The 57,671-nt window shown below is 33.0% G+C and carries 57 protein-coding genes (2 of these 57 cut by a window edge); 36 read left to right on the forward strand and 21 right to left on the reverse strand.

Annotation, left to right across the window (positions count from 1 at the left end; translation table 11 throughout):
- The 11 genes from NLM59_RS02775 to kdsB form a co-directional block, all read right to left on the reverse strand.
- Positions 1-229: the 5' portion of a response regulator gene (locus NLM59_RS02775; RefSeq protein WP_304416217.1), read on the reverse strand. 425 nt of this gene lie to the left of the window's left edge; 229 of the gene's 654 nt are visible here — the first part of the coding sequence; its start codon is at positions 227-229; its stop codon lies beyond the left edge, outside the window.
- A 37-nt stretch (positions 230-266) separates the two neighbouring features.
- The gene (locus NLM59_RS02780; RefSeq protein WP_304416218.1) at positions 267-2,186 is read right to left on the reverse strand and encodes a tetratricopeptide repeat-containing sensor histidine kinase; all 1,920 of its coding nucleotides are present in this window, start codon (positions 2,184-2,186) and stop codon (positions 267-269) included.
- A 758-nt stretch (positions 2,187-2,944) separates the two neighbouring features.
- Positions 2,945-3,490, reverse strand: a complete 546-nt coding sequence (locus NLM59_RS02785) for a DUF6252 family protein (protein WP_304416219.1) — start codon at positions 3,488-3,490, stop codon at positions 2,945-2,947.
- Positions 3,491-3,812: 322 nt separating this feature from the next.
- A complete protein-coding gene (locus NLM59_RS02790; protein ID WP_304416220.1) occupies positions 3,813-6,077 on the reverse strand; it encodes a DUF1129 domain-containing protein in 2,265 nt (754 codons plus the stop codon).
- 157 nt (positions 6,078-6,234) lie between these two features.
- Complete coding sequence (locus tag NLM59_RS02795) at positions 6,235-7,380, reverse strand: LOG family protein (protein ID WP_304416221.1); 1,146 nt, start codon at positions 7,378-7,380, stop codon at positions 6,235-6,237.
- A gap of 6 nt (positions 7,381-7,386) precedes the next feature.
- Positions 7,387-7,917 carry a hypothetical protein gene (locus tag NLM59_RS02800; RefSeq protein WP_304416222.1) on the reverse strand — a complete coding sequence of 177 codons (531 nt, stop codon included), beginning with the start codon at positions 7,915-7,917 and terminating at the stop codon, positions 7,387-7,389.
- Between the two features lie 90 nt (positions 7,918-8,007).
- A complete protein-coding gene (locus NLM59_RS02805; protein ID WP_304416223.1) occupies positions 8,008-9,216 on the reverse strand; it encodes an ABC transporter permease in 1,209 nt (402 codons plus the stop codon).
- Between the two features lie 21 nt (positions 9,217-9,237).
- Positions 9,238-9,597, reverse strand: coding sequence for a 30S ribosome-binding factor RbfA (gene rbfA / locus NLM59_RS02810; protein WP_304416224.1), 360 nt, complete (start codon positions 9,595-9,597; stop codon positions 9,238-9,240).
- 85 nt (positions 9,598-9,682) lie between these two features.
- Positions 9,683-9,916 (reverse strand): DUF3820 family protein, encoded by a 234-nt coding sequence (locus NLM59_RS02815; RefSeq protein WP_304416225.1) that lies wholly within the window; start codon positions 9,914-9,916, stop codon positions 9,683-9,685.
- A gap of 2 nt (positions 9,917-9,918) precedes the next feature.
- A complete protein-coding gene (locus NLM59_RS02820; RefSeq protein ID WP_304416226.1) occupies positions 9,919-10,581 on the reverse strand; it encodes a LolA family protein in 663 nt (220 codons plus the stop codon).
- 33 nt (positions 10,582-10,614) lie between these two features.
- Positions 10,615-11,355 carry a 3-deoxy-manno-octulosonate cytidylyltransferase gene (gene kdsB / locus NLM59_RS02825; RefSeq protein WP_304416227.1) on the reverse strand — a complete coding sequence of 247 codons (741 nt, stop codon included), beginning with the start codon at positions 11,353-11,355 and terminating at the stop codon, positions 10,615-10,617.
- A 113-nt stretch (positions 11,356-11,468) separates the two neighbouring features.
- Between kdsB and NLM59_RS02830 the strand changes: the two genes are divergently transcribed.
- Genes NLM59_RS02830 through rsmD form a run of 3 tightly spaced genes read left to right on the forward strand, consistent with a single transcriptional unit; the run spans position 11,469 to position 13,454 of the window.
- Positions 11,469-12,158: a hypothetical protein gene (locus NLM59_RS02830; RefSeq protein ID WP_304416228.1), complete on the forward strand. Its 690-nt coding sequence runs from the start codon at positions 11,469-11,471 to the stop codon at positions 12,156-12,158.
- 7 nt (positions 12,159-12,165) lie between these two features.
- Entirely contained in the window at positions 12,166-12,915 is a 750-nt protein-coding gene (locus NLM59_RS02835; protein ID WP_304416229.1) for a DUF3822 family protein, read from the forward strand.
- Complete coding sequence (rsmD, locus tag NLM59_RS02840; protein ID WP_304416230.1) at positions 12,912-13,454, forward strand: 16S rRNA (guanine(966)-N(2))-methyltransferase RsmD; 543 nt, start codon at positions 12,912-12,914, stop codon at positions 13,452-13,454. Before NLM59_RS02835 ends, rsmD begins: the two co-directional genes overlap by 4 nt.
- A 13-nt stretch (positions 13,455-13,467) precedes the next feature.
- On the opposite strand, the gene NLM59_RS02845 is transcribed toward rsmD, so the two are convergent.
- The 3 genes from NLM59_RS02845 to NLM59_RS02855 all read right to left on the reverse strand — a co-directional run bounded on the left by NLM59_RS02845 (position 13,468) and on the right by NLM59_RS02855 (position 16,781).
- A complete protein-coding gene (locus tag NLM59_RS02845; RefSeq protein ID WP_304416231.1) occupies positions 13,468-14,406 on the reverse strand; it encodes a mechanosensitive ion channel family protein in 939 nt (312 codons plus the stop codon).
- Between the two features lie 117 nt (positions 14,407-14,523).
- On the reverse strand, positions 14,524-15,702 hold the full coding sequence (locus NLM59_RS02850; RefSeq protein WP_304416232.1) for a thiolase family protein: 1,179 nt from the start codon (positions 15,700-15,702) through the stop codon (positions 14,524-14,526).
- 5 nt (positions 15,703-15,707) lie between these two features.
- Entirely contained in the window at positions 15,708-16,781 is a 1,074-nt protein-coding gene (locus NLM59_RS02855) for a branched-chain amino acid aminotransferase (protein WP_304416233.1), read from the reverse strand.
- Between the two features lie 103 nt (positions 16,782-16,884).
- On the opposite strand from NLM59_RS02855, the gene mnmD reads away from it, so the two are divergent.
- Positions 16,885-17,577, forward strand: coding sequence for a tRNA (5-methylaminomethyl-2-thiouridine)(34)-methyltransferase MnmD (gene mnmD / locus NLM59_RS02860; RefSeq protein WP_304416234.1), 693 nt, complete (start codon positions 16,885-16,887; stop codon positions 17,575-17,577).
- Entirely contained in the window at positions 17,565-17,990 is a 426-nt protein-coding gene (locus NLM59_RS02865; RefSeq protein WP_304416235.1) for an NUDIX hydrolase, read from the forward strand. The genes mnmD and NLM59_RS02865 overlap by 13 nt, the downstream gene beginning before the upstream one ends.
- Positions 17,991-18,078: 88 nt before the next feature.
- On the opposite strand, the gene NLM59_RS02870 is transcribed toward NLM59_RS02865, so the two are convergent.
- The 3 genes from NLM59_RS02870 to rpe all read right to left on the reverse strand — a co-directional run bounded on the left by NLM59_RS02870 (position 18,079) and on the right by rpe (position 20,499).
- Positions 18,079-18,420: a hypothetical protein gene (locus NLM59_RS02870; RefSeq protein WP_304416236.1), complete on the reverse strand. Its 342-nt coding sequence runs from the start codon at positions 18,418-18,420 to the stop codon at positions 18,079-18,081.
- 75 nt (positions 18,421-18,495) lie between these two features.
- The gene (locus tag NLM59_RS02875; protein WP_304416237.1) at positions 18,496-19,794 is read right to left on the reverse strand and encodes an OmpA family protein; all 1,299 of its coding nucleotides are present in this window, start codon (positions 19,792-19,794) and stop codon (positions 18,496-18,498) included.
- 54 nt (positions 19,795-19,848) lie between these two features.
- A complete protein-coding gene (rpe, locus tag NLM59_RS02880) occupies positions 19,849-20,499 on the reverse strand; it encodes a ribulose-phosphate 3-epimerase (protein WP_304416238.1) in 651 nt (216 codons plus the stop codon).
- 205 nt (positions 20,500-20,704) lie between these two features.
- Between rpe and NLM59_RS02885 the strand changes: the two genes are divergently transcribed.
- The 13 genes from NLM59_RS02885 (at position 20,705) to wecB (ending at position 37,399) form a co-directional block, all read left to right on the forward strand.
- Positions 20,705-21,640, forward strand: coding sequence for a ribose-phosphate pyrophosphokinase (locus NLM59_RS02885; protein WP_304416239.1), 936 nt, complete (start codon positions 20,705-20,707; stop codon positions 21,638-21,640).
- Positions 21,641-21,705: 65 nt separating this feature from the next.
- Positions 21,706-22,356 (forward strand): 50S ribosomal protein L25/general stress protein Ctc, encoded by a 651-nt coding sequence (locus NLM59_RS02890; protein ID WP_304416240.1) that lies wholly within the window; start codon positions 21,706-21,708, stop codon positions 22,354-22,356.
- Positions 22,357-22,496: 140 nt separating this feature from the next.
- Positions 22,497-23,108, forward strand: coding sequence for a sugar transferase (locus NLM59_RS02895; RefSeq protein WP_304416241.1), 612 nt, complete (start codon positions 22,497-22,499; stop codon positions 23,106-23,108).
- Complete coding sequence (locus NLM59_RS02900; protein WP_304416242.1) at positions 23,105-23,695, forward strand: acetyltransferase; 591 nt, start codon at positions 23,105-23,107, stop codon at positions 23,693-23,695. Before NLM59_RS02895 ends, NLM59_RS02900 begins: the two co-directional genes overlap by 4 nt.
- A gap of 5 nt (positions 23,696-23,700) precedes the next feature.
- A complete protein-coding gene (locus NLM59_RS02905) occupies positions 23,701-24,834 on the forward strand; it encodes an aminotransferase class I/II-fold pyridoxal phosphate-dependent enzyme (protein ID WP_304416243.1) in 1,134 nt (377 codons plus the stop codon).
- Complete coding sequence (locus NLM59_RS02910; RefSeq protein WP_304416244.1) at positions 24,835-26,802, forward strand: polysaccharide biosynthesis protein; 1,968 nt, start codon at positions 24,835-24,837, stop codon at positions 26,800-26,802. It abuts the gene before it with no gap.
- Between the two features lie 26 nt (positions 26,803-26,828).
- Positions 26,829-27,578: a polysaccharide biosynthesis/export family protein gene (locus NLM59_RS02915; RefSeq protein ID WP_304416245.1), complete on the forward strand. Its 750-nt coding sequence runs from the start codon at positions 26,829-26,831 to the stop codon at positions 27,576-27,578.
- Between the two features lie 3 nt (positions 27,579-27,581).
- A complete protein-coding gene (locus NLM59_RS02920) occupies positions 27,582-29,987 on the forward strand; it encodes a GumC family protein (protein WP_304416246.1) in 2,406 nt (801 codons plus the stop codon).
- A complete protein-coding gene (locus tag NLM59_RS02925; protein WP_304416247.1) occupies positions 29,987-30,967 on the forward strand; it encodes an SDR family oxidoreductase in 981 nt (326 codons plus the stop codon). Before NLM59_RS02920 ends, NLM59_RS02925 begins: the two co-directional genes overlap by 1 nt.
- A 22-nt stretch (positions 30,968-30,989) precedes the next feature.
- The gene (locus NLM59_RS02930) at positions 30,990-32,276 is read left to right on the forward strand and encodes a nucleotide sugar dehydrogenase (RefSeq protein WP_304416248.1); all 1,287 of its coding nucleotides are present in this window, start codon (positions 30,990-30,992) and stop codon (positions 32,274-32,276) included.
- 463 nt (positions 32,277-32,739) lie between these two features.
- The gene (gene rfbB / locus NLM59_RS02935; protein ID WP_304416249.1) at positions 32,740-33,792 is read left to right on the forward strand and encodes a dTDP-glucose 4,6-dehydratase; all 1,053 of its coding nucleotides are present in this window, start codon (positions 32,740-32,742) and stop codon (positions 33,790-33,792) included.
- 1,441 nt (positions 33,793-35,233) lie between these two features.
- Positions 35,234-36,307 (forward strand): TDP-N-acetylfucosamine:lipid II N-acetylfucosaminyltransferase, encoded by a 1,074-nt coding sequence (locus NLM59_RS02940; RefSeq protein WP_304416250.1) that lies wholly within the window; start codon positions 35,234-35,236, stop codon positions 36,305-36,307.
- On the forward strand, positions 36,308-37,399 hold the full coding sequence (gene wecB, locus NLM59_RS02945) for a non-hydrolyzing UDP-N-acetylglucosamine 2-epimerase (protein ID WP_304416251.1): 1,092 nt from the start codon (positions 36,308-36,310) through the stop codon (positions 37,397-37,399).
- Positions 37,400-37,499: 100 nt separating this feature from the next.
- On the opposite strand, the gene NLM59_RS02950 is transcribed toward wecB, so the two are convergent.
- The 4 genes from NLM59_RS02950 to NLM59_RS02965 form a co-directional block, all read right to left on the reverse strand.
- Positions 37,500-38,687 carry a glycosyltransferase gene (locus NLM59_RS02950; protein WP_304416252.1) on the reverse strand — a complete coding sequence of 396 codons (1,188 nt, stop codon included), beginning with the start codon at positions 38,685-38,687 and terminating at the stop codon, positions 37,500-37,502.
- The gene (locus tag NLM59_RS02955; protein ID WP_304416253.1) at positions 38,684-39,817 is read right to left on the reverse strand and encodes a glycosyltransferase family 4 protein; all 1,134 of its coding nucleotides are present in this window, start codon (positions 39,815-39,817) and stop codon (positions 38,684-38,686) included. Before NLM59_RS02955 ends, NLM59_RS02950 begins: the two co-directional genes overlap by 4 nt.
- An 86-nt stretch (positions 39,818-39,903) precedes the next feature.
- On the reverse strand, positions 39,904-40,959 hold the full coding sequence (locus NLM59_RS02960; RefSeq protein WP_304416254.1) for a glycosyltransferase: 1,056 nt from the start codon (positions 40,957-40,959) through the stop codon (positions 39,904-39,906).
- The gene (locus tag NLM59_RS02965; protein WP_304416255.1) at positions 40,956-42,002 is read right to left on the reverse strand and encodes a hypothetical protein; all 1,047 of its coding nucleotides are present in this window, start codon (positions 42,000-42,002) and stop codon (positions 40,956-40,958) included. The genes NLM59_RS02960 and NLM59_RS02965 overlap by 4 nt, the downstream gene beginning before the upstream one ends.
- A 346-nt stretch (positions 42,003-42,348) precedes the next feature.
- Here NLM59_RS02965 and NLM59_RS02970 point away from each other — a divergent pair, with 346 nt between their 5' ends.
- From NLM59_RS02970 to NLM59_RS03055, 18 genes are all read left to right on the forward strand, one after another.
- Complete coding sequence (locus tag NLM59_RS02970) at positions 42,349-42,996, forward strand: acetyltransferase (protein ID WP_304416256.1); 648 nt, start codon at positions 42,349-42,351, stop codon at positions 42,994-42,996.
- Between the two features lie 174 nt (positions 42,997-43,170).
- Positions 43,171-44,037, forward strand: a complete 867-nt coding sequence (rfbA, locus tag NLM59_RS02975) for a glucose-1-phosphate thymidylyltransferase RfbA (RefSeq protein ID WP_304416257.1) — start codon at positions 43,171-43,173, stop codon at positions 44,035-44,037.
- 4 nt (positions 44,038-44,041) lie between these two features.
- Positions 44,042-45,484, forward strand: a complete 1,443-nt coding sequence (locus NLM59_RS02980) for a lipopolysaccharide biosynthesis protein (protein WP_304416258.1) — start codon at positions 44,042-44,044, stop codon at positions 45,482-45,484.
- A gap of 3 nt (positions 45,485-45,487) precedes the next feature.
- Positions 45,488-46,555 carry a DegT/DnrJ/EryC1/StrS family aminotransferase gene (locus NLM59_RS02985; protein WP_304416259.1) on the forward strand — a complete coding sequence of 356 codons (1,068 nt, stop codon included), beginning with the start codon at positions 45,488-45,490 and terminating at the stop codon, positions 46,553-46,555.
- 5 nt (positions 46,556-46,560) lie between these two features.
- Positions 46,561-47,751, forward strand: a complete 1,191-nt coding sequence (locus tag NLM59_RS02990; RefSeq protein WP_304416260.1) for an ATP-grasp domain-containing protein — start codon at positions 46,561-46,563, stop codon at positions 47,749-47,751.
- Position 47,752: 1 nt separating this feature from the next.
- Positions 47,753-48,703, forward strand: a complete 951-nt coding sequence (locus tag NLM59_RS02995; protein ID WP_304416261.1) for a hypothetical protein — start codon at positions 47,753-47,755, stop codon at positions 48,701-48,703.
- Positions 48,700-48,924, forward strand: a complete 225-nt coding sequence (locus NLM59_RS03000) for a hypothetical protein (protein WP_304416262.1) — start codon at positions 48,700-48,702, stop codon at positions 48,922-48,924. The genes NLM59_RS02995 and NLM59_RS03000 overlap by 4 nt, the downstream gene beginning before the upstream one ends.
- A gap of 10 nt (positions 48,925-48,934) precedes the next feature.
- Complete coding sequence (locus NLM59_RS03005; RefSeq protein WP_304416263.1) at positions 48,935-49,588, forward strand: LbetaH domain-containing protein; 654 nt, start codon at positions 48,935-48,937, stop codon at positions 49,586-49,588.
- Between the two features lie 53 nt (positions 49,589-49,641).
- Complete coding sequence (locus tag NLM59_RS03010) at positions 49,642-50,469, forward strand: aldolase/citrate lyase family protein (RefSeq protein ID WP_304416264.1); 828 nt, start codon at positions 49,642-49,644, stop codon at positions 50,467-50,469.
- A complete protein-coding gene (locus tag NLM59_RS03015; RefSeq protein ID WP_304416265.1) occupies positions 50,459-50,914 on the forward strand; it encodes a MaoC family dehydratase in 456 nt (151 codons plus the stop codon). The genes NLM59_RS03010 and NLM59_RS03015 overlap by 11 nt, the downstream gene beginning before the upstream one ends.
- A gap of 3 nt (positions 50,915-50,917) precedes the next feature.
- Positions 50,918-51,805 (forward strand): HpcH/HpaI aldolase/citrate lyase family protein, encoded by an 888-nt coding sequence (locus tag NLM59_RS03020; protein WP_304416266.1) that lies wholly within the window; start codon positions 50,918-50,920, stop codon positions 51,803-51,805.
- Positions 51,806-51,819: 14 nt separating this feature from the next.
- Entirely contained in the window at positions 51,820-52,782 is a 963-nt protein-coding gene (locus tag NLM59_RS03025) for a glycosyltransferase family 2 protein (protein ID WP_304416267.1), read from the forward strand.
- A 422-nt stretch (positions 52,783-53,204) separates the two neighbouring features.
- Positions 53,205-53,636, forward strand: coding sequence for an SDR family NAD(P)-dependent oxidoreductase (locus NLM59_RS03030; protein WP_304416268.1), 432 nt, complete (start codon positions 53,205-53,207; stop codon positions 53,634-53,636).
- A 15-nt stretch (positions 53,637-53,651) separates the two neighbouring features.
- Positions 53,652-54,710, forward strand: a complete 1,059-nt coding sequence (locus tag NLM59_RS03035; protein WP_304416269.1) for an ATP-grasp domain-containing protein — start codon at positions 53,652-53,654, stop codon at positions 54,708-54,710.
- A 91-nt stretch (positions 54,711-54,801) separates the two neighbouring features.
- On the forward strand, positions 54,802-55,164 hold the full coding sequence (locus NLM59_RS03040; RefSeq protein ID WP_304416270.1) for a glycosyltransferase family protein: 363 nt from the start codon (positions 54,802-54,804) through the stop codon (positions 55,162-55,164).
- Between the two features lie 47 nt (positions 55,165-55,211).
- Positions 55,212-55,763: a glycosyltransferase gene (locus tag NLM59_RS03045; protein ID WP_304416520.1), complete on the forward strand. Its 552-nt coding sequence runs from the start codon at positions 55,212-55,214 to the stop codon at positions 55,761-55,763.
- A gap of 685 nt (positions 55,764-56,448) precedes the next feature.
- Positions 56,449-57,582 carry an SDR family NAD(P)-dependent oxidoreductase gene (locus NLM59_RS03050; RefSeq protein WP_304416271.1) on the forward strand — a complete coding sequence of 378 codons (1,134 nt, stop codon included), beginning with the start codon at positions 56,449-56,451 and terminating at the stop codon, positions 57,580-57,582.
- Positions 57,579-57,671, forward strand: partial view of a glycosyltransferase family 4 protein gene (locus tag NLM59_RS03055; protein WP_304416272.1) — the start only. Its footprint extends 1,146 nt past the window's final position; the window shows 93 of its 1,239 coding nt (coding positions 1-93); it begins with the start codon at positions 57,579-57,581; the stop codon falls past the right edge of the window. The genes NLM59_RS03050 and NLM59_RS03055 overlap by 4 nt, the downstream gene beginning before the upstream one ends.

Here is a 57,671-nt window from a genome sequence, read left to right on the forward strand (position 1 = left end):
TGGGAAAGCGCTTTTTAATTTCAGCGGTTGCTTCAATTCCATTCATAATGGGCATTTCAATATCCATTAAAATAAGATCAATCGCAGTGTTTTGATTCAATTTTCTAATCAACTCCTTTCCGTTTAAAGCTGAAAATTGATACTCTAAATCATTAAAAAAAGACAGCTTTTCTCTAATCGTTGATATTAAGAAGTTATTGTCGTCGGCTATAGCAATTCGAATTTTCATAAGTTGAATATTTTGAGCTTTCATAGGAAGAAGACTCTTATTTGTAATTAAAACTAATTTTCGTTCCAGCATCCTTTTCAGAAATAATCTCTAATTCTGTATGTAAGTCTGCTGCTCTTTTTCTCATAGAGTTAATGCCATTTCCATCACCGAACTCAATAGGATCAAAACCTACTCCATTGTCTTCTATGCTAAAATTAATTCCATCAGAATTTTTAGAAATTAAAATCTTAATAAGGCTAGCTTGACTATATTTAGTTGCATTATTCACGGCCTCTTGAATGATTCGATAGATATTCATACCCTCTACAGAGTTAAACTTTCGGTCTAATTGAAGTTGAGGATCTATTTCGAAGATGAAATTCGTATTCTTACGGAAAAGATTAGCTTTCTCTATAAAATTAGTGATTCTTGCTCTTAAATCCTCAAAAGATATTTCACTTTGATTCATTGCCCAAATTGTATCTCGCAATCCATAAATTGTTTCTCGGGTAAACTCACTAATCTGATCTAAGCGGTCATGAACCTTATCATTTTCAATACTAAAACCATATTTTAAGTTATCTAATGAAGAAATTATAAAAGTTAATTGAGCACCAATATTATCGTGTAAATCCCTAGAGATATTCAGCCTTTGTTGCTGCAATTTATTTTCGGTTTCTTTTTGATTCAGCGATTCTCTTAAGACTTTTTCACGCTCTAATTGCCAAGCTTTCATTTTCTGTTGATTATAAAATAAATATCCTATAAAGGCAATTATAAAAGTTAATAAAATCAATCCCCAAACGGTATACCCTCGTCTTTGAATTTTTAACTCTTTCTCCGCCAAAGAAGCTCTTTGTCCAAGAATCTCCCTTTCTTTTTCAGCCGTTTCATAGGTAATCGACATCTCATCAAAGTCTTTTAATTTTGCTTCGCTATAAATCTCGTCTTCATTCTCCTTATACTTAGTATAATATATCAATGCTTTTTCGTAGTCGCCTTGTTGCAGATAAAACTCATGATATTGATAATAAACTTCAGACAGCGAACGCAGTTCTCCTAAATTCAAAGCCAAGTTATAAGCACTATCTAAATAGTTTTTAGCACTACTAAAATCCCCTTTATCCATAAGAATTTTCCCCAAATTGATTAAGGTCAAAGGTTTTGGATTATTCTGATCTCCTGCATCTAAAGATAATCTGGTAAACTTCTCGGCATTGTCTAAATCACCAATTTTAGAATAGGTATTACCCAAATTAGAATACCAAGTAACCTGACTAGCTTGGTCGTTATATTTTTTAAATATATCAATGGCTTTTTTATTGTAAATCAATGCACTGTCATAAACTTCAAGACCATCATAAGCAATACCTATCAAACCATATGAACGCCCTTTGCTTTTTTCATCACCCATTTCATCAGCGACTTCTAAAGACTTCTTAAACCAAACAATCGCCTTTTCGAAATCGTTCATTCTATCATAAGTATATCCAATCTCCTGATGAACTTGGGTCAACAATTTATTTTTAGGCAGATTAGTTTGTCTAAATTTTAATTCCTCTAATCCCTTGGCTAAAGCCTCTGGATACATGGCATTCATTCGATAGCCTCTATGGGCATAATACATTGCATTAGCTGCCAATGAATCTTTAAGACCATTTAATATAGAACTGGCCAAATTAAAATTTTTGATTTGAAGAAAACCTTGATTAAGCAAAACATTAGAAATCCCTAGGTTGTAATAAGCTTTACCACGTAGCAAGTCTTCTTTAGCGTATTTTAGAGCAAGCTTGGCATTTTCTTGAATCGAAGTTCCGTCCAAGGTTTGAATATAAGCATCAGATAGATTTAAATAGGTTCGAGCAGCCTCATCACCCGTTTGCTTTGTAGCTATAGATTTTAAACTATCTATATTTTGACCATTCAATAAAACAGCAAATAAGAGGAAGAAAAGTTGGAAGTAAAGATTTCGCATAAAGAGTTAGTTTCTATAAATTTACTAAAATGCTAAAAGCGCACAACCATGTTGTGCGCTTTTATTAGGATTCATTTAATTAAAAATTTTAAACTTAGATTAATTAGCTAGTTAGTTCTCTTTATTTAATTTAAAATTTTTAAAACCCTCTCCCTTAAAACCTTTGAAAATACGCTCCTTTTCGAGATGTACTTTTAAACCTACCTAAACATGAAAAGAATATAAAAATTTAACTTTATAGCTTAGAGCGCACTTTCTAAGAAATTAATCAAAACATAAAGTTGAGTTGAGTTAGTGTGAGCTTTCAAAGTGTTCCGATTTTTTCTTATTACAAATGTAGAACTAAAATTAGTTTCCTGAAATACGCACTAATACGTATATTTTCATTTTAGTCACTTGTAAGGAATATATTACTATAAAAATGATTATTCAGATAATAAACAAAAACACCTTAACCCTTATTTATCAATAAATTAGAAATTTAACCACCAAGGTATAATTCAATTTCCGAATACTCGTTTAACTTAGCATTGCTAATATTCAGTACTATATACGAGAAACTCCATTTATAGAATTTAAAATAAAAAGTTCCTTATAAGTTTTCTCTATCGTCTAAGCTTACTCTTATTGTCCATAACCTATTTCCACCGCCTAATTTTCTATTAAAAAAAGCTTTAAACAAAAGAAAAGCACACAAATCAATGTGTGCTTTTTTAAAGTAAAAATTCAATTTTGCGATTTTATATACTCGAAGATAATTATTCCCCCCAATTTGAAACAAAGAAAGATCTAAACTCTCCATTGGTTATATTAATCACACTTGGAGATCCATTAGGATTATAAGCATTAAAATTAAAACTTCCTTGTATCACATCTCCATTATCTGAAGTAACAACAAGTTTACCCTTTTCTAAATCCCCAAGTTCTTGAGTGCTAAAGTTATTACTCCAAAAATGGTCTGTATTAATTTCATAGTAAGCCATAGCACCAAAATCATCTTCATTCTGTCCTACATAATATGTTCCTGGGCCAGAATAATTGCCTATGGCAATAGTAATGGATTTATCTTCCGTTTCACCAGCGATAAGAAGGTATTCACCTTCAAGAACAGCATAGACATCATCATAATCAACAGATTCTTCTGAAGCCACCCAATCTGTGCCATCAATTTTGGCCCTCATATAATAACTACTTCCACTGCTCCATCCATCACCGCCAGCATCATCGTCACTACTACATGCCGACATACTAAAAGCTAATAAAAAGCTTAATAAAATAAGGTTGAGATTTTTAAATTTTTTCATAATAAAAGTTTTTTAGTTTGCCCTAAGATAATAACTTTTAGGATAAAACCCAAAAAACCAAGCACTTACTTATCATTAAATCAAATCCTTAGCTATTTACACCTGTAGTTTCAAGTATCTTTCGTAGACTTTTTTTAATTTTTGATCGTATCAATTAGCCGCTTGTTTAATACCATTCTAGCCAATAATAAACATGGTCCAATTTCTTGATTTAGGGTGGCAAATTAAAATATTTACCTCTAAAAATTCACTAAATATATTCAAATGATTAGATTAATTTTCATAAATCTTAACTACGAAATTGGCAACATAAGAATTGTTTTCATTTTCGTGAGTTTTGATTGATATCTGTGATTAAGTTTTCAAACATGTGATAGTTTGAGGGCGATTGCAATTGATTTTCTATATACTCTACCGCCACTTCAGATAAATACCTACCTAAGGGAATAATAGGTTTAAACTGATTTCTTTGTTTGTCTTTATCGACATTGTGCATATAGAAAAACATAGGATTACTTAAAAATCTAGAAGTTTGATATGTATGACCTTCCCTAACATTCATCACCGTTTGCAAAGGAGCAGTGAGTTGATTATAATTTTCTAGGCTTCTAGGGTTGATTTTGGTATATGTATTTTCATTCACCAGAACCAAATTTACAAGTTCCACTTTCGACCTTAACCCCCTTTCAATCAACTGTTTTTCTAATTCATCATATATAAATTCAGTAATAGTCCCACCAATATTATCATAATAACCCGCGTCTGCTAATTGCCCACCTTGTAAATCCATTTCTTCATCACAACCTCTAATATCTCCCACCGAACCAATCAAAGGGAAACTTGCGTTAAGCGATAATGCCGTAGAGAGCTTTATAGATTTATCAAAACAATAGCAAGAGTCCAATAATTCATAAAAATCTATATAAGCCGTCGTCTCAAATCCCACAGGAGATATATAGCAATATCTCCCACTCTGTATATGAGTAGTATTAATTATTAATAAGGGTAAACTAGCTTGTTTATTTTCATAGAACGATAAGAAATCCTGATTTAAAATTGTTTTGGTGTTATTATGGACCTTGGCAAAATTTCTTTCCCACTCTTCAGCTAAAATTTCTCCTCTATTTTTTGTTAAACTCGTCCCTATTATGGATTGCCAAAAATCTCTTCCCAATACACCGCTAATGGATGAGGAGAGGTAATTATTTTCATAAAATTCACCCATCTTAGTTTTAATATGATTAGATGATTTATCATCCCAAAACTCAGTCGAGTCCTTTGATTGAGATGCCTCGGCAAAGAACAAACCATTACCAACCGAACCTCCAGAAGCTCCGGTTAAGGAAAACAAGTGATTATTAAAAAACTTTCCCTTTGTTTCTTGATTTATATAGCCTAAGATTAAAGCAGACCACAAACCAGCTTTAGAACCACCTCCTTGGGATGAAACTAAGTAGATAGGAAATTTTCTATTCTTCAATATCTGATCTTCTCTTTGGTCTATCCACTGTTTCACATAAGACTCAAGGGTTGGCCTTTCTCGCTCAGCATAAGTTTCGAGCGGAACAGCATAATGCTCAAACTCCCTTAGGGTCTGACTTCTAATCGATAAAGAAACAATTAGAATTAAGAATATAGTAAAAAATGGAACTTTCCATTTCTTAGCTAAAAGCTTGAAAGTATAAATCAGTACTAAATAAAAGATTAATGCCGCCACAAAAATCACTAATGGATTGATATGTGGATTGATGGCAATGACAAGGTTTAGCACAATAAAAAGCAGTACAAAAAACCAGACCGACATAGAAAGCGATGCAAACAGGAAGTACTTCCATTTATCGAAGGAGATATAATTTCTCCCAAAAATCAACATTGCCAAAAGCAAACTACTCGATACCTGGGAAATAAACAGAAAACTCATCTTTAGTGGTTGATTATTCTCCGTATAATTGAGATACCCAAGGACTATGATGAGTAGCACCAAGAATGGAAATCCTATATTAAATACAACTTTCCTAACCCATTTACGAGTGAAGAATCTTGCATTCCATACATAAAATTGAATATTCAAAAGTAGAATAAAGTAGAAACTAATTAACCCAAAAACAATGTTGAGCCATATTTTAGAAATCATGATGATTCTAAAATCTATCATGGAATTAATAATGGCAAAAGCTACCAGCAACATGAGAAACATTGCCAGAACTGCTGAAAAATGCTTTTGAATATGATGTTTTAATTTTTCGCGATCGCTTAATTTTGTTTGACTGAGTTCAGGATCTAATCGATCATGGAGCTCCGAAGTCGAGTCCATCAACGCCCTAATATTTAAGCTTTTATAATTTTTATCATTAAGATATATGGGAATATTCCAAATGAGATATGCTAAAACAAAAATGGAAGCAAAAAGTAAAGGAACAGCTAAAACAATCCGAATTGGATCAATATGCTGATTAATAGATAATAATAAATCCTGTGCTTGATCGAATTTCCATAGCAACAAGTACATAAGGAAAATCGCAATAATACTCCAAGCATTTCTGTTTATCTCAGCCCAAATAAATTCAAGCCAAATATAAAATTTCAAAAACCAGAGTTTCAAGCTTCGCATAAGTGTTGAGTTTAATCAAATTTAAGAAAAACATATTAAAATACGCCTTAAATCATCAAACTCAACAAAATTATGAGCGCATAGCTAGATTTATCTTTAAAATATAGCTATAAAACTACAATACAATATTTTATTATACTGGAACTGGTGGATGATTTTGAATAAATTCTGATACAAGTTCTGGATCGTCCGTTAAGTAAAGTAATTCTTTGTAAGGCTGGTCTACTGCCAATTGATGCAGCACAGAATATAAAGAAGTATCTTCTACATATCGTTTCTTGCTTAAGAAAACCATAGGACTATAATACCCGAAAGTTCCATAATGATTTTGAGCAGCCTCTTGGAAGATTTCTTGGGTAGTTCCTGCACTTCCTGGTGCATAAACAACACCATAGAGTGCCATCGCTAGCAAAGTATCTTCTCTTAATGAATTTGAGAAATATTTAGCAATATGAGAAGCAAATACATTACTAGGTTCGTGACCATAGAACCAAGTTGGAATCGCTAGATTTTCTTTTCCATTCGGGAACATCTCAAGCACTTTTAAGGCATTATTTACATAGTTTTTAGCTAAATAATCCCTTGGAATTTCAATTTGATTATCGAAATCTAAATCACTTAAAATCTCGATAGCCGTAGCTAAATCCTCATCAGATCTACCTGCCATATAAGCTCCCAAATTAGCGGCTTCCATAATACCAGGACCACCACCTGTCATGATATAATAATCCTTCTCAGCCAATAACTTAGCCGCTTTAGCCACTTTTACATAATATTCTGAACCTCGACGGGTTGCATGTCCACCCATAAAACCTACGGCTTTCTTTTCGGTCATACCTTTTTTGTCGAAGCCCATAAGTCTGCGTAAACTTTCGTCTATATTAAAATCATGTAAACGCTGCGCCATAGCCTCTACAAGAGGTGGATTATATTTATTTTTAACAAAACGCTGATAGATTTTTAAATCTACTGAAGCATCATTTTCAAAATTATAGCCCTCTAATAATTCTTGATACGTATAAAGGGTGTTTCGATTGGGATTGTAAGGAAGGTTTTTGAATTTCGGATATACAATCGCTCCATGTGAAATCACTTCGGTAGCTTGATTTCGATTAAATGCACAGCTTAGAAAAGTAGTATTTTCATACACAAACTGACTCCAATCAATTTTTTCGTTCCTAAAATTAATTCCTTGAATTACTAAATCCGTGAGATCTTTACTCTCTTTTGTATAGTTGTACCAAGCCGTTAAGCTATTAATAAGTATGCCTGACTCCATAGTAATTTAAAATAATACAGGTTTAATATCTTTATCGAAAATCTTCTTTAATTCGGGTGGAATATCAATGAAATTATTATTAAAATCATCAAAGAAATCCTTGGTTTCCTCAGACAATAATTCTTGATATGATTCTAATATTTTTGGACCGAATACCATAGGTGAGATCTGAGTTTCACCATCTTTAATAACGCCAATCACATGATATTCATCTAACTCTTCAATAGGTTGTTGTGTAAAAGAACAATGTTCTAAATCGTTCTCCACGTGCATCATCTCCTCCATTTCTTCCTGATGTTGCCTCATAAAATCTTGCATTTTAAGCATAGATTCTCTTGAGACTTTTTTCATCATGTCACGTTTGCAAGATTCGCAAATCGCATATTCGAATATAGCTGTATGATTGCTATCACCTAGATTTCTATGATAAGCTTTTTCTACAAAATAGAGTTGATCATCTAGCTTATTCTCGCATACCGAACAGTTCTCGAAGACCTCTCCAGTTACATCTGAAAGTAATTTTTTGGGTAATGACATAAAATCAAAGTTAGATAATATTTTCTTGAAATAGAATCTTATCAAGGATTCTTCTTAGTAAGAAATTGAAAATCAGATTTCCCTTTCTATTTAATGAGCTTGCTCCTTGATCTTGGCATTTCTACTCACAAACCAAGAAACTAATAAACCAATCCCCATCACACTAATAATTGTAATAAGATAGTTTTGAACGGTAAATTTAACTGGGAATGGAACATTAAAACTCACCATCACTAGACTAAATTCATGTTGCATCCAAGCAAAGAAACTTCCTACCAACAAACCAAATATAAGCGCATATAAAGTGATAAGCATTCCAGTGTAGAAGTAGGTTTTACGTAAGGAATTATTATTGAAGCCCATGCTGTGTAAAGTTCTAGATTCGGGTGCTTTATCTAAAATTAAAATAGCGATGGATCCTGCTAAATTAAAACTTGCAATGATTAGAATTAAGAAACAAATCAAGTAGATAATTAAGTTTTCTGTATTCATCATTTTCAAGAAAGCAGCATCGATTTCCTGTCGTGTTTTAACCTGATAATCGTCGCCGATAATATTCTGAATCCTACGTTTAAGTTTATCTAAATCACCTGTATTTGCTTTAATTTCGATTCCTGAGAATTGTCCTTCATTATAATTTAATAAAGCTTGAGCAAGCTCCAAGTTAGAAAAAACATAGTTGGCAAACTTATCATTGATAAAGAATATACCAGATGAAAATGCCATGACTTTGTTTACAGCATCCTCTTCATTGCTGATTAAACCTTTTCCTGGTTTAGGAACATAAAGTTGAACTGGCAAATCTGGGTCGGTGAATAATGATAATCGAGAAGAAACTTCCGTCCCAATTACAATTTCGTCTAAATATTCTCTACCTAAAGGATCACCAATTCTAACCATGGTATCCAAACGAAAAATTTGATTGAAATTCTCATCGATACCCTTTAAAGTTACAATATGATTCTTGTTATTATAGCGAATAAAAGCTCTTTCTTCAATAACTTTACTAAGAGTTTCCACCTCATCAAAAGCTAATATCTCATTCAACTTTTTCTCAAACTCTGCAGAAGATTGAATGGTTTTTCCTTTCGCAGGTGAAATAGCAATTTCAGGGTTGATATTGGAATAAAATTGAAGGTTTACGCTCTCTAATCCCGTGAAAACCGACATGATGATAAACAAACATGCGGTGACAAATCCCAAGGCTAAAAATGCAATCCAAGATATCACGTTTACTTCAATGGCATTTTTACCAGAGAAGACATACTTTCGTGCAAGTTTAAAGGGAAATAGATTCATTGATGATTTAAAATCAACTAATTATAATACTGGATTGTCGCCTTTACCTTTTAAAGCTCTATCAATTTCATCGGCTTTATCTAAAGTAACATCTACAAAGAATTGTAATTCAGGAACAATACGCATTTGTTTACCAATTCTATTTCCTAACTCACCTCTAATAAAAGCATGATTTTCTTTCACAAACTCCATCACCTTATCAGTATTGTTGGTTGGAAAAATACTTAAGTAAACTTTAGAAATAGATAAATCTGAAGTTGTTCTAACCTCAGTGACCGTAATCAACATATTGCGACCAATTTTACTGGTCAATTTTCTGAAGATATCGGCCATATCCTTTTGAATCAGTTGATTTACTTTATTAAGTCGATTGCTTTCCATGATTGTAGTGTTTAAAATAGCTATAAAATTCGTGTTTGGCAGAAGCCATTACTACGAACTTTTGACAAAATTACGGATTTTAAAATCAGTTTCGGCCTGCGCTTGAGGCTATTTGTTTTATTTTATATAAGATCTCGTCGAGTCCGTTGGTTTTAATTTCAAAAACGGTGGACATCAACATACCTAATTTCCCTGGAGGAAATCCCTTTCGTTGAAACCATTCCAAATAAGAAATAGGTAAATCTGAAATCATTTTACCTTTATATTTACCAAAAGGCATCGGTGTTCTAACGGTATCTAGCAGTACTTTTTTATCCAAAATTAATTAAATATAAATCGTTCTGCAGGAATCGCAGCATTCGGAATAATCTTATCGAAAATCACAACATACTCCTTTCCTCCTACTGGCGTAGCCTCCATTCTATGAGCAAAACTCAGTTTACCAACTTTCTTAAATTCTGAATAATTTACGGTTTCTAACTCATTTTGTTCTTTCAATAATTGAAAGTTTTTCGCATCAAACCAATAATAATTTTCAACTGTGTTTTTAGTTAGCTTTACCTTAAATACATCTTTTGAATTTAACTTTTCTTTACCCATTAAACTCACTTTGAAACCTTTCTTTTTATAATTTAAAATATCAGTTTCAAATGCATCCTTCTGATAATTAGCTAATTTCTTATAATTCCCGTCAAGCTCATTATAAGTATAGGCCTGTTCTCCATCAAAACCTTCACTCAACATCTCTTTGCCATCAACGATATAACTCACTCTTTTAAAATAAGGTCTAGCGTGTTCTATTTTAATATGTACCCCATCGCTAACGTCAATCGACACTTGACCATCTATAATAATACTATTCAGATTGTTCCAAGCTTCGATTCCACCTGTAACTTCTAAATGTTTGTCAATAATTTCCTCAGCACTTTGGGCATTTAAAAACCCAATACTGATTAATAGAAATAATGCGAAAATTTTATTCATCTTCAAATATAAATTAAGCTTTTCAATATCCAACTATTGTTCCAAGTTTCCAAGATAAACCCGAGCTTCTTCTAAATCCTCTGGAGTGTCAATTCCAATAGTTTTATATTGAGTCTCAACCACTTTTATTCTATAACCATTTTCTAAATAACGTAACTGCTCTAATTTCTCTGCCATTTCTAAAGTTCCTGGTTCAAGCTGAGTAAAAGCCAACAAAGCTTTCTTGCGATAAGCATAAATTCCAACATGTTTAAAATAATCTACCACAACATTTTCATCTCTAACAAAAGGAATGGCGGAACGAGAGAAATAAAGCGCATCCATATTATTACCAACTACTACTTTAACGTTGTTAGGGTTTTGAATATCTTCTTTACGCTCCAATTTTTCCATTAAAGTCGCCACATCTACCTTTTTGTCATGATCATTTTTAAATACATCTATTAAGGATGCTAGAGCTTGGGTAGCTGTAAAAGGCTCGTCACCTTGAACATTTACAATGACATCTACGTCAATATATTGAATCACTTCTGCAATTCTATCACTTCCGCTCGCATGGTTTGGTGAAGTCATTACGGCCTTACCTTGTACACCTTCAATGTCTTGTATTATCTTTTCATCATCTGCCGCCACAATCACCTCATCAAACAATCCCGCATTCTTCACAGCTAAATAAGTGGTAGCAATCACCGAGTGTTCGCCAAGCTTCTTTAATAGCTTACCGGGAAAACGTGTAGCACCAAAACGTGCAGGAATAACAGCGACTACTTTCATTTGATTTTATTTGTTTACATTAGACAATTAAAGAAGGCAAATTAAAGTTTTTTAAAAGAATATTTTAAGTTTCTTTTAAATTTAATTTATATTTGGTGAATAATTTAGGTACTATGAAGAACATTATAAAAATAGCTCTATTAATTTTAGCTCTTTTCTTATCTTTTATGATCTACCGATCAGTTGATGGATTGGTGAATTTCAACCAACAAAGGCTTGTGCGTTACGCTATTGCAGCAGAACAGTTACAAGATGTAGCCAATGCTCAGCGTCTTTACAGAGTATATAAAGGTGAGTATACAGACAATCTAGATTCGCTTAAGCAATACTTAAACGAAGGTAAAATCTACATGATTAACCGTAAAGATTCTTCTGGCTATGTTTATGATGAAAGAAAAAGAATTGATGTAATGAAGAGTTTTACAATTATCGACACAATTGTATCTCAAACAAGCGTTAAAGATTCAATTCTTGGAAACCGTTCTGTGGAGAACTTTGGTTTTGTTCCGATTGAAGGTAAAAACATTCCTATCGAGATGTATGCATCTTATGTAGATAGAGTGGTTGGTACAGATAGTACCAATGTTCAAAGAGATCACTTATTCAAAGCATCTGTTAGCAAAAGAGCAGTTTTAGCAGGTCTTGGTGATGATTACATCAACAGAGAAATGAACGACGAAACTTCAGCAGTTAAAGCAGATGAAATTCAAGTGGGTAGCGATAGACGTCCTACATTAGAAGGAAACTGGTCATCTGAAGTAGATAGAATTATGAAAGATAAACGAGGCGGTTTAAACAAATAATCCTATTATGGCAATTAAAAAACTATCCATCCTTTTCTTGAAGGATGGATTTTCTTTTTGTGTAGCAAAAGACTCTGAGTTGATTCATACCGAAAAAGTTCGATTTGAAGCTTCTCAAGAGACTACTTTCTATGAGTTATTGAGTCAGAAGTTAGATCAACAATTATATTTAAATCAAACTTACGATGAAATTCATTTGGCTTATTTAGGAGATCAATTTAATATTATTCCGAGCAGCTATTTCGAGGCAGAACCAGATGCCCAAAAATGGTTGGAGTTCAATGCTGAAATATTTGAAGGCGATAGTATAGAAACCACTGAGCTTTCAGCTTATGATGCAGAGTTGATTTATGCCTATCCACTAGAGTTAAAGGAAATTATCGATAGGAAATTTAAAGGAGCAAAAATAGAAAGCGCTTCTGCCCTTTTCATCAATAGTTTTAAATTAGAAGATGATAAGGCTCAAATATTTTTAAATATTCACACGAATCAATTAGAGCTTTTAGCATTTAAAAACCAGGGATTATACTTTTATAATATCTTTGAAATTGCAACCAAAGAAGATTTGGTTTACTATATACTAAATAGCTTCAAACAACTCGAACTCGACCCCAACGAGGTTGAAGTCTATTATTTTGGAGGAGATTTGGAAGAGGCCAGCTTAAAAATGTTGATGAACTTCGTTCGTCATGTGATGCCTGGAATTTCCAATACTACCGAATTATCTTATTACACCGAACTACAAAACTTATCATGAGAATCATATCAGGAAAATGGAAAGGAAGACGATTTATCGCTCCCAACAACTTACCAACAAGACCCACCACCGATTTTGCGAAAGAAGCATTATTCAATATTTTGAATCACCAGCTCTACTTGGATGAAATCAAGGTTTTAGATTTATTTGCGGGTATTGGTAGCATAAGCTTGGAGTTCGCGTCTCGTGGTGCAGTTAAAGTGGACGCTGTAGAACAAAACCCTACTTGTGTTCAGTTTATTAATGAAAGCATCGAGAAAATTGAAGCCAAAGAAATCGAAGTTTTCAAACATGATGTTTTTCAATTCCTGACACGTAGCTTACACGACAAATATGATGTCGTTTTTGCTGATCCGCCATACGATTTAGAAGAAGAGGATTACAATAAAATTGTCTCTCTTGTTTTTGACAATGACTATATCGAAGAAGAAGGTATGTTTATTCTAGAACATCCAAAAAACATTAGCTTCGAAGATCATCCTAAGTTCTCTGAGCATAAGAAATATGGAAACGTAAACTTTAGTTTCTTTTATCTTTAATTAAAATTAAAATCTATTCTAGTGCATCTTTTGGATTCGCCCATTCCAGGGTTCGAATAGGATATGGAATATTGATTGAGTTTTCATCGAATACTTCTTTGATGACCATCATAGCTTCAGACTTAGCTTCATACACATTGAGATATGATTCCGCGGCGATCCAAAATCTTATTTGAAAATTAATCGAGCTATCACCAAATTCCAGCCAATGAAACTCAACTCGTTCATAATCTAATTGAGAGAAATGTTTACTAATGGCGTCTGTTGCTAGTTCCTTAACAAAGCGCATATCACAGTCATAATGCACTCCACAGGTAATTTTAGTTCTAATTCTTGGTGTTAATCCATAGTTTTTAAATGGATTTTCAATAATCATCTTATTGGGAATCACCACAATATTATTATCTACCTCTCTAATTCTTGTGTTGCGCAAAGTTATTTCTTCAATGGTTCCAGCATAACCGTTGGTTTCCACATAGTCTCCAACGTTCATTATATCATTTAAGGAAATAAATACCCCCGAAAATGTATTGGCCAAAGCTCCTTGAAAAGCGAGCGCAACTGCCAAACCAGCAATTCCCCCTGCTGCTAAAATACCTTTTAACAAGTTGCTCATGTTCAATAAGCTTACAGCAATCACAACTCCTGTTAAAATGATTAAAATTGAAACCACATTTGCTACCAATGAACGAATCGAAGCACGTTTAATGACTTTGCTGAGAAGTTTCTTAACCCATCGTTTCGTATAGATACTTAGGATATAGCAGAGCGTAAAAACGATCAAAGACAAAATGATTTCCGGAAGATATTCTATCAAAGATTCTTTCCAGCTAAAGATTCTTTCCCACATTTTATCCCACGAGGACTTAAATCCTTCAGAAACTTTCTCCACATCCTTTCCTAAGTCAGAATCTTCTGTCTCTTGCTGAATCAATAATAGGAATTTAAACATGCTCATAAGTCTCCGAATCGAAAATAATGCTAAATATAAGGATTTGACACAAAAAAAAGCGTTCATCTCTGAACGCTTTTTAATTTATAATTTACTGAATTTAATTCAACGTAAATATTACATATTCTCAATCACCATAGAAGAGGCTCCACCTCCACCATTACAAATTCCGATACCTCCGTATTTACCAGCATTTTGCTTCAATACATTGATTAAGGTAACCAAAATTCTAGATCCTGAGTTTCCTAGTGGGTGTCCTAATGAAACCGCTCCACCGTTCACGTTAACTTTAGCTGGATCTAAGTCTAATAATTTAATGTTAGCCAATCCAACTACCGAGAATGCTTCGTTTAATTCAAAGTAATCAAGGTCTGTCATTTTTAATCCTGCTTTAGCAACCGCCTTAGGAAGTGCTTTTGCTGGAGCTGTTGTAAACCACTCTGGCTCGTGAGCTGCATCTGCATAGCCAACGATTTTAGCTAATGGTTTTAACCCTAATTCTTCTGCCTTTTCTTTAGACATTAAAACAACTGCAGAAGCTCCATCATTTAAAGTAGATGCGTTAGCCGCAGTTACAGTTCCGTCTTTAGTAAAAGCTGGACGTAAACTTGGAACTCTATCTAATTTGATGTTCTTGTACTCCTCGTCTTCTTTAACAATAATAGGCTCTCCTCTTCTTTGTGGTACTTCAACAGGAACAATTTCCTCATCGAATCTACCTTCAGCCCAAGCTTTAGTTGATCTGTTATAAGATTCAACAGCAAAGTTATCTTGGTCTTCTCTAGAGAAGTTATACTCAGTAGCACATAAATCTGCACAAACTCCCATTACATTTTTATCATAAGCATCAGTTAATCCATCATTAACGATACCATCGATTAATTGTGTATTTCCGAATTTATTACCAGTTCTAGCTGTCATTGAATAGAAAGGAGTCATTGACATATTTTCCATTCCTCCAGCAACAATCACATCAGCGTCTCCTGCTTTAATAGCTTGAGCTGCTTGCATAACTGCTTTTAATCCAGATGCACAAACTTTGTTCACAGTTGTACAAGGAACATTATTAGGAAGACCTGCTCCTAATGCAGCTTGTCTTGCAGGCGCCTGACCTTCACCAGCTTGAAGAACGTTACCCATGTAAACTTCTTCTACTTTATCTGCCGACAAACCAATTTTATCTAAAGCACCTTTGATTGCTATTGAACCTAATTTGGTAGCAGGAACAGTTGATAAACTACCTAGAAAACTACCGATTGGAGTTCTAACAGCTGATACTATATAAACTTCTTTCATAATAATTATAATGTGTTAACTAAATTCTTTTCTACTTTCACTCTCCAACCAAATGGATCTTCTGATTTGTTATTTTGGATGTCCATCAATTGTTTTTTCAATTGTTTACCCCAAGACTCTTCCATTGGCATATCAGCTAAGTCTAGTGTTTCGTCTGGATAACCGATAGCTGAGAAAGTGTTTAAAACTACAGCCGTACCACAACCGAATACTTCTTTCAAGCTTCCGTCTTTGTGTGCTGCTTTCATTTCGCTTACTTTAATTGGTCTTTCTTCAACTTTCCAACCATTGTGTTTAGCGATATTGATAAGACTATTACGAGTTACTCCGTTTAAAATTCTTTCCGAAATAGGCGCTGTAATTAAAGTATCGTTAATTCTAACAAATACGTTCATAGTACCTGCCTCTTCAATAAATTCATGCGTACTAGCATCAGTCCAAATAACTTGGTCGAATCCTTCTTCTCTTGCTAATTTTGTAGGATAGAAAGAAGCCGCATAGTTACCAGCTGCTTTAGCATAACCTACACCTCCGTTCGCCGATCTAGAATATTTATCTGCAATCTTAACGCGTAATGGTTTAGCATAGTAATCAGGAGCAACCGCAGTAATCACACAGAACATAAACTCTTCTGAAGATCTAGCAGTAATCATTGGCTCAGTAGCAAAAATGAATGGTCTAAGGTATAAAGCCATACCATAAGTTGGCGGAACCCAATCTCTATCGATATCTAATAGAGCTTTTAACCCATCCATGAAAACTTCCTTTGGAACTGTAGGCATATTCAAACGAATCGCAGAATTGTTGATTCTTTCGAAGTTCTTTTCAGGACGGAACATAAATACGTCACCATTTTCATCTTTATAAGCTTTCATTCCCTCAAAACAAGCTTGTCCGTAGTGGATTGCTTGCATAGCAGGAGAGAAACTCATTTCTTGAAATGGAATAATTTTAGCCTCGCCCCAAACGCCATCTTTATAGTTACAAACCAACATGTGATCTGCAAAGGTGTTACCAAAAGTTTTGATTTCTAAACTTTCGGGTGTTAGTCGAGAGCTTTTCACTTTTTCTATATACATCGTTATATTTTTAAAATTCTTATATTTATAGCTCTTCAAATTTAATTATATTTATGGAATTAATAAAAGAAAAATTAACACTTCACCTGATTTTTAACGAAATATGTTAAAACGCGAAATCAAAATAACCCAAGACGGAAGCAAAACTCTTTACATTCCAGATTGGAATGAAAGCTATCATTCTAAGCATGGAGCTTTGAGAGAAGCAGAGCATGTATTCATAACAAATGGATTGGAAAAATTAATTGATTCCAACGTGATTAATGTCCTTGAATATGGTTTCGGCACAGGTTTAAATGCCTTACTTTCTTTTATCTGGTCTCGCGACCATTCCAAACGTATAAACTATACTAGTCTTGAGAAATTTCCAGTTTCCACCACAGAAGTCGAAGCCATGGATTTTCATCAAGTTATAGCACAAAAATATACTAATCTTCAAGCCGACCCAATATACGATTTTTTCTTAAAAATGCATCAAGCAAAATGGGAAGAAAAAGTAAATTTGACTGATTTTTTTGAGTTATTTAAGCAAGAGGTCGACTTTAGAGAGGTTAGACTGAAAAAAGAGACTTATGATATTGTATTCTTTGATGTATTCGGAATGCGGGTACAGCCAGAACTATGGTCGGAAGAGATTTTTGAAAAGATATTTTTAAGTCTTAAGAAAGATGGTTTACTTACCACCTATGCGTGCAACGGACACACAAAACGTGCCTTACAAGTATGTGGTTTTATCGTTGAAAAACTAGCCGGACCTCCAGGTAAAAGAGAAATGATTAATGCATGGAAAAAATAGATACATTTAATATAAGGGTATATGGACTTATCATCCACCAAGATGCTTTATTAATACTTAAAGAACCCTACGCAGGAGAAATTTTATTTAAATTCCCCGGCGGTGGTTTAGAATTCGGTGAAAGCTTAATCGAAGGTTTAAAGAGAGAATTAAAAGAGGAATTAAACCTTAACCTAACTGAAGCAAGTCATTTCTACACCCAAGAAGAATTTATGGTTTCTAAATTTAGAGCCAACGAACAATTACTTACCATATATTATAAAGCCAAGGTGGATAATATAGAGGATTTAACCAAGTTCGATCAGGCCATTCAAGAATTGATTTGGGTGCCTCTTAAGGAACTTTCCACTAATCATGTTAATCTTCCAATTGATCAAGTCGTGGTAAAAAAACTAATGTCTCAATTAAAATAACTCCTCCTTCAATCTATTAAAAACAAAAAAAACCTAAGCCAATGCTTAGGTTTTACTATTTAATACTTTTAATATAGTCTATCGCTATTTAAATCAATCCCTGCTCTTCGAAATAAAGAATAATTGCTTTCTTCATTAGCAAAGCTTGTTCGTTAGATTTAAGTTCTGGTAATTCTGAGATCAACTCAAACTGAGGCCAACCATCTGCATCTTTACCATCAAATCTATAGTAGCCATAAGGCTCGAGAAGACGACAAACGGCGATGTGCATTAAATTCACCTTTTCGTCTTTCTTAAATTTAGCTTGACCTTTCCCTAGCTCTTGAACACCTATTAAAAACAATATCCCATCTAAATCTATGGTTTCTCCATCGGTGAAATTCACCTTAAAAAACTCCAAGATTCTATCCCACTTTTCTATTTCTGTCATTTTATTTAAATCTTTATTAAAAACAAAAGGCTTCGGGTTTTACACCGAAGCCTTTTACAAATATAATTATAAATTCTAATTCTTACGTAGAATTTCTACTCGTCTGTTGATCTCGTGACACTCTTCTGTATCTTCATTACAGATTGGGAATCTCTCACCCATTCCGCGTACTTGAAGTTTGCTAGCATCAACACCTTCTTTAATTAAGGCATCAGCTACAGCTTGTGCACGTCTCTGAGATAACTTGTCGTTATAAGCATCAGCACCTCTAACGTCTGTATGACCATCTACATAGTAGAATCCATCAGTAGCTTTAATCTCAGCAGCTGCTTCTTCAATAGAACCATACTCACTCATCTTAATCGTGAAGCTATCAAACTCGAACAATACATCTTCGAATACAATTTGCTTAGGAGCTTCTGGTTCTGGCTCTTCGATTACTCTAATCGGAGGAGGACAACCGTCGTACTCAATTAAACCTGGAGTATCTGGACACTCATCTACATCGTCAAGGATACCATCACCATCTCTATCTTGGTAAGGACAACCATTGTTCTCGATTGGACCTGGCTCTAATGGACATTCATCTTCGTGATCTGGTAAACCATCACCATCTGTATCAGGACAACCATTAAATTTAGCTAAACCTGGCGTATCTGGACATTCATCCTCTCTATCAGGAATACCGTCACCATCGCGGTCTAATTTTCCAAATCTAAATACTAAACCTGCTGAATGTTGGAAAAAGTCGATATTATCTCCTTCCATACCTCTCATGTGGTAGTATTCACTCATAATATTAGCACCAAACTTTTCAGCGAACCAAAAGTTGATACCTAATCCCCCTGTCATTGCAAAGTGATCGCTTGCAGCAACCGCTCCGTTACTGATGGGATGACCTTGTTCATCTACAACATTTGTAAACTCCATGTCTTGGTAATCTAAGTGATGAATACCAGCACCAACACGTAAATATGGATCAAACCATGAAGTTGGGTTTAAAATGTATCCATTCGCTAAACGGTAACGTAAACCTAAAGTTCCGTTTACCATAAACTCATTTTCTACATTTAAACGCTTATTATCAATTTGACCTAAATTGGCCGATACATCCATATCAAAGGATCTGTTCAAACCTTTAACAATTGTAAGTTTCGCTGGGAATGGAACAACACTATAGTCATCGAAATCAAAAAAACCATCACCGAAGCCTCTTACAGAGGTATGATCGGTTGCAAACATACTAATGCCTATTTGCCAATCATAGTGGTTACTAATGGGCTGAACTTGAATCTCGTCTTCGTTAACCTCTTGTGCATGTACTCCAGCGCTTATCAAAAGAAATAAAAGTAATAGCTGGTTGAATTTTTTCATAAAATCAATTTATTAAAGAAATAAAGATATAATATTTTTTATAATTGGAGTGAATTAATGTGCATTTTTTAAATCTGAAATCACCTGCGTAGGATTTTCATTAGCAAAAACAGCGCTACCTGCCACCAATGCATCTGCTCCACAAGCGATTAATTTACTTGCATTTTCCACATTAACACCACCATCAATTTCAATTAAAGTTGAAGCATTTTTTTGAATAATTAAATCCTTCGCTTTTTCAATTTTAGAATAAGTGTTTTCAATAAATTTTTGTCCGCCAAACCCAGGATTAACCGACATGATCAATAATAAATCAATATCCTGAATCACCTCTTCTACCGCAGAAATTGGTGTATGAGGATTTAATGCCACTCCTGCTTTCATTCCAAGGCTTTTAATCACTTGAATTGAACGATGCAAGTGTGTGCTCGCCTCTGCATGAATCGTTAAATATTCAGCGCCTAGCTTTTGAAACTCCTCAAAGTATCTTTCTGGCTCGATAATCATTAAATGTACATCTAATGGTTTTTGAGCTAAAGACTGAATCGATTTCATGACTGGCATACCATAAGATATATTGGGAACGAAAACACCGTCCATGATATCCAAGTGAAACCAATCTGCCTGACTTTGGTTAACTAATTCTATATCTTTTGCCAAATGCAAAAAATCAGCTGCTAATACCGAGGGTGAAATCAATGCCATACCAAAAATTTGGTCGCTAAAATACTATTAATTGTGCAATTAATCAGAATTAATCCTAAAATTTAGCATTCTTTCGAAAGCATATATTAAGGTATATCAATTTTAAGCTTAGTGCTTAATTTGAGTTAAAAATAATTCTCAAAATTAAGTGGGTTAAAAATTTATGTTTTATAAATATTGCTTTACTTTTGCACAAACCAAAAAAATGGAACAAACAGCATTATTATTTTCTACACGCCAAAGTAAAGTTTTAGCAGAGAATATTGCTTCCCATTACGGACAGCGTTTGGGAAAAATCGAGTTTCAAGAGTTCAGCGATGGTGAATACCAACCTTCTTTTGAACAATCTGTGCGAGGTGCGCGTGTATTCTTAATCGGATCTACCTTCACGCCAGATATCAATCTAATGGAAATGTTATTAATGTGTGATGCAGCTAAAAGAGCATCAGCTAAAAACATTACCGCTGTTATACCATATTATGGTTATGCAAGACAAGACCGTAAAGATAATCCTAGAGTTCCTATTGGAGCAAAGTTAGTTGCTAACTTATTAACGGCTGCTGGAGCAACAAGAATCATGACGATGGATTTGCACGCAGACCAAATCCAAGGATTCTTTGAAATTCCTGTTGATCACTTATTTGCTTCTACTATTTTTGTAGATTACTTAAATGGTTTAAGCTTAGATAATATTACCATGGCTTCCCCAGATATGGGTGGTGCAAAACGTGCAAATGCTTATGCTAAACATTTCAATACAGACATTGTAATCTGTTATAAAGAAAGAAAAGAAGCAAACAAAGTTGCTCGCATGATGCTTATCGGTGACGTTAAAGACAGAAATGTTATTTTGGTAGATGATATGGTAGATACTGCTGGAACCATTACCCAAGCTGCGGACTTGATGATGGAAAAGGGAGCTAAGAGCGTAAGAGCTATGGCAACCCATGCGGTATTATCAGGAAATGCTTACGAGAGAATTGAGAATTCTGCCTTAGAAGAATTAATCATAACAGATTCAATTCCACTTAAAAGAAATGATATTTCTAAAATAAAAGTTGTATCTTGCGCCCCACTTTTCGCTGAAGTAATGCACTTGGTACATAGCAAAGAATCTATCAGTAACAAGTTTGTAATCTAAGCAGAAAACGTGTGAGATTGAATTTCAATCTTAATTTAAATTAAACATTATTAAATATTATATAAATGAAATCATTAACGATTCAAGGACAAAAAAGAGAAAGCGTGGGCAAGAAAAATACCAAGGCTTTACGTAATGCTGATCAAGTTCCTTGTGTTGTTTACGGTGGCGCTGAACCAATTCATTTTTCTACGGACGAACGTTCGTTCAAAGATTTGGTTTACACCTCGGAAGCACACACGGTAGTATTGGAGCTAGACGGAGGCGACGCCATCTCATGTATTTTAAAAGACATTCAGTTTCACCCAGTAACTGACAAAATCTTACACGCAGACTTCTACAGATACACAGAAGATGTTAAGATTACTATGAACATTCCAGTTAACTTAGTTGGACGTGCTCGTGGTGTTGTTGCCGGTGGTGTTTTACGTCAGAATGTTAGAAAATTAAGAGTAAGAGCTTTACCAGCTAACTTACCAGACGAAATCGTAATCGACATTACTCCAATGCGTATTGGTCACAAGAAATATATCAAGGATCTAAGAACTGACGAATATGATTTAATCCACCCAGACAACCAAGTTGTTTGTATGATTAAAACTGCTCGTACGGCTATCGTTGATATTGACGACGAAGATGAAGACGAAGAAGTTGAAGGAGAAGAAGGAGCAGCTGAAGGTGCAGAAAATGCAGCTGAAGAAAATGCAGAAGATTAATTCTTTCTTCCTTAGAAATAAAAAGAAGCTATCTGAAAAGATAGCTTTTTTTATGTAAATTTGTAACCTAACTAACTTGCTGTTTAAGTAGAAACTTTTTTCTCACTTTTATAGCCACAACCCTACTAAAAACCTGAGCATTGAAATTATATCAATCCTTTTTTAAGAGATTATTAGATTTTTGTGCAGCCTTGTTGGGCTTCATTGTCTTATCTCCTATTTTTATTTTAATCACCCTATTCCTTAGTATTGCTAATCAAGGCAAACCATTTTTCTTTCAAACTCGCCCTGGAAAAGACGAGAAACTCTTTAATATCATCAAGTTCAAAACCATGAATGATAAAAAGGATGCAGAAGGAAACTTATTATCGGATGCAGAGCGATTAACCAAGGTAGGTCAATTTGTTAGAAAAACATCTTTAGACGAAATTCCTCAATTGCTTAATGTAATCAAAGGCGATATGAGTTTAATAGGACCTCGTCCTCTCCTACCCGAATACTTAGAACTGTATAATGCTACGCAGAAACGTCGTCATGAAGTTAGACCAGGCATTACAGGTTGGGCACAAGTTAATGGACGTAATGCAATCTCTTGGGAGCAAAAATTTGAATATGATGTGTGGTATGTAGACAATATTACTTTTTTATTAGACATTAAAATATTATTTTTAACAATTAAAAAGGTTTTTGTGTCCGAGGGAATTAGCTCAGATACATCTGTAACCATGGATAAATTTAGAGGTTCATCATGATTATTTACGGAGCGAGCGGACATGGCAAGGTCATTCATGACATTCTGAAGTCACAAAGGATTTCAGAAGATATCCTATTTGTAGATGATGCTGATAAAGGTGATCTTTTTTATGGATGTAAGCTTCTTAAACCGCAGCAAGTAAATCTCAGTGAGCATAAGATAATCATTGGGATTGGCAATAATCTGATTAGAAAAAAAATCTCATATAAGTATCCACAATATGCACTTGCGATTCATGCTAGTAGTGTTATTTCTCCTAGCGTAGAGATAAATGAAGGCAGCGTCGTGATGTCTAACGTCAGCATTAATGCAGATACTAAAATTGGAAAACATTGTATATTAAATACCGCATGTAGCATAGATCACGATTGTGTTTTAGACGACTTTGTACACATTTCTCCTAACGCCTCATTGGCTGGAAATGTTAAAGTTGGAGAAGCAACACATATAGGAATTGGTGCATGTGTAATTCAAGGCATAAAAATTGGTAAATTTGCCACCGTCGGAGCGGGCAGTGTTGTTATAAAAGATGTGCCCGACGGCGCTACCGTAGTTGGTTCACCAGCTAAAATAATTAAAACCTAAACTCTATGAATTCAAAAATATGGCTTTCATCGCCACATATGGGCGGAACTGAACAAAAGTATGTTCAAAATGCATTTGATGAAAATTGGATTGCTCCTTTAGGACCGAATGTAACTTTATTCGAAGAAAAGATCCAGTCTTTCTTAGACCAAGATATTCAAGTTGCGGCTCTAAGTTCAGGGACAGCAGCATTACATTTAGCTTTAATTTTATTAGGCGTTGATAGAGATGATGAAGTAATTTGTCAAAGTATGACTTTTAGTGCTTCTGCTAACCCTATTAAATACTTAGGTGCTACACCCGTATTCGTGGACAGCGAAGAGACTACTTGGAATATGGATCCTAACGCCCTAGAAGAAGCCATTAAGGATAGAATTCAAAAAGGTAAAAAACCAAAAGCAATTGTTGCCGTACATTTATATGGAATGCCTTATCAGCATGATGCTTTAAGAAGTATTGCTGATAAATATGAAATTCCAATTGTGGAGGATAGTGCCGAAGCTTTAGGTAGTACATTTAAAGGACAGGAATGTGGAACTTTAGGTGATATTTCTATTTTAAGCTTTAATGGAAATAAAATCATTACGACTTCAGGTGGAGGTGCTTTAGTTACCAAGACCAAACAATTAAAAGACAAAGCTGTCTTTTTAGCAACTCAGGCAAGGGATAATGCTCCCCACTACCAACATAGTCATGTGGGATATAATTATAGATTGAGTAATGTTTCTGCAGGTATCGGTTGTGGACAAATGGAAGTTTTATCCGATCGAGTTAATCAGAGAAGAAAGAATCAGGAGTTTTATACCGATCTTTTTCAAGACCATGCAGAAATTAAAGTTATGCAAGAACCAACTAAGGATTATTATTCAAACTTTTGGTTGAGCGCATTAACTTTTGAAGGAAATAAGGCCTACGAAAAAAGAGAAACTTTAAGAATCTCTTTAAACGACAAATATAATATAGAAACACGTCCGTTGTGGAAACCTATGCATCTACAGCCTATTTTTGCTGATGCACCTTATTATGGAGCTAATGTTTCTGAGGAATTGTTTAATAAAGGTTTATGTTTACCTTCTGGGTCTAACTTAACGGAAGAAGAATTAAGCAGAATAAAACAAGCCTTTCAAGAATTGGTATAGATGATGAATTTTAAAGTCAAAGATTCTGGACTATTAGCCAAACTAGCTGAGAAGCTACACGCTATCAATCACCTACCAAGATGGGCTATCTTGTCTATTGATATAGGTACGGTCATCTTTTCCTTATTAATCACTTATTTCTTAATGAATATTTGGGGAATAAAGGAGTTTGGATCTTTTAATACCTATCTCACTTTCAGCTTTCTAGTGGGGATTGTTGTGTTCTATCTTTATGTATTTAAGGTTTCTTCTGGTATTGTTCGACATTCGAGCATTCGAGATATCATTAAAATATCGCTTGCGACCTTTAGTGCTTTAATTACAATTTTAGTACTTAACTATGGCTATTACTTCTTTAAAGGTCAGTATTTGAATCCTGAAAAGAAATTGGTCTTTGACCCACCTCTCTTCTTTTTCATCCTTTTAGCCTTTTTAATGTTATCCTTATTTAGGTTTTATGTAAAATTAGCCTTCTTAATGTTCTTAAAATTTAAGGATGATAAAGTAGTAAAAGAAGTGATGGTTTATGGTACGGATGATAGCGCGGTTGCTATAGGCAATGTGTTGAATGAAACCATAAGCAATGGATTTAATGTGATTGGATTTATTTCAAGCCAAAAACATCCAAGCAATAGTCGAATTTTAGGTAAGAAGATTTTTTCTATTGATAAGATTATTCAAAGTGATTTTATGAATAAAAGAATCGATGGAATTGTTTTCCCAGATAAAGACATGCGCGCTGATGAAAACCAAGATTTAATCAATCAACTTATTCAGAAGAAGATTAAATTATACCATATTCCTTTTCAATCCTTTGATGAAACTAATGGAATCGAAAGAAAGAATATTCATTCTTTAGAGATTGAAGACTTATTGTACCGAGAGCAAATTACTATTGAGAATGATGCTATTAGCCAAAGACATTTGGGGAAAAATGTGTTAGTGACGGGAGGAGCAGGTTCTATCGGAAGTGAAATCGTAAGAAAAGTAGCTCAATTTAAGCCCGCTTTAGTGGTAGTAGTTGATCAGGCTGAAACACCACTAAACGACATTAAGCTAGAAATGGAGAAAAAACATCCAGAGATTAAATTCGTTTTCCATTTAGCCAATGTGAGTAATAAGTATAGAATTGAACCTTTATTTAAGAAGTACAACTTTTCTATGGTGTATCATGCAGCTGCCTATAAGCATGTACCGATTGTAGAAGAAAACCCACATGAGGCTATCTACGTCAACATTATGGGGACTAGAATTCTAGCAGATCTATCCAATGAATATAAGATCAATCGTTTCGTGATGATTTCTACGGATAAGGCTGTTAACCCTACCAATGTTATGGGAGCTTCTAAACGTGTTGCAGAATTATATGTACAATCCCTTCAAGAAAAAGAGAATAATACCACCAAATTTATTACTACCAGGTTTGGTAATGTATTAGGATCGAATGGTTCCGTGATACCTCTATTTAGAAAACAAATTGAAGCGGGTGGTCCATTAACCTTAACTCACCCGGAAATTACTCGTTATTTTATGACCATTCCCGAAGCCTGCGAATTGGTATTACAAGCAGGAACCATGGGACAAGGGGGTGAGATTTTTGTCTTTGATATGGGAGAACCCGTTAAGATTCTTGATTTAGCTAAAAAGATGATTAAACTGAGCGGACTTGAGCCTGATGTAGATATTGAAATTAAAATCACTGGCTTACGACCAGGAGAAAAGCTTTACGAGGAATTACTGAGTGATCAATCGAAGACTTTAGCCACACATCACGAAAAGATTATGCGTGCCAAAGATATCACCATGCCTTATAGCATAATGGAAGAGAAAACCAAAGAGATTGCACGCGCCACGGTGAAGAAAACTAAAAATGAATTAGTACAAATGATAAAAGATTTAGTTCCTGAATATAAAAGTCAGAATTCTGAATTTGAATGCCTTGATGCTAATCCTGAAAATATTACTTAATTTTGCACTTACCTATCACACAACTTATGAATAGAATCATTTTATTATTGTTACTAATAAGTTTAGTTTCCTCCTGTAGGACGCAAAAAGATATTTGGTATTTTCAAAACATAGATCAGGTAATTAATGAAACTGCTGAAATATATGAAGATCCCAAAATACAAACTGGTGATGCGTTAAGTATTGTTGTGAGCACTTTCAACCCTAAATTGGCGGAACCTTTTAATTTAGGTGGTGGCGTTAATAACACTCGAAGTATTTCAGAAGACAGTCCAGCAGCGTATGTAGTAAGTAGCGATGGTAACATTGAAATGCCTATGCTAGGAAGTATTCAAGCAGCTGGGAAAACTAGGCAAGAATTAGCAATATTATTAGAAGAAAAAATTAAAACTTACGTTAATGACCCTATAGTCAACGTTAGATATATCAATTTTCGTGTAAGTATGCTTGGTGAATTTAATCGCCCAGGTGTGGTGGAATCTAAATCAGAAAAGCTGAGTATTATGGAAGCAATTGCAAAGTCAGGAGATATGAGTTTATATGCCATACGAGATTCCGTAATGATAATTCGTACAACTGATGGTATACGTGAACATAAATTTGTAAATCTTCTAGATGCTAATTTAATCAATTCAGAGTATTATTATCTTCGTCAAAATGACATTTTATACGCCATGCCTACTAAATCTAAAGCTATTGAATTTAATTCTCGCCCTATTAGAGATGGACTAACTGTTTTAGGATTTGTATTAACCATATATGCACTATTTAAATAACAGATGAATAACCAACTCCAAAATCCCTTTTTAGAAGAATCTTCACATCAGCGTACTGCAAAGTTAAGAAGAGATGTGGCAGCTTATGTCAGAAGGTGGCCTATATTTCTATTAAGTATTCTTTTCTTTCTTTTTGCAGCATGGCTTTATACTAGATACTTAACACCAATTTATCAATCCACTATCAGTGTTTTAGTTAAAGATGGAAAACAAAATCCAGGAACTAATATTTTGCTACGTGATATTGCTTTAACTGGAAATTTAAGTGGGGGAATTTCTAACGATATGCAAATTCTTAAATCTATGAGAAACGTTTCACAAGTTGTTCGTAATTTAGATTTGCATCATAAGTATAATAGAGAAGGAAGAATAATTGAAAAGGAGGCCTATGGTCGTGAATTACCTATTTTGCTAAAATCCTATGCGGCAGATAGCCTGAGACCAATTCAACAACAGTTTCAAGTAAAATATAAGCACCCCAATGTTGAGTTACAAACTACAAATGGTAAAATCTATTCCACTCAATTAAACAAACCTCTTTTAATTGATAAAAACACTTTTGTTTTTGTAAAAAACCCAATTGGATCTAATGCCAAATCTGACGAATTTAAGGTTACCGTTAGCAATCCAACTTCAGTTGCCCGTGGTCTTCAAAATAGAATTAATATCAACACGGTTGAAGGGACTACAATTGTTAACCTTTCTATGACCTCTATCAATACTTTAAAATCTGAAGATATATTACAAGAATTAGTTAAAGTTTATAATCAAGAGTCTATAAGTGATCAAAATCTGGAATTTGAAAAAACTGAGGAGTTCATAGAAGAACGTATTGTACAAATTAATGAAGAACTGGGAGGAGTAGAAGGAACAAAAGTTTCATTTAAAGAGGATAACGCCATTGCTAATTTAGAAGCTGAGGCATCTCAAAGTATAAACATGAAACCGGGTTTGGAAAGTAATTTAATGAACATTGAAACTCAATTAAGTTTAGTACAATCTTACAAAAATCATGTACAAAAACAAGGTATTGATGAAATTCTCCCATCCGATGTTAGTGATGGATCAAATGCCACCAATGCTGCAGTCAATCATTATAATAATCTGGTTACTGAAAGGAATAACTTGTTAGCCTCTGGAGCTACAGAAGATTATCCTGATGTAAAAAACTTAACAGCAAATATTCAAAGTAGTAAGTCAGCTATTCTTTCAAACATAAGTAAAAAAACCTCATCCTTACAAAGTATGAGAAATGATATTTCTGGGCAGTTAGGAAAGTTTTCGGCAATTAAAAGCAGTATACCTAAATTAGAAAGAACAAATAGAGAAATTGATAGACAACAACATATTAAAGAAAGTCTTTATTTATTACTTCTACAAAAACGTGAGGAAGCCGCTATATCTAAAGCTATCACGGGAGAAAAAGCTAAAGTCTTGAACCCACCATCAAGTTATGGACCAGTAGCACCCGTTAAATCAAGATATTACTTTGGTGCTTTCGCTTTAGGTTTACTTTTACCTTTAGCAGTTATATACACCAAAGAATTACTTAAAAACAAAATTGAAACTAGAAGTGATTTAGAAGAATTAGTGAAAGGAGAGCCAATCGTAGCTGAGCTTCCTAAAATATCAATGGATGAAGAGTTTCAATTGGTAGGGAGTGACCTGAGCGTGATGTCCGAAGCCTTTCGTATTATGCGAACAAATATTGAGTTTGTTATATCCAGAAGGTTATCGAATAATAAAAGTAAAGTAATTCTGGTAACTTCTAGTATAAAGGGAGAAGGTAAAACATTTGTATCCATGAACTATGCTCATGTTTTAGGTCAATTACAAGGTAAAAGAGCTATAATAATCGGGGCAGATATACGAAACCCTCAATTACATCGATATGATAGATCAAGTAAAAATGCAGTTGGATTGACAGAATATTTATATTCTGATGATGTTTCTCTTGATGAGTTAATTAAAGTTTCCAAATCTGATAATAAGACTCATATTATATTCTCAGGTAAGATTCCGCCAAATCCAACAGAGTTATTAATGAGTGAGAAGTTTGATAAATTAATTGAACAATTAAGAGAACTTTACGATTATATAGTCATTGATAGTGCTCCTTTAGTTCTAGTATCAGATACCTATCATATTAGTAGTACAGCTGACTTAACTGTATATGTAACTCGATCAGAATTCACTCCTAAAGATGTGATTAAAGTTCCTATGGACTCGATAGAGGAAGGAAGGTTGAAAAATGTGGTTTTTGCCCTAAATGATATTTCCACAGCTCACTCAGGTTATGCTTATGGCTACAAATATAATTATGGCTATGGCTATGGCTATGGTACTGTCAATAGAAGAAGATCGCCTATAAAAAGATTCTTATCTAGTTTTGGAATAAATTTAAAATAATGAGTAAAACAACATCAACCGTATTAGTAACAGGAGCTGCAGGATTTATTGGATCTAACTTAGTAGAAAGATTATTAAGTGAAGGATACCAAGTCAAGGCTCTTGATAACTTTGCTACGGGACATAAAAAAAATATTAATCCTTTTTTAGAAAATGAAAATTTCTACTTTACGGAAGGTGATATTAGAGACTTAGAGACTTGCCAAGAGGCCTGTAAAGATGTAGACTTTATCCTTCATCAAGCGGCTCTAGGTTCTGTACCTAGATCGATCAACGACCCTATTACGAGTAATGAAGTAAATGTAGGAGGCTTTCTAAATATGCTGGTGGCTGCCAAAGAGAACAATGTTAAGCGATTTGTTTATGCAGCAAGTTCTTCTACCTATGGTGATTCTACGGCTTTACCTAAAGTTGAGGACAAGATAGGAAAACCTCTATCTCCTTATGCAGTTACCAAATTAGTGAATGAAGTTTATGCCGATGTATTTCAAAAGGTTTATGGCTTAGATACGATAGGTTTAAGATACTTTAACGTCTTTGGTCGTAGACAAGATCCAAATGGTGCCTATGCCGCAGTGATTCCAAAATTTGTTATGCAGTTAATGAAACACGAATCTCCAGTGATTAATGGAGATGGTACATTTTCCCGTGATTTCACCTATATTGACAATGTAGTTCAAATGAATTTACGTGCTATTGAAACAGATAACCAAGGGGCATTAAATCAAGTCTACAATACCGCTGTAGGCGATCGAATCAGCATTCTAGAAATGGCAGAATTATTGCGCTCCATGTTGGCTGAGTATGATCCAAAAATTGCAGAAATTGAAATTAAACACGGTCCAAATAGAAAAGGTGATGTCCCTCACTCTCTCGCTTCTATTGAAAAAGCTCAAGAAAAACTTAATTATCAACCCACCCACGTATTCAAGGATGGCTTAAAAGAAGCTGTGGCTTGGTATTGGGAAAATTTAAAATAAGAACCTAGAATAAAAGATTAAAATGAATAAAAAAATTGCAGTCATAGGATTAGGATATGTAGGCTTACCATTAGCCAGATTATTTGCCGAGAAATATCCAGTTGTTGGATTCGATATTCATCAAGCACGCGTAGATAAATTAAACGCAGGACATGATGACACCCTAGAGGTGGCCGATGAATTATTACAATCAGCATTGGTTAAAAATAATCCAAGTTATGATGAGAAAGGATTGTTTTGTACTGCAAATATAGAAGATATTGAAGATGCTAACTTCTATGTGATTACAGTTCCGACTCCTGTAGATAAAAATCATAGACCTATTCTTACGCCATTAATCAAAGCTAGTGAAACAGTAGGTAAGGTTTTGAAAAAAGGTGATATTGTAGTATATGAATCTACAGTTTACCCAGGAGCCACTGAAGAGGATTGTATTCCAGTTCTAGAAAAGTTCTCAGGTTTAAAATTTAACGAAGATTTCTTTGCAGGTTACTCTCCAGAAAGAATTAACCCAGGAGATAAAGAACACACGGTTGAGAAGATATTAAAAGTAACTTCTGGTTCCACCCCTGAAATTGGAAAAGTAGTAGATGATATTTATAAATCCGTAATTACGGCAGGTACACACTTGGCTCCTACCATTAAAGTAGCAGAAGCTGCTAAAGTAATTGAAAATTCTCAACGAGATATCAATATCGCTTTCGTTAATGAATTAGCTAAGATTTTCAATTTAATGGAGATTGATACTCACGACGTATTAACAGCCGCTGGTACCAAATGGAATTTCCTTCCTTTCAAACCAGGCTTAGTAGGCGGACATTGTATTGGGGTTGATCCTTATTACTTAGCTCAAAAAGCTCAAGAATTTGGTTATCACCCAGAAATAATCTTAGCCGGTAGAAGATTGAATGATTCTATGGGGCAATATATTGCAAGTGAAGTAGTGAAGAAAATGCTACAAAACGATTGCAAAGTGAAAGGATCTAAAGTATTAGTACTTGGGGTTACCTTCAAAGAAAACTGTCCAGATGTTCGTAATACGAAAGTGGTGGATGTTGTTCATAACCTAGAAGAATTTGGGGTTAATGTAACGATTCATGATCCATGGGCTAATCCAGAAGAGATTACACATGAGTATAATTTAGAAACAACACAAGACCTACCAAATGAAAAATTCGATGCGGTAATCTTGGCGGTTGCTCACCAAGAGTTTAAAGGAATAGATATCGATGCTCTTTTAAATGAAAATGGAATCGTATATGATGTTAAGAACTTTTTACCAAAAGATCAAGTAAACGCAAGATTATAAGTTAATCTAATTCATAAAATATGGTTAGAAAAGGTCGATTCAGTATTGAGTCGACCTTTTTTCTTTGAGGGAAATTTTGAATGTTGAATTAAGGGTGGATAATAAAGAAATTCATAAATCTTTTAATTCAAAACCTAATTAAACTCTGTAGAATAATTTTCATTGAAAAATCAGTTAGGTTTAGGAATCTGACTGAAACGATATGCTTCACTCTAGAAAGATTTATACTCAAAATCCCCCTCCGTCTTTCTGTCAAGACTTCGATACATTTTTTCTAAAGAAAAACTCCTCCATCTGACAGAAAAACTCTACACCCCAATACCAATTATCGAGTACTAAGTACTATCTACCATTCCCTCTCTAACACATAAAACTCACAATACAACGATCTTTAATCTTGAACCTAAATTAATTGGCAAATATCAACCAATTTTACGATATTTGGAAAGCTAAAGAATAATCTATGTCAAAAACAATTTTAATCACAGGAGGAGCAGGTTTTATCGGTTCTCACGTCGTAAGAAGATTCGTAAATCAATACCCTCAATATAAAATCGTTAATTTAGATGCCCTTACCTATGCAGGGAATCTAGAGAACTTAAAAGATGTTGAATCCGCTAATAATTATGAATTCGTACACGGAGATATAACAGATGCCGACTTCATCCAAAAGCTTTTTGAAAAATATAAATTTGACGGAGTAGTTCATTTAGCAGCTGAATCTCACGTAGATAGATCAATTACCGACCCTCTTGCTTTTGCCAAAACCAATATTCTAGGTACCATGAATTTATTAAATGAATTCAAAACATTATGGCAAGATAAGTGGGAAGGAAAACGTTTCTACCACGTTTCTACCGACGAAGTTTATGGTACTTTAGGAGAAACCGGCTTATTTACCGAAGAAACTTCCTATGACCCTAATTCACCTTATTCAGCTTCTAAGGCATCGTCTGACCATTTCGTAAGAGCTTATGGTGAAACTTATGGTATGCCTTATGTAATTTCAAATTGCTCTAATAACTACGGACCTAATCACTTTCCAGAGAAGTTAATTCCACTTTGCATCAATAATATTTTAAATAAAAAACCACTTCCTATCTACGGGGATGGTAAATTCACTAGAGATTGGCTATATGTTATCGACCATGCCATTGCTATCGATAAAGTTTATCATGAGGGCGTAAATCACGAAACTTATAATATTGGTGGATATAATGAGTGGAAAAACATAGACCTAGTAAAAGAATTGTGTAAACAAATGGACGAAAAACTAGGTAACGAAGCTGGAACTTCGGAGCAGCTCATCACCTTTGTAAAAGATAGACCAGGACATGACTTGCGATATGCCATTGATTCTAGTAAAATCACCCGAGAATTAGGCTGGAAACCATCGGTTACTTTCCCTGAGGGGCTTTCTGCAACCATCGATTGGTACCTAAACAACGAGGAATGGTTGAATAATGTAACCAGCGGTGATTATATGGATTACTATGAGGAGAGATATAATGAGTAAGACTTTAGAGCAATGAGATGCTGAATCAAGTTCAGCATGACATGCGTGTGGGCACCCCGAATATTAAAAACCCGGAGCGTCATTCCGCACTCGATGCGGAATCTCATGCTCAAGTAGGATAAATGTTGTTTAATATTGCTTAAATAGTTTAAATATTGTCTTTCGTGAATCTCTCTTGTCAGGCTGAGTGATTTTGCACAGCAAAATTATATCGAAGCCTTAGGCAAGAGAAAAGCGAAGAATGTTATTAGCTCTTTCTGTCGACATTTCGATACAAATTTTTCTAAGGAAAAATTCACTCAATGTAACAGAAAGCCTTCAACTCTTTACCAATACCAATTATCAAATCTCTACACTCTTCACACTCCACTCTAAACCAAACCAGCTCGGAGCATCACTCTGAACTCGATTCAGAGTCTTATAATAAAGTAGGACAAAGCTTGCTTACAAGTAGTTTAATGTTTAATTGACGTAATCCTCTGGTTAGGCTGAGTGATTTTATACAATAAAACTGTAGCGAAGCCTTGGACCAGAATGGAATAAATAGAAAAAAAGAGATATTGAATCAAGTTCGGCATAACATGCTCGTGGACACCCCGAGTATTATAAACCCGGAACGTCACTCTGCACTTGATGCGGAATCTAATAAGTTGTTATCGAACATTATGCTAAATGCTGAATCAAATTCAGCATGACATAAGTTAATCTTAGATCTCAAAATCCAATCTAATAAAATTTATAAAAATCCTGTATTCATCTACCATTTTGTAAGAGATTATTATTTGTTATACGTTTTTTAAATCTGCCACTTCCGAATGTTACAAGAAAAAGCTTTTGAGGTTTATGAAAAAAGCTCTTGTACTTTTCTAAAAAAGCTCTTGAGGTTTTTATAAAAAGCTTTTGAGCTTTTTTCTTGATGATGCGTATAATCAAAAGCCATTATGCGCATCTTTTCCCTAGAACATCCGTATAAATGTAATTGTAGTAACTTAAGTGAAGGTTTTTCGTTTTAAGCATGTTTCATTTTCATCTGTAAGCTCCATTTGAAGTATCGTTAAAAGCTTTGCGGATGCTGAATTCAGTTCAGCATGACATACGCTTTGCTTGTATGGTTGATATCATAACAAAATTAGCTAGTCTTATTTTCTTTCGATATTTCAATACATTTTTCTCTAACGAGAAAAAATCTTTATCTGACAGAAAAACTCTACATTCCCACTAATTACTAACTACCAAATACCTACTACCATCCCCCCTATACCCAACACCAATTAAAAACTGTGAACTGAGAACCTTGATCAAACAAAATCATCTCATACAAATTCCTCCTTTCAAATTCCTACTACTAATCTAAACTAAATCACTATCTTTGAACTACTAACCTAACCATCTTGATTTGAAAAGAATTCTACACATCAGTAATGATGATAAATTCTTATGCTTGGGAAAAAAGATATTTGAATCTGTTCCTGAATTAGAAAATGAATACTGGGTGATAGCTGACAAAGCAGAAATACAACATATTCATTTTGAGCATAGAGTTTTTTATCCACTCAAGGAGAACTCAGACGATTTATATCTCAAATTAAATTCCTATGATTTAATTTGTATACATTTTTTAAACCCTCGTTTATATCCCTTAATTAAATCTAGAAAAATAAAAACCAAAATACTTTGGATAGGATGGGGAGGCGATTATTATTGGCTTATTAACACTCATAATAGATTTAATCTTTACTTACCAGAAACCACAAAATTCATTTATAATTCAAAATGGATTGCAAAATTACAGCCTGTATTGAAGCAACTCAAAAAAGTTAAAGGTAAAATGAAATTACCCACATTAAACGGAGTGGATTATTTCGCACCCGTCAACAAGTCAGAATATGATATAATTTTGAAGAACCATCCCAATTTTAGACCGCAATTTGTTGATTGGAATTATGGTTATATTAATCAAGATATTATCAACTATTACGCTAGTTTAAAAAGATCGGGCAATAAAATTATGATTGGTAATAGCTCTACCCCGACGAATAATCATTTAGATGTATTCAAAGAACTTGAACACGTTCTAGAAAATGAATCATTGATAGTACCCCTAAATTATGGGAACAAGACTTATGCAAAAAACCTAAAACTCACTTTAAGTAAGCAATATAATCTTAATTTGGAGTTTATGGATGATTTAATGAGTTTAGAAGATTTCAATCAATTATTATTGGAATGTAAATCTCTGATTATTGGAAGTTCCAGGCAGCAAGCTATGGGAACAATTATTACTGCACTGTATATTGGAGTCAATGTATTTTTATTTAAAAGTAGTTTAAACTATAAATTTTTTAATAATTTAGGTTTAAATTTCCTTAGTATTGAGGAGTTGAAGGAAAATCCTGAACTAATCAATCGAGAATTAAATTCAGAGCAAATAGAAAAAAATAGAAAAATTATTAACGAAATTTGGTCTTTAGAAAGAAATGCCAACACAATCAAAGAATTACTACATAAAATATAGATGAGAATTACATTAGTAGCAGGTGCACGTCCTAATTTCATTAAAATTGCACCTATCATCGCTGAAATAAATCGTGTAAAAGCACTTGGGAGTGATATTAATTATCGTTTGGTGCATACAGGACAGCACTATGATGATGCTATGAGTGGTCAATTTTTTAGGGATTTAGAAATTCCTCTACCTGATGTAAACTTGAATTGTGGAGGCGGTTCTCAAGCAGAGCAAACCGCACAAATCCTTATAGCTTTTGAAAAGGAACTTATCGAAAACCCTGCAGATTTAGTTTTAGTAGTCGGCGATGTAACCTCAACGATGGCCTGTAGTATTACGGCTAAAAAACTGAATACAAAGGTAGCCCATGTAGAGGCTGGAATTCGATCTGGAGATATGAAAATGCCTGAGGAAATTAATCGAATTGTTACCGATTCTATAAGTGACTATTTCTTTACTACTTCCCAACTAGCAGGTAAAAACCTCCTACAAATTGGTAAGTCTCAACAGCAAATATTCTTTGTAGGGAACGTGATGATTGATACCTTGTTAAAGTTTAAATCAAAATTTAAAGCACCACAAGTATATAACCAACATAAGTTAACCCATAGAGAATATTTGGTTCTTACCTTACACCGCCCTTCCAACGTAGATGAGGCCGATGCTCTAAGAAGGCAACTAGACTTTATATGTGAACAAGCCTATAACTTCCCAATTGTATTCCCTATTCACCCAAGGACTCAGCAACAACTTGACTTAACTTTCTTACCCAAAAATCTTATTATTACTTCACCCCTAGGATATTTAGAATTTAATTATTTGATTCAAAACTCATTAGGTGTTCTAACAGATTCTGGAGGTATTACCGAAGAAACGAGTATTATGAACATCCCTTGTATTACTCTTAGAGAAAATACAGAACGACCTGAAACCATAGAATTCGGAACCAATGTATTGGTGGGTAAAGATTCAGAGAAACTAAAGTATTATATGCAAAAAATGCTTTCAAATCAATGGAAACAATCTCAAGGCATTGAACTTTGGGACGGGAAAACATCTGAGAGAATTATTAAAGTAATTACTAATACTTTTATAAGTTAAATTTTACTAATCAAGTTGTTAGAACATCTAAGCATTGATTAAGATGAACAAGTTAAATAAATAAAATCACTAGCACTATAAACTTATGTCGTTAATCTCTTTATTGTAACTCATTCAAAACCTTAACGTAAGACTTTGCACTCTCCTCAATAGAAAAATACTTAATACCAGCTTGCCTAAGGCTTTCTTTATCTACCTCAAGGTTTTCGGCAAACTCTACAGCCTTAGAAATAGCATTTTTATCTGAATGGTCAAAAATAAAGTTACCTGGAATCTGCCTAAGAATATCTTCTGAATCACCTATACCTTTAGACGCAATACTAGGTAATCCCATTAATAAGTATTCTCCTAACTTAATAGGTGCAACACCTTGCATACTATAAGTCGGCTGTCGCAATGCAAAAGCTAGATCTGAAGCGCTTAAATAGTTTGGAACCTCACTAAATGCCACACTTTTTATGGTGCATAAATCCTTTAAATCCTCATTTATATGGTTTTTAGCAAATTCTATGTTCCCCGTCAAAATTAGAAATCTAGAATTAGAATTATTTTTATGATATAAGGAGAAAATCTCCATCATTTCATCCCAGCCATATTGAGGGCCTAGCGATCCACAATAAACCCAAAGCTTTGCATTAGCTTCAACGCCTAATTCTTTTCTGATTTCAGCTCTTTTTAATGAATTAAATTTAAAATGCTCAATATTTCTTCCATTGCTTACCACAGAAAATTTAGATCTATTCTTCTCGCCAATAGTGTTCACATGAATATCAATAGCTTTTTGTGAACGTGTAATAACAGCATCTGAATTATTTAAGAGTTTGGTTTCTGCACTCTTTAATATCTTATACATCAAACTTTTCTTGGATAAACCAGAGAAATCTACTCTTTCATCAATGGCCAAACCATCAGCATCAAAAATAACTTTTACACCTTTGTTGCTTAATCGATTAATCATCATAGCCGGAAAAGTTGAACGAGGCATTAAAACATCAATTCCATGTTGACGAATAAATTGATTAATGATTTTTGGAGCATTAAAGACAGTAAACATACTGCCTAAACTAGCGACAGGTTTTCTATGAATTTTAGAGGAAACATATTTTATATTATTTTGTTCCGCAGCTGACTTAATTTTATCTAATTTTTCTTTTTCTGCCCAGGTAAATTGAAGCACATGAAATTCATAATCCGATTGTTTTTGAATTTCAGAAAATATAGGAAAAAATAATCCTTCCATATAACTCGTCTGCGGTCCATCCCAAGAAATAAATAAAACTTTTTTCATATCAACCCCTTCTTTTTAGCTAATTCTAAGTAAAGGTTTTCAACATTCTTAACGTAAATATCTTCTGTGTAATTTTCCATCGCACGTTTATATCCAGACTCTCCCATTTTCTGTCTTAATTCTTTATTATTGATTAAGCTTTCTAGTTTCTCTGCGATTTCTAGCACATTATATCTCTCAACTAAAAATCCAGTTTTACCATCTTCTACTATATATTTCATTCCTCCCACTCTAGAAGCCACAATGGGTAGTTTATTAAGCATGGCCTCTGCTAAAACTAAACCAAAGCCTTCCCTTGATGAAACTAGAGAAAAAATATTCATGATAGAGTAGTATAATGAAATATCCTCTTGAAATCCAACAAATATTACATTTTCTTCAACATTGAGATCCTTAGCTAAGTTCTTATAATTATCCATTTCATCCCCCTCTCCAAGAAGTAATAATTTTACCTTATTGAATTTTTTTCTCAATAATGACAAGGACTTAATCAAATCAGAAAATCTTTTATTTTCATCAGATAACATTCTTCCAGCTGTTCCTATAACAATTTCCCCCTCCTCTATACCCAATGACTTTCTCAGTTTAAATTTTTCTTCAGAAGAAACCACTCTTGGTAATGCTACTCCATTATTAATCAATTTAATCTTTCGGTTTGGTGCCAGGGAGTATCTGGTTAAGTACTTCACCGTTGCTGGCGATACTCCGACCACTTGATCTGCTAGATAACAAATTAACTTTAATAATAAGTTTCCACGCCATGACCGATTGTCTGGATAAGAAGTCTCTTCTGCGATTATAATGGGAACATTCTTAATAAAACCGTTAAATGAGGCCATAATATTTCCTTCGAAAACAGCTCCATGTATAATATCAGGTTGATAACTATCAATTATCTTCTGAACTTCCAAATGTATCTTTACATCAAAAGGTCCCTTCAGTAAGCCAACGGGCAATACCTCTACCCCTTCTTTCTCTATTTTTTCATATAAAGAATGCTTTACTTGCGTGCAAATAATCTTTTGCTCAAATCTTTCTTTTGAAAGGCATCGGGCAAGAGAATATCTTCTTCTTTCTACTCCACCTGCACCAAGAGTCTCTTGAATATGTAAAATTTTTATTTTTTCCATTTTGAATATAGGCAAATCCAGAATAAAACTTCAACTAGTAAGATTGTAATAAAACCTATATTAATTTCAGCTTCAATTAGAAATTATTAGTTGTAAAGCTTCATCAAATTTTGAATATGACTTTCCAATGAATAATTTTGCTTAATATGAAGTTTGGCTTTCTTAGCTACTAATTCCCGCTCTTCTTTATCTAATTCTATTATCTTCACTAATGTAGCAAATAAATCATCATCGTCATCAACATTCACCAACCATCCATTAACTCCTGGTGTAATTATTTCCTCAGCAGATCCAGACTTGGTTGAAACAGAAGGAATTCCACTATACATAGCCTCAATCAAAGAATTAGAAAAACCTTCTGTAAATGAATTAATTACATAAACATCACTTTCTAGCAAAAATGGGTACGGATCGGTTTGAAAGCCCAAAAATTTAACCTTATCCTCTAATTTTAATTCCTTAGCTAAAGCTTTAAGTTTAATCTCTTCTTTCCCACTCCCAACGATATGATAACACACATTAAAACCTTTGTTTAAAAGCCGGCGTAGCACTCTTAATGTACCTTCTATGTTTTTCACATGTTCTAGTCGTGAAACTGAAATAATTATAAATTCTTCGTACTTACTTTTAGGTTGCGGTAAATCTTTTAAAATAATGGGATTAGCAATAAGTTTTAACTTTTCATTTGACACCTTATTCATATTTGCCAAATATTTCAAAACAGGTTGTGAATTCCCGACTACATAATCCACCCTTTTATAAAGAGTCGAAAATATAATTTTGCTCAACTTGCCTTGACCGGGTATTCCTATTTCCTCTGCAATAATCCTAGGAACTCCAGCTAAATTGGCAGCAATAATTCCAAAGAAATTAGCCTCTGCTCCAGACGTGTGAACCACATCTGGCTTATGTGATTTAAAAAAACGATATAAGGAATAGACCGTGGCTGGATTAGGGATTTTATAGGAAAGATTAAGACAGTGTACCTGTTTACCCTTCTCTAATATTTCCTTCTCCGCTTGGCCACCCTTATTAATCGCACAAAATACCCACTCATTTGAATCCTCTACTGAGGCAACGTTTGTAAGACGCTTCTCCACCCCTCCAAAATCTAAAAAAGTAGTTAACCTAATAATCTTCATGCCTTAGACTTTATATGGTAATCTATAGCATAGGCATATGATTTTTCTAAATCAGAACGTTCCTCAATGCATTCCCATTGATTTTCTTTATTAATGTAATATCTATCTGATCCAATTAGAGTTAAGGGACCAAAAGCAACTCCTTGATATTCGAACAAATAACAATTATTATCAATATCAATTCCTATATCTAAAGACACAAATGGAGTTTTCAGTTTATTAACAATATTTTCTGCATAATCTAGAACTTCCCGTGGGGCTTCCACCCACTCAAATTTACCACTACCACTAGCTCTAAAATCATTTTCTCTTATCCCTCTTCTTAAAACATAATATTTATCTCCAAAAACAAGTACCTTATAATCACAGTTTAAACCTGGAATGAATTCTTGCGTAACAATTTGAGTTCTCTTTTGAAAGCTATCAATAAAGTTTTGTTCCAATAAATTAGATATCGGTTTTAAACCATGATCACCTTTGAAGTTATTAAACTTATTTATTCGATAAGCTATGCTGTCTTTGATACTTTTAGTCTTTAATTTGCTCTGAAACTTTAAAAGCTCTTCTTCATTATTTATTAACTGTACTCCACTTGAAAGAGCTCCTTCATTTAATTTCAAAACAAAAGGAAAACTCATTTTATTCTTATCCTTAATAAGATCATTTATATCACCGTAATATTTCCCTCTAACTCGTTGAATTTCACATATCATTTTTAAATACTCTTGAAAACCTTTGTTCTCTAGAGACCTAACCTGCTCATAATTTGGAAGCAAATGAATATCAGGTCGTATAACAGTAATTAAATGAATTGTATCTTGAATATATTGGAGATAAGATTTATTATAACTTCCTGAATAAAACAATGAACTATTATGAGGTATATTATTCAAATTCTCCACTATCTCTCTGAATGAAACTAATTCAACCTCATGATTATAAACTTCAATTAGTTCTTTTTTAATCGCTTCAGAATCCAATCCCATCCAAATTCTACCTGACATATAATGTTCAAATAAAGGGGAAATAATAATTTTACTCATAGGTATTTTGGTTTAATAAACATTAGTTACAAAAGGCATATATACATAATGTTTATTTATTATTTCAAATTTAGCACTAATTATTTTATAATTAAAACATCGTTTAAAAATCTCATGAAGAATAGTATCAATTCAAATTACAATAAATTTATTACCCTATGGATTTTATCACCAAAAGCAATTAATATTATCCTACTTCGGTATGTTGAATAAAAATGACTAAATGTTTTACGAAATTTAAATATAAACCGGCATTTCAAAAAAATAACCCAACAATTTTAAAAGCACCAGTGATAAAATTTTATTTTAACATCTAATTAACTATATTTGAAATAAAACTCAATATATGTTAGTAGTAGGCGCTAAAGGTTTTGCAAAGGAAGTACTTAACATCTTATTACTTAAAAATGAGATGAAGGATTTGGTCTTTTTTGATGATGTCAATCAAGATGGACCCGATTTTCTATTCGACCAATTTCCAATTTTAAAGTCTATAGAAGAGGCGAAAAACTATTTTAAGACCATAGATAATAGATTTACTCTAGGAGTTGGCTTTCCGCAAGTTAGATATAAATTATATCATAAATTCATTGAATTGGGAGTTAATCCCTACACCTTAATCTCACCTAATTCTGACCTGGGTGATTTCGAGGTTAAAATATCTGATGGAGTAAGCATAGCTTATCATTGTGCTATTTCTAATTCGGTTAGTATTGGTAAAGGAAGTTTTATAAATGCAAAAACTATCATTGGACATGATTCCCGTATAGGTGAATTTTGCGAAATTTGTCCGTCTGTAAATATCGCAGGCCATATAGATATTGGAGACTACACCTTTATTGGTACAGGGGCCATAATCTATCCTAATGTAAAAATTGGCTCCAATGTCGCCATTACCGCAGGAAGTGTTGTTAGAAAAAATGTGCCTGATAACTCAATTGTTCATGGCTTTCCAGCTAAAATTATAGGAAAGAAACCAGGGTTTAAAACCTAAATCATTATTGAACATTCTACTAAAAATAATATATTGACATTCATAGGTTTAAGCAAAAATTTACGGCAATCTATTTAAAACTTTTAAATTCATAAGAATTCAACTTAAATTTGGAAGTTTATTAATTCAAGCTTTAATTTAATATATTTGCAAATAACCTCTAACGATTAACTTATGAAAGGTATTATTTTGGCTGGTGGTTCAGGCACTCGCTTACATCCTTTAACTCTCGCTGTTTCTAAACAGCTCCTACCTATATATGACAAACCGATGATTTATTATCCATTATCGGTATTGATGTTATCTGGAATAAAAGATATTTTAATCATTTCCACCCCACACGATTTACCTAATTTCCAAAAACTTTTTGGTGATGGTTCTCAATTGGGACTACATATAGAATACAAAGAACAACCTAGTCCTGATGGTTTAGCACAAGCCTTTATTTTAGGAGAGGAGTTTATTGGAGATGATGACGTATGTTTAGTTCTTGGTGACAATATATTTTATGGCGCTGGACTATCAAAAAAACTACAAAGTGCCGTTCAAACTGTTAAAGAAGAAAATAAAGCTGTTGTCTTTGGCTATCAAGTTCTAGATCCTGAAAGGTATGGAGTTGCCGAAGTAGATAAAGAAGGTAATGTTATCTCCATAGAAGAAAAACCTATCCAGCCTAAATCTGATTATGCGGTTGTGGGATTGTATTATTATCCCAATTCAGTGGTACAAATCGCGAAAAACGTAAAACCATCTGAGCGTGGGGAGTTAGAAATTACTTCTGTGAATTCAGCCTATCTGACTCAAAAAAATTTAAAGTTAGAACTTTTAAGCCGAGGCTATGCATGGCTAGATACCGGTACTCATCAATCATTAACTGAGGCTACAGAATTTGTAAAGGCCGTAGAGCATAGAACAGGCTTGAAGATTGCCGCCATTGAAGAGATTGCATACAAAATGGGGTACATCAGTCTCGAGCAACTCAAAGAGAATGCCAAGGCTATAGAAAAAAGTGGTTATGGGCAGTACTTGTTAAACTTATAAACCCATGTCATTAAAGAAAAAAGCATTTCAAGGTTTTATATGGACGGGAATAGAAAACTTTGGGACTGTTGGGATATCTTTTATAGTACAAATTTTCTTAGCTCGATTAATTTCTCCCGAAGAATTTGGATTATTAGGTCTTATTGTAATTTTTAACGCAATTGGTGTAACAATTACTGAATCTGGTTTATCGCAATCTGTTATTCGTCTCCAAAAGCCAACTGAGGATGATTATTTCATTTTATTTGTATTTAATTCATTCATATCAATTTTCATTTATTTTATAATTTTTTTTAGCGCTCCTTATATAAGTAACTTCTATAACATCCCCATTTTAGAGTCATTAATTAAAGTATATGCATTGATAATCCCCATCTTGGCATTAAATATTGTACAACGAACTAAATTAACTAAAGATTTAAACTTTAAGCTTCAAGCTACGATTCAAATACCATCAATAATCATCTCTTCCATTATAGGCCTAACATTAGGCTATTTAAATTATGGTGTATGGGCGCTAATAGTTATGCAATTATCCCAAGCAATTTTATTGACTATTCAATTTTGGGTTCGCTCTGGCTATGTTCCAAATGGTAGATTAATTAAAAAAAAGGTTTTGTTTCACTTAGATTTTGGTTATAAACTATTGTTTAGCGGACTGATAAATACAATCTACAGTAATATCTATCCTGCTGTAATAGGGAAATTTAATTCTACAACAGAAGTGGGATATTTCTCTCGTGCATCTACTTTTAAAAATGTCCCTATTAGTATAATTTCATCCGTATTCGGAAAGGTAACTTATCCATTATTAGCGGAAATACAAAATGAACCAAAAAGATTGGTAGAAACCTACAGAAGATTACTTAGAATAATGTTGTTAGTGGTGACACCTATAATGTGTATATTGTTTTTAATTGCCGAACCACTTATTATCCTATTAATTACAGATAAGTGGCTACCTATGGCACCTTATTTTAAGTGGCTTTGTATGAGCGGAATATTATTTCCCATGCACAGTTACTACTTAAATGCTATTAAAATAAAGGGTAGAAGTGACTTATTCTTAAGAGCAGAAATAATTAAAAAGATTTTAGGTGGAACAATTTTATTTATTAGTGCTTCGATGGGAATAATGGCAATTATATATGGTATTTTAATATCTAGTATTTTAGGATTATTCGTTAATCAATATTATTGTAGAAAAGTAATGGATTACTCCCTATTTAATCAAAATTTAGATGGGATTAGAATTATTTTCCCGAGTTTAATAGTTATGATATTTACTTTATTTATAAAAAATAAAATTTATTTTAATATTAATAATATATTTGAGATAATTTTATCTGTATCTACTTTTTTAACTTTATATATGATTAGCCAATATATCGTAAATAGAAATTCTATTAATGAATTCAAGTTCTTAACGCAAATGATAAAAAAATAATTCATGATCAACGTTACCAAAACTTATCTTCCCCCAATGGAAGAATACACTTCTTATCTACAGCGTGCTTATGATAAGGTATGGCTGACCAATCGTGGTGAATTGGTGAAAGAGTTAGAAGATAAACTTAAATCCTTTTTAGGTGTTAACCACCTAACTTTAACGACCAATGGTACCTTACCAATTCAAATTGCTATTAAAGCTTTAGATTTAAAAGGGGAAATCATCACGACGCCATTTTCTTATGTGGCTACTACTTCGGCCATTGCTTGGGAAAACTGCACCCCTGTATTTGTTGATATAGAGGAAGATTATTTAACCATTGACCCAACAAAAATAGAAGAAGCTATTACCGACAAAACATCGGCTATTTTAGCTACACACGTGTTTGGAAATCCATGTGATGTGGAAGCTATTGAAGCCATTGCAAACAAACATAATTTAAAAGTTATTTATGATGCAGCTCATTGTTTTGGGGTAAATTATAAAGGTCAAAGTATATTTAACTATGGGGATGTAAGCACCTGCTCTTTTCATGCAACTAAAATTTTCCACACAGGTGAAGGAGGCTGTTTTATAACTAATGATTCAGAGTTACATCATAAACTATTCTATCATCATAATTTTGGGCATAAAACTCCAACCAGCTTTCATGGCGTAGGTACGAATGCAAAAATGAGTGAATTACAAGCTGCTATGGGCTTAGCTGTTTTTGATCATATAAATGAGATTATTGAACATCGTAAAAAAGCAGTTGAAAAATATGATGAACTTTTAGATCAAACTTCTCTAAAAAGATTAAAGATAAGACCTGGAACTGAATGGAATTACCACTATTATCCAATTATTTTTAACTCTGAGGAGCAACTGTTAAAAGTAATGGAAGCTATGAATTCTGAAAATATTTTCCCTAGAAGATATTTCTATCCTAGCTTAAATACACTTAATTATGTGAATAGAAATGAAATGGAAATCTCGGAGTCAATTGCAAAAAGAATTTTATGCCTTCCTCTTTCAGCTGAAATTTCATATTCTGAAATAGAATTAATTGCTGGTTTTCTAAAACCTTAAACATTTTGAAAAAAAAGATTTTAATCCTAGGCGGCTCATATGCTCAATTACCTTTTATTAAAGAGGCTAAAGCAAGGAATTATTATATAATTTTAATAGACTATCTGGAAAACAACCCGGGTCAAGAATTTGCTGATGAATACTATAGTTTAAGCACTACCGATAAAAATGCGGTTTTAAAATTAGCTATAAAAATTAAACCTGATATTATCTATTCCTATGCGTCAGATCCAGCAGCTCCTACCGTAGCTTATGTTGCCAATAAATTAGGCTTAAAATATGCTAACAATCCAACCTCTGTGGATATTTTAGGGGAAAAAAATAAATTCAAGGAATTTTTAAGATTAAATAATTTCAATGTCCCTAATTTTATTACTATTAATCTAGATAGTGATAATATTGATAAATTAGAGGTTTTAGATTTGCCTTTTATCATAAAGCCTACGGATTCATCTGGAAGTAAAGGAGTTAACCTGATAACAAGTTATGAGGAAATTAAAAAAGCTGTAAAACACGCTCAATCATTTAGTAGAAATAATATCTTGATTGCAGAGGAATACATTGATACAAATTGGCAACAAATTCATGGAGATATGTTCATAGAAAACGGCGAAATTATTTTCAGCCATTTAGGAGATCATCACTTCGATATAAATCAAAATTCATTTGTCCCCTTTTCAACATCTTGGCCCTCTAAATATTCCAATAAACTTATAGAAAAAGTTAATTCTGAAGTTCAAAAAGTCTTAAACCTTTTAGAATACAAGAATGGCCCTATTAATGTAGAAGCTCGAATAAAAAATGAAAAAGTTTATATAATGGAATTAGGACCTAGAAATGGTGGAAATTTTGTTCCCATAATTTCAAAAATATCCACTGAATTTGATATGATTGAGGGCTTATTTAATCAATTTGAAGGCATTACTAATACAGTTCCCTCAACTACGACAAAACCATCATGCTATTACGTACTGCGTTCTTTTAAACCTGGGCTTTTAAAAAAAATAAATATATCAAAGGAATTGGATGCGAAAATTGAAAAATCATATATTTATAAAAAGGTAGGTGAGCAAATTAATTCATTTTCAGGAGCAAATGAAGCCATAGGGGTTTTTCTGATGACCTTCGATAATATAAAAGAAATGAACAACTTTTATGAGAAGGACTCGGATTTAATATCAATTGAATTAGATTAATATGAATGAAATTGGAGGCTTTTTTGGATTAGAGCTATCTTCGGGTAATGAATATCATAAAGGTGCTATTAGACTAAACACCGGAAGAAATGCATTTGAGTATATTTTAAAGGCAAAAAATTACAGTAAAGTGTATATGCCCTACTTCACTTGTAGCGTTATGTTAGAACCTATACATAAACTAGACTTGGATATTGAGTTCTATCATGTTGATGCCGAATTTTACCCAAAATTTAACTTTGATAAAGTACAAGACAAGGAGGTTTTTCTTTACACTAATTATTTTGGCATATGCGATCACTTAGTTGAACGCGTAATGAAAAAGGTTATTAATTTAATTGTAGATAATTCACAAGCTTTCTATTCAAAACCAATTAATGGTATCGATACTTTTTATTCGGCAAGAAAGTTTTTTGGCGTACCTGATGGGGCCTATCTTTACACAGAAACTCTACTTGATCAAGAGCTTGAACAAGATACTTCCATTAATAGGTTTGAACATTTAATTGGTAGAGTAGAAACTAATGCAAAATCGTACTATTCCAAATTTAAAGAAAGTGATAACTCATTAAAAAACCAACCTATCAAAACAATGTCTATAATAACACAGAAAATTTTAGACTCCTTAAATTATAAGAAAATAGCCAACGTACGTAGACAAAATTTTGAATTCTTTGAAAATATTTTAAAAGAATCAAATATGCTTAATTTTGATTTAAGTAAGGATAGCGTTCCAATGATATATCCCTATTTCGTAGATGAAGGCTACAGATTAAAAAATAAACTTATAGAAGAGAACATTTTTGTTGCAACTTATTGGCCTAATGTATTAAAATGGACCACGCCTGATACATTTGAATTCAATTTAACTCAAAACTTACTTTCTTTACCAATAGATCAAAGGTATGACTCAACAGAATTACTGCAAATTAAAAAAAATCTAAAAGAATGATAATCGAAAAACCCTATATAGATGTTAGAGAAAATGAAACTTACCTAATCGCGAATATTATCGACGAGGTAAACAACCTTGAAAAAGAAATTTATGATCTTGCTATTGACACTCAATTTAGTTTTCCAAATGAGGTTAAGACTAAAATACAAAAATATAAGTTGAAAGAGATATATATTGGTCTTAAAATAAGGCTTTATAACCTTATCAAAAGCAATTAAATATTTACATATGAAAAAGATAATTATTATTGGAGGAAAAGGGACCCCCGTGGTAATCGCTGAACAAATTCAAAATGCAATAGATAAATTCCAAATGGATTTGGAAATACTTGGTTTTGCATTTGATGATGAATCTTTTGGAAAAGAAATTAATGGTTATCCAATATTAGAAAAGACTTACAATGTATATGAAAAATATAAGGATCATAAAGATGTTTATTTTATCTTCTCTCTCTACCGTAGTGATGTGATTAAAGAACGTATTGCTTTACGCAACAGCTATGGTATTCCTTTAGATCGATATATTAATTTTATTCATCCCTTAGCGACAGTTGCCCAAAGTGCCAAATTAGGATACGGAAATATTATCTTAGCAAATGTTGTTATCAACCCAAATGTGATTTTAGGTAATTTCAACACTTTTAATTCGAATGCTCTAGTTGGACACGATACTATAATGGGTAATAGTAACTTTTTGGCTGGACATTCAATTATTGGAAGTAATCTAAAAATAGGTAACGGTAATTTTTTTGGATTAAATTCTTCCTCCAAAAATTTTGTAGAAATTAAAGACTATAACATAATTGGTATGGCAGCAAATGTCGTAAAGGATGTTGAGTCTAATCAGATCTTAATAGGCAATCCTGCAAAACCTTTAAAATAAACTTACAAATAAAATATCGTTAATGCTTAATTTCAAATAATTCACAATTGCATATGGATACTTTTTTCTTTATACCTGCGTCTAAACATCACAAAATTGATGATATATTAAAATTGGGTGTTGAACATATAATTATTGATTTTGAGGATTCAGTATTAGAAAAAGACAGATTATTATTATTTGAAGAAATCAAAACTCATCCTCTTTTTAAAAGTTTTTGGTACAGGATTCCATTTAGAAGCGATTTCAAAGACACTATTGATTTAACCTTCCTAAAGCTATTTCAAGATAATGAAATAGCAAATTTCGTTTTCCCAAAATTAAAAGACCTTGAAGAAGTAATTAGCATTAATAATTTTAATCTACATAAAACATCATGTATATTATTAGTTGAACATCCTAGATTATTATTTGATTTAGAACAAATTCTGAGGAGTAATCTTGATAAATTGGAAATTACGGGTATAGGATTAGGCTCACATGATTTAACAAGTGTTATGAACACTTTAAATAATGAGCGTGTATTAAATTACCCTAAATCATACCTTTCTTATTTATCCAAAGCTTTTGGTATTATTAATATCGATGTTGCATCCATGGAGTTAAAAGATTTCACTAAATTTAGTGAAGAATTAGAAATAGCACATGAATTTGCATGTGAAGCTAAGTTTTTAATTCATCCAATTCAATTGGAATGGATGAAGTCTATCTCATCCAAGTCTCAGATTGAAATAGAGTGGGCAGAAACTATCATTAATGCGCTTCCTCAGAATGTCAATCCAGAAGAAATTGAACCATTCGTGCTTCAAGGTAAAATTATAGAAAAAATGCATATAATAAATGCGTTAAATACGTTAAAAGAAAATAAAGATGGAAAGTAAATTTGGTAATTATTTAGAGGACTTTAATGTGGGTGATACTATTCAGCATGCGTTATCAAAAACCATATTCGAAAGCGACAATAACCTTTTTAGTTTATTGACGATGAACCATCATCCTGTACATCTAAATAATGATTTTGTGAAAGGCCACCAGCATGGTCAAATCTTAGTTGTTGGTACTTTAGTTTTCAGTTTAGCCGTAGGAATTACAGTCGGTGATATCAGTGGTAAAGCTATTGCTAATTTAGAGTACGAATCTATTAAACACTTAAATCCTGTATTTATTAATGATACAATATATGTGAGAACAAAAATATTGGACAAAAGAGAATCTAAATCTAAAAGTGATAGAGGGATAATTTATGTTGAAAGCATTGCATACAATCAAGACGGAATTGACGTATTAAGTTTTCGTCGAAAAGTACTTATACCTAAAAAACCATAAACTATGAAAAATCAACTTTTTAGAAGCCTATTATTTGTTCCTAGTCATAATGAAAAACTAATGACAAGTGCATCGAATTCCGATGCAGATATATTATTATTAGATATAGAAGATTCTGTTCAACCAACTTCCAATAAAGAAGTTGCTAGAAATACAGTGTTAAAATACCTAAAGGAAGGACATTTTGAAAATAAGATTCTATTTCCAAGGATTAATGATAGAGAAAGTGGTCAATTGCTGAAAGATGTTTTAGCTCTCACCACTGACGGAATAGCTGGCTTTATGTATCCTAAAGCTAAAAAAGGTGAAGACATCTACTTTTTTGACAAGCTTCTAGAAACCGTCGAATACGAAAAAGGAATCGAAAAAGGAACATTTAAAATTATCCCTCTTATAGAAACAGCATCAGCTGTGTTAAATGTAGAGGAGATTTGTAGAGCCTCTTCTCGAGTAGTTGCAATTGCTTTTGGCTCAGAGGATTTCATTACTGATTTAGAAGGGATTCATGATTATGAACACACTAGTCTTTCAACTCCTAGAGCAATAATAGCCATGGGTGCTCGTGCTGCTGGAGTCATTCCGATTGATACAGTTCATATTAGGGTTCATGATTTGGAAGATTTAGAAAAAAACCTAATCATATCTAAGAATTTAGGTTTCGAAGGTATGTTAGTTTTACACCCCAAGGAACTCCCATTAGTTCATCAATACTTTTCGCCTTCCATTCAAGAAGTTAATGATGCTAAAGAAATGCTTAAATTAGCAGAAGAAGCTGAAAAGTCAGGGGTTGGTGTTGCGATTAAAAATGGTAAGTTTATAGGCCCACCAATGATAAAAAACGCACAAAAGATTTTATATAAACACAAGCTAATTGAGGATAAAGAATCCTAAGAATACATAAATACATGGTCAACTTAAAAGAACCAATAGCAATATCAGAACAAAATTGGGATGATAACATATCTCCTTTGGTTAGTATTCAATGTATAACTTATAATCATGAAAAGTACATAAAAGATGCTATCGAGGGATTTCTTATGCAAAAAACAAATTTTCCAGTAGAAATTCTTATTCATGACGACGCCTCAACCGATAGAACTGCTGAAATAATTAGGGAATATGAATTGAGGTATCCTAATTTATTTAAGCCTATATATCAAGTAGAGAATCAGTATTCGAAGAAAAAAGGAGTTATAACTCGTATTCAAAATGAAAGAGCTAAAGGAAAATATATTGCTAAATGTGAAGGTGATGATTATTGGACAGACCCATTAAAATTGCAAAAGCAGGTTGCTTTTCTCGAAGAAAATCCAGAATATGTATTATCATGTCATAATTACCAAATTCTTGATTTTGACGGAAAAAGTCTCAGAAAAGAATACGAGCATAAATTCGTGAATAATAAGGAATCAATAGATATCGATGAAGAAGTGTTCTTAAATCATTGGATTACTAAAACGTTAAGCGTTGTTTTAATAAATGATCCTAAAATATTTAATGAAAATTCAAAAATAAAAAATCAGCGAGATTTAACTTTGTTCTATACCTTTATAAAAAATGGTAAAGGGATTTTTCATAATTTTTATGGAGGAGTTTACAGAAAACAGAAAGGAGGAGTTCACTCATCTAATTCTGCCTTACAAGCTGAAAAGGAAACTTTAAAAATTTTAGAGGAATTAAATTTCATTTATAATACTAAAGCATTGCAAAAGAAAATTCAATTTGTAAAGCGAAATATTATATATTATAATTTTAAAAGTTCAGACTCTAAGTCGATACCTTTAAGAGAGATAAGAAATTTAAAAATTTCATTAAAAGAAAAATTTATATTATTGGGTATTTTAATATATAACAAACTTAAAATCTAAAATACTTAAAATTTTAAAGTTCTTTCATTTTAGTTTATTCAAAATAGATACAAAAATCTAACGAATATCTTCATTTACAAACGAAGCTGTAATATATTTTCAAAAACTCAGATCTTATAATATAGAAAAAGCATTTGGATGCCTTTAAGAATAACCTTTATTTATAAAAAACCTATTTTCAATCGATAAAATAAAAATCAGATCCCATAAATTACTCAGATAAAAATTATATTAAATTATATAATAAAATTGACTTTTTCTAAATTTTCACTGATGAAATTCGAAGATTAGACAACTTTATCTGTTTTCCTTTAAGCATTTTGTTAAACTTTAATTAATAAAACTTATACGCTTTTAAAAGTTTAGGTAATGCAATTAAAAGGTTGTAAAATCCTATATTTGTTTTTTAAACATACTAATCAATGAAAAACAAAGTTTTAATTACAGGTGGAGCAGGATTTATCGGCTCTAATTTAGCATTAAGATTAATCGATAAGGGATATGAAATTACAGTTTTAGACAATCTATCACCACAAATCCATGGTGAAGATCAAAACTCTAGTTTATATAACTCCATTAAAGACAAAGTTACTTTCATTCAAGGTGATGTTAGGTATAGAGAAGATTGGGAAAAAGCCTTAAAAGGCCAGCATAAAGTAATTCATTTGGCTGCTGAAACTGGTACAGGTCAGTCTATGTATGACGTTCAAAAATATATTGATGTCAATTGTTATGGAACGGGTATCTTTTTAGGTGATACTACTATCGAAAATGGCGCTGAGATTTCCGCAAACAGTGTAGTAAAAAGATTTGTTCAAGAAACTCTACATTTGGAGGAAACCCAGCTAAAATAATTAAACAATTCTAAAATGAACATAATCATCTCCCCTATTTTTCAAAACTTTTTTTCTGGTCGCATTTGGATGGGACTAGACTTTATGGAAATAAAAAAAGAGTTAGAATCTAAATATCAAGCTAAGGTTCAAGTAATTCCACTTAAAGACATAAAAAGATCTTTAAACGATATACCTGAAGGTGCTGTACTTTTTTATTCTTCTGTATATAATCCAGAATATTTAAAATTCATTCAAGATAGTATTACATATATTTCTTTGAAAAGACCTGACATCATATTAATGCCCAACCAACATCAATTAAATGCCTTAGAAAATAAAGGTTACCAAGAATTATATAAAGATTTGATAGGAATTGAAAAGGTACATGGAGAATATTTTGGTGATATCGATGACCTTCTATCCATTGAGAATTCTTTAGACTACCCATTCGTTTTAAAAAAGAATATGGGAGCTTTATCAAGTGGTGTTCAATTAATAAAGTCTAAAAATGAATTAATAAACTTTCGAGAAAGAGAAAAGAAAAGAAGCTTAAAAGAAAGAATTGCCTTCAAAATCAATAAAAGAAATAGCTTCAAAAAGGACAGTAACTTAAATCCTCATTTGGACTTATTAGAAGAAAATTTCCAAGATGTTTTCTCAAAAAGGACACCAGTGGTTGTACAAGAGTTTATCCCTGATTTAGATTGTGATTATAAAATTTTAATTTTTGGAGATAAATATTATACATTTAGAAGAGAAACTAGAAATAATGATTTTAGGGCAAGTGGTAGCGGAAAGTTTTCTTTTATTGCACCACCATTGAGCGTATTAGATTATGCTAGAGAGATTAATGATAAATTTAAAGTTCCATTTATTTCTATTGATATCGGAATAGATAAGAATGGAGAATGTTATTTATTTGAATTTCAAGGAACAGCTTTCGGCCCTATTGGCGTTACGCAATCAAAATTTCATCTAAAATATGTTTCAAACGAATGGATTAAAGTTGAAGAAAGTCCTAATTTAGAAAAAGCTTACGCATATGCAATACATCATTTCGTAAATTCTAATAAAAAAAATGAAAATCCTTAGACTTTCTACATTTTTAGACTTTGGAGGAGTTGAAACCAGGCTAGCAAACATATCGCATACAAATACCTAGCATGAATGGGTTTTCGTTTGTATGAACAATGAAGGTAAAGCAGTAGAAAATATTAAGAAATATAATAAGCCTGTAATAAACCTAAAAACTAAACCTAGTATCTATAGTTTTACAACCTTTCATAAGGTTTTAAAAGTTATTAAGAAAGAAAAACCAGTTTTAGTGCACACTTCAGGTGCTGAAGCCAATTTTCATGGCATAATCGCAGCTAAAATAGCAGGCGTAAAAGTAATTATTGGTGAAGAAATTGGGATTCCTCAACATGGCTCTCAAGCAAAATTTATATATTCTACCATATATAAATTTGCTAATTATATTGTTGGCAATTCGCAACAAGTTCTAGATGTCGTGCATGAACAAGATAATCTCCCTTTTCAAAATTAGTTAAAATCGCCAATCCAATTATTTTCAAAGAAATCCCAACGAAGGAAATTAAGGATTTTAGTGATTATCAATTTAAATTACTCATGATATCGCGCCTAGAGCCTGTTAAAAACATTAAGGCTGTATTAAATGTGATGAAGCGTTTGGTGAAATTGAATCACAAGGTTCATTTAACAATTGCAGGAAGTGGAAGTTTAGATAAGGAATTACGCGATCAAGTAAAGCATCAAAAATTAGATAATCATGTCAATTTTATTGGTTTTATTACCGATCCATATCCTCACTTACTAACATCTGACTTATACGTATTAAATTCATTTACTGAAGGTTTCTCTAATTCATTAGTGGAAGCAATGTATAGTAGAACGCCAGCTCTAAGCACCTCAGTGGGATCAGTTCCAGAAATTATTAAGGACGGTGAAAATGGATTCCTAGTAGAACCCGACAATGAAGATTTGTTGGTTGATAAAATATTGGAGATAATGAAAACACCTAAAGGGCATTTACTACAAATAGGAAAATCAGGGCATAAAACTGTGGTTAATAATTTCTCATTGGAAAAACATATATTTGAATTAATGAAAATTTATAAAAATTAAGAATGAAAAAATATTGTTCATCACTTGGGACGGCCCACAAACTTCTTATATGGAAGGACTTTTTATGCCTATATTCCATAAAATTTCCAAATTAGATGATTTCAAGTTTCATGTGATGCAATTTACCTAGGCAGATCAGCAAAAATTAAATCAAATAAAAGCAGCAGCTCAAGAATATGGTATTCACTACATTTCTCAAACTATTCAAAGAAAACCAATGGTTAGTATAGGTAGTCTCTACACTTTATTTACTTCTAGTCATAAGATAGCACATTATATAAAGGATTTTGAAACTGTTATGCCAAATTAAAGAAAACCTAAATATTTTAAGGGATAAATATAAAAAAGCTCTTTAATACTTAAACTTAACACATATAGCTTTTGTGTTAAAAAACACCAACACTAAGTATGCAGAGTATTACTCCAATAAAACTAGAGGAATACTTATTATTTAGTGTCCCCACCAACGCTTGTAATGGGGCTGGAGGCAATTAGGATTACTTAAGTAGATTAAAAGAGGCATTTTTATTTGAAAATTAATCTACTACCTCCAACAATCGAGCTCTAACTTTCATTCAGAAGTGGAACAGTTTTAATAGGTTTGTAATAGGAGATAAAGCACTATCACATTTTTCATAAGAAAGTGCTGATAAATCTTATCTTTGCGAATTAAACATACTAATCAATGAAAAACAAAGTTTTAATTACAGGCGGCGCAGGCTTTATCGGCTCTAATTTAGCATTAAGATTAATCGATAAGGGATATGAAATTACAGTTTTAGACAATCTTTCTCCACAAATCCATGGTGAAGATCAAAACTCTAGTTTATATAACTCCATTAAAGACAAGGTTACTTTCATTCAAGGTGATGTTAGAAATAGAGAAGATTGGGAAAAAGCCTTAAAGGGTCAGCATAAAGTAATTCATTTGGCTGCTGAAACTGGTACAGGTCAGTCTATGTATGACGTTCAAAAATACATTGATGTGAATTGTAATGGAACTGGTATCTTTTTAGATTTATTAGTAAATACAGAACACGAAATAGATAAAGTGGTTGTTGCCTCATCGAGAGCAATTTACGGAGAGGGAAAATATCATTGTAAAGAACACGGAACGGTGTATCCTAATGAAAGAAAGGATGCTGATATGGCTCAAGGTGAGTTTGAACCCAAGTGTCCTGTTTGTAATAAAGATTTAGATTTAGTTCCGACTACAGAAGATTCTAAAATTCATCCATCTTCCGTTTATGGTATCACTAAACAGTTCCAAGAACAAACCGTATTAAATGTTTGTGGTTCTATTGGAATTAACTCAGTCGCTTTAAGATATCAAAATGTTTACGGACCAGGGCAATCACTTAAAAATCCTTACACAGGGATTCTTTCGATTTTTTCCACTCAAATTTTGAATGGGAACTCCATTAATATTTTTGAGGATGGTAAAGAAAGTAGAGACTTTGTATTTATTGATGATGTAGTAAACGCTACCATTATGGCTATGGAATCAACTTCTTCGGCCAATAAAAGTTATAACATCGGAACAGGCATTGGTACGAATGTATTAGAGGTGGCTAATGCCTTAAATGATATCTATGGAGCTCCCGTTGACATTAAGGTGACTGGTAATTATAGATTAGGAGACATCAGACATAATGTTGCTTCTTTAGACGCGGCTAAAAATGACTTCAACTTTATTCCTCAAGTAACCTTTAGCGAAGGGGTACAAAAGTTTGGTAACTGGGTTAAAACACAGAAAGTTGAGGAAGATAATTACCAGAAATCTATAGAGGAAATGAAGGCTAAAGGTTTATATAAATGAAAAAAGAATTAAAACCTTATACATTTTTTGCCTTAAATACCTTCGAAAAAGAAGGTGGAGGAACCATTAGAATGTATGGAATGTTAAAT

It is taken from the genome of Profundicola chukchiensis, from assembly GCF_029664245.1.
GTDB classification, from domain to species: Bacteria; Bacteroidota; Bacteroidia; order Flavobacteriales; family Weeksellaceae; genus Profundicola; species Profundicola chukchiensis.

Bases quoted from the DNA above. Each gene is read 5' to 3' on its own strand.
- NLM59_RS02780 (WP_304416218.1), bottom strand. From the start codon at position 2,186: ATGCGAAATCTTTACTTCCAACTTTTCTTCCTCTTATTTGCTGTTTTA.
- NLM59_RS02785 (WP_304416219.1), bottom strand. From the start codon at position 3,490: ATGAAAAAATTTAAAAATCTCAACCTTATTTTATTAAGCTTTTTATTA.
- NLM59_RS02795 (WP_304416221.1), bottom strand. From the start codon at position 7,380: ATGGAGTCAGGCATACTTATTAATAGCTTAACGGCTTGGTACAACTAT.
- NLM59_RS02800 (WP_304416222.1), bottom strand. From the start codon at position 7,917: ATGTCATTACCCAAAAAATTACTTTCAGATGTAACTGGAGAGGTCTTC.
- NLM59_RS02805 (WP_304416223.1), bottom strand. From the start codon at position 9,216: ATGAATCTATTTCCCTTTAAACTTGCACGAAAGTATGTCTTCTCTGGT.
- rbfA (WP_304416224.1), bottom strand. From the start codon at position 9,597: ATGGAAAGCAATCGACTTAATAAAGTAAATCAACTGATTCAAAAGGAT.
- NLM59_RS02820 (WP_304416226.1), bottom strand. From the start codon at position 10,581: ATGAATAAAATTTTCGCATTATTTCTATTAATCAGTATTGGGTTTTTA.
- kdsB (WP_304416227.1), bottom strand. From the start codon at position 11,355: ATGAAAGTAGTCGCTGTTATTCCTGCACGTTTTGGTGCTACACGTTTT.
- NLM59_RS02830 (WP_304416228.1), top strand. From the start codon at position 11,469: ATGAAGAACATTATAAAAATAGCTCTATTAATTTTAGCTCTTTTCTTA.
- NLM59_RS02835 (WP_304416229.1), top strand. From the start codon at position 12,166: ATGGCAATTAAAAAACTATCCATCCTTTTCTTGAAGGATGGATTTTCT.
- rsmD (WP_304416230.1), top strand. From the start codon at position 12,912: ATGAGAATCATATCAGGAAAATGGAAAGGAAGACGATTTATCGCTCCC.
- NLM59_RS02845 (WP_304416231.1), bottom strand. From the start codon at position 14,406: ATGTTTAAATTCCTATTATTGATTCAGCAAGAGACAGAAGATTCTGAC.
- NLM59_RS02850 (WP_304416232.1), bottom strand. From the start codon at position 15,702: ATGAAAGAAGTTTATATAGTATCAGCTGTTAGAACTCCAATCGGTAGT.
- NLM59_RS02855 (WP_304416233.1), bottom strand. From the start codon at position 16,781: ATGTATATAGAAAAAGTGAAAAGCTCTCGACTAACACCCGAAAGTTTA.
- mnmD (WP_304416234.1), top strand. From the start codon at position 16,885: ATGTTAAAACGCGAAATCAAAATAACCCAAGACGGAAGCAAAACTCTT.
- NLM59_RS02865 (WP_304416235.1), top strand. From the start codon at position 17,565: ATGGAAAAAATAGATACATTTAATATAAGGGTATATGGACTTATCATC.
- NLM59_RS02870 (WP_304416236.1), bottom strand. From the start codon at position 18,420: ATGACAGAAATAGAAAAGTGGGATAGAATCTTGGAGTTTTTTAAGGTG.
- NLM59_RS02875 (WP_304416237.1), bottom strand. From the start codon at position 19,794: ATGAAAAAATTCAACCAGCTATTACTTTTATTTCTTTTGATAAGCGCT.
- rpe (WP_304416238.1), bottom strand. From the start codon at position 20,499: ATGGCATTGATTTCACCCTCGGTATTAGCAGCTGATTTTTTGCATTTG.
- NLM59_RS02885 (WP_304416239.1), top strand. From the start codon at position 20,705: ATGGAACAAACAGCATTATTATTTTCTACACGCCAAAGTAAAGTTTTA.
- NLM59_RS02890 (WP_304416240.1), top strand. From the start codon at position 21,706: ATGAAATCATTAACGATTCAAGGACAAAAAAGAGAAAGCGTGGGCAAG.
- NLM59_RS02900 (WP_304416242.1), top strand. From the start codon at position 23,105: ATGATTATTTACGGAGCGAGCGGACATGGCAAGGTCATTCATGACATT.
- NLM59_RS02905 (WP_304416243.1), top strand. From the start codon at position 23,701: ATGAATTCAAAAATATGGCTTTCATCGCCACATATGGGCGGAACTGAA.
- NLM59_RS02910 (WP_304416244.1), top strand. From the start codon at position 24,835: ATGATGAATTTTAAAGTCAAAGATTCTGGACTATTAGCCAAACTAGCT.
- NLM59_RS02915 (WP_304416245.1), top strand. From the start codon at position 26,829: ATGAATAGAATCATTTTATTATTGTTACTAATAAGTTTAGTTTCCTCC.
- NLM59_RS02920 (WP_304416246.1), top strand. From the start codon at position 27,582: ATGAATAACCAACTCCAAAATCCCTTTTTAGAAGAATCTTCACATCAG.
- NLM59_RS02925 (WP_304416247.1), top strand. From the start codon at position 29,987: ATGAGTAAAACAACATCAACCGTATTAGTAACAGGAGCTGCAGGATTT.
- NLM59_RS02930 (WP_304416248.1), top strand. From the start codon at position 30,990: ATGAATAAAAAAATTGCAGTCATAGGATTAGGATATGTAGGCTTACCA.
- rfbB (WP_304416249.1), top strand. From the start codon at position 32,740: ATGTCAAAAACAATTTTAATCACAGGAGGAGCAGGTTTTATCGGTTCT.
- wecB (WP_304416251.1), top strand. From the start codon at position 36,308: ATGAGAATTACATTAGTAGCAGGTGCACGTCCTAATTTCATTAAAATT.
- NLM59_RS02950 (WP_304416252.1), bottom strand. From the start codon at position 38,687: ATGAAAAAAGTTTTATTTATTTCTTGGGATGGACCGCAGACGAGTTAT.
- NLM59_RS02955 (WP_304416253.1), bottom strand. From the start codon at position 39,817: ATGGAAAAAATAAAAATTTTACATATTCAAGAGACTCTTGGTGCAGGT.
- NLM59_RS02960 (WP_304416254.1), bottom strand. From the start codon at position 40,959: ATGAAGATTATTAGGTTAACTACTTTTTTAGATTTTGGAGGGGTGGAG.
- NLM59_RS02965 (WP_304416255.1), bottom strand. From the start codon at position 42,002: ATGAGTAAAATTATTATTTCCCCTTTATTTGAACATTATATGTCAGGT.
- NLM59_RS02970 (WP_304416256.1), top strand. From the start codon at position 42,349: ATGTTAGTAGTAGGCGCTAAAGGTTTTGCAAAGGAAGTACTTAACATC.
- rfbA (WP_304416257.1), top strand. From the start codon at position 43,171: ATGAAAGGTATTATTTTGGCTGGTGGTTCAGGCACTCGCTTACATCCT.
- NLM59_RS02980 (WP_304416258.1), top strand. From the start codon at position 44,042: ATGTCATTAAAGAAAAAAGCATTTCAAGGTTTTATATGGACGGGAATA.
- NLM59_RS02985 (WP_304416259.1), top strand. From the start codon at position 45,488: ATGATCAACGTTACCAAAACTTATCTTCCCCCAATGGAAGAATACACT.
- NLM59_RS02995 (WP_304416261.1), top strand. From the start codon at position 47,753: ATGAATGAAATTGGAGGCTTTTTTGGATTAGAGCTATCTTCGGGTAAT.
- NLM59_RS03000 (WP_304416262.1), top strand. From the start codon at position 48,700: ATGATAATCGAAAAACCCTATATAGATGTTAGAGAAAATGAAACTTAC.
- NLM59_RS03005 (WP_304416263.1), top strand. From the start codon at position 48,935: ATGAAAAAGATAATTATTATTGGAGGAAAAGGGACCCCCGTGGTAATC.
- NLM59_RS03010 (WP_304416264.1), top strand. From the start codon at position 49,642: ATGGATACTTTTTTCTTTATACCTGCGTCTAAACATCACAAAATTGAT.
- NLM59_RS03015 (WP_304416265.1), top strand. From the start codon at position 50,459: ATGGAAAGTAAATTTGGTAATTATTTAGAGGACTTTAATGTGGGTGAT.
- NLM59_RS03020 (WP_304416266.1), top strand. From the start codon at position 50,918: ATGAAAAATCAACTTTTTAGAAGCCTATTATTTGTTCCTAGTCATAAT.
- NLM59_RS03025 (WP_304416267.1), top strand. From the start codon at position 51,820: ATGGTCAACTTAAAAGAACCAATAGCAATATCAGAACAAAATTGGGAT.
- NLM59_RS03030 (WP_304416268.1), top strand. From the start codon at position 53,205: ATGAAAAACAAAGTTTTAATTACAGGTGGAGCAGGATTTATCGGCTCT.
- NLM59_RS03035 (WP_304416269.1), top strand. From the start codon at position 53,652: ATGAACATAATCATCTCCCCTATTTTTCAAAACTTTTTTTCTGGTCGC.
- NLM59_RS03040 (WP_304416270.1), top strand. From the start codon at position 54,802: ATGAACAATGAAGGTAAAGCAGTAGAAAATATTAAGAAATATAATAAG.
- NLM59_RS03050 (WP_304416271.1), top strand. From the start codon at position 56,449: ATGAAAAACAAAGTTTTAATTACAGGCGGCGCAGGCTTTATCGGCTCT.